Source organism: Pseudomonas sp. GW822-FHT06D10 (assembly GCF_058799535.1).
Genome location: NZ_JBXALN010000002.1, coordinates 682,205 through 738,191, shown reverse-complemented (window position 1 = coordinate 738,191; position 55,987 = coordinate 682,205). Strand labels below are relative to the sequence as shown.

Here is a 55,987-nt window from a genome sequence, read left to right as displayed (position 1 = left end):
CTGGACAGCCATCCCGATGAAGCCCGGGTGCTGGACCAGGGCGCCGCGCTGCTGCACCAGCTGGTGAGCCAGGACGACTGGCTGCCCGCGGCCTTCGCCCAGCCGGATCCGCAGCGCTACCAGCAGTTCCTGCTGCATGCCGACTCGCGCCAGCGCTTCTCCATCGTCAGCTTCGTCTGGGGCCCTGGGCAGCGCACACCGATCCACGACCACCGGGTCTGGGGCCTGATCGGCATGCTGCGCGGCGCCGAGGACAGCCAGGGGTTCGAACGCCTGGCCGACGGCCGCCTGCAGCCTGCCGGCGCGCCGCTGCGCCTGGTGCCGGGCCAGGTGGAAGCGGTGTCGCCACGCATTGGCGACATCCATCAGGTGAGCAATGCCCATGCCGATCGGGTATCCGTCAGCATCCATGTGTATGGCGCCAATATCGGTGCCGTGCAGCGCGCCGTGTACGACCTGGACGGCCAGGAAAAACCCTTTGTCTCCGGCTACTCCAACCATTTGCTGCCTAACCTCTGGGACTTGTCGAAGGATCCCCTGCAATGACCGATTTCCCGACCCGCAGCCCGGCACAGATCCGCCAGGCCCTGCTCGACCGCCAGGAGCTGGCACTGATCGATGTGCGTGAAGAAGCGCCCTTCGCCGAGGCCCACCCGCTGTTCGCGGCCAACATCGCGCTGTCGAAACTGGAGCTGGAGGTGTATGCGCGCATCCCCCGCCGCGACACCCCGATCACCCTCTACGACCAGGGCGAGGGGCTGGCCCAGCGCGCCGCCACGCGCCTGCGGCAACTGGGCTACAGCGATGTCGCCCTGCTGGCAGGCGGCCTGGAGGGTTGGCGCAGCGCCGGCGGCGAGCTGTTCAAGGACGTCAACGTGCCGAGCAAGGCCTTTGGCGAACTGGTGGAAGCCGAGCGCCACACTCCTTCCCTGGCCGCCGAGGAGCTCCAGGCACTGCTCGACCAGCAGGCCGACCTGGTGGTGCTCGATGCCCGGCGCTTCGACGAATACCAGACCATGAGCATCCCCGGCAGCACCAGCGTGCCCGGGGCCGAACTGGTGCTGCGGGTGCGTGAGCTGGCCCCCGATCCCCGCACCCGGGTGGTGGTCAATTGCGCCGGGCGCACCCGTAGCATCATCGGCACCCAGTCCCTGGTGAATGCCGGCATCCCCAACCCGGTGGCGGCACTGCGCAATGGCACCATCGGCTGGACCCTGGCCGGGCAGAAGCTCGAACACGGTCAGAGCCGGCGCTTCAAGGCCATCAACGAGGCCCAGCGGGCCCCAGCCCAGGATGCCGCTCGGGCCGTGGCCGACCGCGCCGACGTGGCACGCATCGACCTGGCCCAGTGGCGGCGCTGGCAGGCCGACCCCAAGCGCACCAGCTACCTGTTCGATGTGCGCACCCCGGAGGAATTCGCCGCTGGCCACCTGCCCGGCGCCCGCTCCACCCCCGGTGGGCAACTGGTGCAGGAAACCGACCACTTCGCCAGCGTGCGCGGTGCGCGCCTGGTCCTGGTGGACGACGACGGCGTGCGCGCCAACATGAGCGCTTCCTGGCTGGCCCAGATGGGCTGGCAGGTGGCGGTGCTGGACGGCCTGCGCGACAGCGACTTCAGCGTGCGCGGCCCCTGGCAGGCGCCACTGCCGGACACCTCGCCGGCCGAAGAAATCAGCCCCCGCACCCTCGCCACCTGGCTCCAGGAGCCCGGCACCCTGGTACTGGACTTCACCGCCAGCGCCAACTACGTGCAGCGCCACATCCCCGGCGCCTGGTGGGCATTGCCCAGCCAGTTGCAGGAAGCCCTGGCCCAGTTGCCACAACCGGAGCGCTATGTCCTGACCTGCGGCAGCAGCCTGCTGGCGCGCTTCGTGGTGCCGCAGCTGCAGGCCCTGACCCAGCGTCCGGTGTTCCTCCTCAGCGGTGGCACCGCGGCCTGGATCGAAGCCGGCCTGCCCGTGGAAGAAAGTCGCCAGCAACTGGCTTCACCCCGGATCGACCGCTACCGGCGCCCCTATGAAGGCACCGACAACCCGAAAGAAGCCATGCAGGGCTACCTGGACTGGGAATTCGGCCTGGTGACGCAGTTGGGCCGGGATGGCACCCACGGCTTCTTCGTCATCTGAACCGCTTCGCTGGCAAGCCAGCTCCTACAGTCCCCGCCTCTGCACTGTAGGAGCCGGCTTGCCGGCGAAGAGGCCGCAGGCCGGGCATCGCTCGCAAGGGCACCCTCGCGGGCAGCCCGCTCCTGCAAGGAGGGGTATTTCGGGCGCGCAGGCGGTGCTGGTGGATCATCAATCGCCCGGATGACAAATAGCAATAATTCTCGATATCATTCGCGACCTTGTGCTCACCGCGTCGTCAAGAAGGATATCCATGTCTCGCTCCAAGCCCGACTCTGCGTCGGCGGACTCTGTTCGCGGGTTCTATGCGGACATCCTGCATTTCCTGCGTAAACGCACGGACAACGCCAGCGACGCGGCGGACATGACCCAGGACGTGTTCACCCAATGGCTCGACTACCGTGACCGGGCCCAGGTCGAACAGCCCCGGGCCTTCCTGTTCCAGATGGCACGCAACCTGCTGCGTGATCATTGGCGGCGCCAGCAGGTACGCTCCCGTGCTCAGCAGGACGGGCACCACGAGCAAAGCCTGGACAACGAACCCCTGGCCGACGAGCAGCATGAGCCCCTGCCCGCGGCCCAGCGCCTGCAACGCCTGGAACAGTTGAAAGAAGTCCTCGCCCAACTCTCGCCGCGCCGCCGCGAAGCCCTTATGCTGCACCGCTTCGAAGGGCTGAGCCAGACGCAGATCGCCGAGCGCATGGGCATTTCCGTGAGCATGGTGGAAAAACACATCGCCTTTGCCCTGCTGCACTGCAAGCAGCACCTACAACGAGAAAACGGCAAGGAGCAGCCTGAATGACCCGCTTTTCCGGCACCCACAACGACCTCGACAGCGAGCAGATCGACGCCGAGGCCGCCAGCTGGTTCGCCCGCAACCGCAACGACCCGGACCGCGCCACGCGCAAGGCCTTCGATGCCTGGGTCAGCGAGCCGGCCCACGCCCGGGCCTATGCCGAGTTCGAAGAACTGTGGGTCGATCTTGCGCAATTGCAGCAACTGGGCCGGCCCATTCCCCTGCCCCGGCGCAAGCCCGCCCCCTGGCGCCCGGCCCTGGCGGCGGCCGCGGCGGTGCTCTGTGCGGTGCTGGCAGTCAACCTGGGCACGCCCCAGGGGCCCTACATCCAGCAGGTGGCGATCCAGGAAAAGGGCGCCCGCGCCTTCAAGCTGCCCGATGGCAGCACCCTGTACGTCAACGCCAACACCCAGGTGAAAGTGGATTTCAGCGCCCAGCAGCGTGATATCTACCTGCAACAGGGCCAGCTGTACCTGGAAGTGGCCGCCGACAAGGAGCGCCCGCTGTGGGTGCACAGCGGCGCGGCCAAAGTGCGGGTGGTGGGCACCGCCTTCGACGTGCGTCGTGGCCAGCGCCAGCTGGTGGTCAGCGTCGCCCACGGCCAGGTGGCCTTCAGCCCGGACGGCAAGCCCGGGGAGTTGACCCTGCTCGGCGCCCGCCAGCAAGCCACCTATGACCTGCACAAAGGCACCCTGCGCCAGCAGACCCTGGACAGCGATGAGGTCGCGGACTGGCGCAGCGGGCACCTGGCCTTTCGCAACCGCGACCTGGCCAGCCTGGTGGATGAGTTGAACCTGTATCGGCGCCAGCCGGTGCAACTGGCCGAGGGTTCTCTGGGGGCCTACAAGGTCTCGGGCAACCTCGATGTCAACGACCCCGACGCCCTGATCAAGGCACTGCCCGTGCTGATTCCGGTAAAAGCCGTACCCCTGGCCGACGGCCAGCTGAGGCTCGAGGCTCGTTGATCCAACCCATATGAGAATATTTTGCATTCGCATATGAGGTTTTTTTTCACTGCCGCGTCTTCCTCCCGTCTGCGATCTGTACGCAGCGCTTTTTTGGCCTTTAAGCCGCTCTGGGGGAAGTCATGTTTCGCGCGCTCTTGCCTGTTCCGTTAGTCCGTACCCGCCCTACCCTGCTCGCCGCCTGCCTGGCATTCAGCCTGCAGGCCTACGCCGGGCCGCTGCATTTCCAGTTGCCGGCGCAGCCTCTGGCCGCGTCCCTGAGCCAGATCGCCCAGCAGGCGAAGATCCAGCTGCTGTTCGATGAGCAACTGCTGCGCAACGCCAAGGCTCCGGCCCTGCAGGGTGACTACAGCCCGGAAGAGGCGATTCGCACCTTGCTGCAGGACGGTCGGTTCAACCTGGTGAAGGTCGACAACACCTACATCGTGCGCCCCGCCGACACCAACCTGAGCAGTGGTTCGGCCCTGCAACTGGGGGCCATGAGCGTGATCGGCAACGGCACCGAAGTGGACTCCTCGAGTGTCGGCCGCTCGACCCTGAACCAGGCGGAAATCGATCGCCACCAGGCCACCAACGTGGTCAGCCTGATCGACACCCTGCCCGGCGTGAGCCTGGGCGGCTCGCTCAAACCCGGCGGCCAGACCATCAACATCTGGGGCCTGGGGGATGCCGAAGACGTGCCGATGAGCGTTGATGGCGCCACCAAGAGCGGCTTCGAACGCTACCAGCAGGGTTCGGTGTTCATCGAGCCGGAGCTGATCAAGCGCATCGAAGTGGAAAAAGGCCCGCACTCCCCCGAGACCGGCAACGGTGGTTTCGGCGGCACCGTGCACATGGAGACCAAGGACGCCCCGGACCTGCTGCAGGAAGGTCGCAACGCCGGCGCCATGGTCAAGTACGGCTACAGCAGCAACAGCCATGAACAGGCCTATACCGGCGCGGTGTACGGCCGTACCGATGATCACCGCTTCGATGCCCTGGCCTACTGGACCAAGCGCGACGGCGACGACATGAAGATCGCCAGCGCCCAGCCCGACCCGCGCAACGCCTACCCGATCAACCCCAAGCGCCTGCCCAATACCGCCCAGGACATGGAAGGCGAGCTGTTCAAGCTGAACATGCAACTGACCGACGAACATCGCCTGGGCTTCAGCTACATGCGCTCCAACAGCGACATCTGGGCGCCCTTCTCGGCCAAGAGCTACCCGACGCCACCGAGCCAGAGCGACATCAACAAGTACGGTTATGACGGCGCCACCCGCCGCTTCCTGGCCCAGCGCAATACCATCGACACCACCTGGATCGCCAAGTACCAGTACACCCCCGTGGACAATCCATGGATCGACTTCGAGGCCAAGTACTCCGACTCCACCACCGACCAGACCGACGAACGCGGGCCGAACGCCTTCTTCCAGCCTACATCCGGTGGCCGCAAGATCACCGTGGGCTATGACGACAAGATCCTGGCCCTGAAAAACACCAGCCGCTTCAGCACCGGCCCGCTGGAACACGCGCTGACCAATGGCATCCAGATCCGCAAGCACACTCGCGAAGTGGACATGTGGATGCCGGGCAAGACCTATGAAGTACCCAAGTACAACTACGGCCACTACCAGCCTGGCTTCATGCCCCACGGCAAGGTCGACAACAATGCCTTCTACATCCAGGACGCCATCACCCTGGGGGACTTCACCCTGACCCCGTCCCTGCGCTACGACCATGTGCGCAACCGCGGCGAGAAGAACGACGCACCGTTCTACAACAGCCCCGACCCGGTGGCGGGCCACGATTACGGCGACAAGACCTACACCGGCTGGTCGCCTCGGCTGTCGGCGTTCTGGACAGTGACCCCGCAATTCGCCCTGTTCGCCGACTACAGCAAGACCTGGCGCGCGCCGGTGATCGACGAGCAGTACGAGGTCCAGTCGGCCGCTTCCACCCGTTCCGCCACCAGCCGCGACCTCGACCCGGAACGCATCACCGCGTTGCGCGCCGGTAACATCACCAGCTTCTCCGACGTGTTCACCCAGGCCGACCGCGTCCAGGTGCGTACCACCCTGTTCCACAACACCATCAAAGACGAAATCATGAAGAACCTCGGGATCGGCTGCCCCGAGCAACTCACCAGCGGCAAGAGCATCAGCCAGGTGTGCAACCAGCCGACCATCGGGGTCTATCGCAACATCGGCGACCTGACCATCAAGGGCTTCGAGGTGGAAAGCTTCTACGACTCGACCTACCTGTTCGGCTCCCTGTCCTACTCATGGATCACCGGCAAGCATGAAGGTGCCTACACCAACCCTTGGGGGCCGAACGTCTGGGCCCGGGACATCCCGCCACGCAAGTGGGTGGCCAGCCTGGGAGTGAAGATTCCACAGTGGGACGCGCAAGTAGGCTGGCAGGGCCAGTGGGTACGCCAGACCGACCGGGTGCCCAGCGACATCTATGCCAGCGGCCCGGCCAGCGTCCTGGGCGACTCCGCCTGGGACCAGTACAAGAACGACCGCTACAACGTGCACGGCCTGTTCGCCAACTGGAAACCCCAGCAGCCTTACCTCAAGGGCACCGAAGTCAACTTCACCCTGGACAACATGTTCAACCGTGACTATCGCCCACCACTGAGCGGCGATAACGCATCCAGCCTGGGGCGCAACGCCAAGATCAGCGTGACCCGCTTCTTCTGAGGGCAACTGGCTGCGGTGCATCGGACGCACCGCAACAGGCCAGCCGTTGGCCATCACGGATGTATTGCAAGCCGTTAGCCAAGCCCTGCCGCCCGCACCCGTCGGGCTAAGATCGACTCCCCTCTGAACACCGCTGAAATGCCTTTGGGCGCTTTCAGTCAACTTCCCATTGATTATGTACGACACTTGTCGTACAACCGAGAAGACGTCATGGACAGAGGCTTCAGGAAGGTCAGGCGGGACCTGATCAATGCCTTACAAAGCGGCCACTATCTGCATGCCGCGCGCGGCTCGATCGAGGTCAAGAACCTGCTGGCCACCGGCGAGATCTCGACCAGTCAACTGATCCAGGTCGTAGGCGCCTGCAAGGGCCAGGACCACAGTTGCAGCGCCCACCACAGCGTCCCGGGCATCGCGGTCCACGTGCTGAAAAAGGCCGGCTGGTACATCAAGTTCTACTTTATCGAGCCAGATGCGTGGTTCATCAGCGTTCACCGATGAGGGCATCCCATGAAACTCTTTCTGCAAGGCGACCGGGGCAAGGCGCTCTGCGAGCATTGCCAACAGGTCGTCGGCATCACCTACCTGCGACGCGACGTCCCTTTCAGCGACGGCCATGGCCTGGCCCGGGACATCCTGGTGGGGGTTTGCGACCTCTGCGCCACGGTGGTGGCCATCCCGCCCCAGTCCACACCGGCGATCAAGGAAGCGCGCAAGCAGTCATTGACCTCCATCGAGGCGCGGCTGCCGGCGGTCTACCTCGATGTACTGGATGCGGCGATGCACTGCGTGGCCCCGGATGCCGGAGTGCAGATGCGCAAACTGTTCCTCGGCTACTACTTCAGCGCCCCCGCGGCGTCTTCCCTGGAGCAAGTGCACAGCGGCTTCGTCGCGTACCTGGCCGAGCAGGCCGAGGCCCGCCAGTGGCCTGCCGTGCAGGTCATGAAACGCCTGTCGCTGAAGGTCAACCACTATGTGGCCGAGGATCTTGCGCGCCTGCTGCAAGCCACCCGGATGACCCAGACCGAGCTGCTGAAAGCGCTGATCGCGCAGATGCGCCTGGATGTGCTCGAAGGCGGCAACCCCGCGGTGATCGCCGACCTGCGCCAGCTGGCGCGCCTGGGGCTTTGACCTTCAGCCTTTGCCCCGGCCCGCGACCCGCCCCGCCCGCAGGAAATCCCCCCAGCGCCGCACCAGGTAGTTGTGCTCGTCCATCACCGAGTTCCACACGGCGATATGCCCCATGCGCTGCTGGTAGGAACCGCCATCGCGGGTCTCGCCGATATCGATCAGCGGTTCGCCGTCGCTGCCCGGCAACTCTTCCCGGGCCGGTTTGCCGGCGTACCAGTAATCCCACTCGGCGCTGCTCAGGTGATCGCGGGTACGCGCCGGGTTGCCGATGTAGTAGCCCTGGCGTGCCATCACCGCACCGGGCCAGCCCGACAGCCACCAGTTGAGGTAGGCATAGGCTGCATCCAGCACCGCGCCCTTGGCGTGGCGCGACAACGACAGCCCGCCGAACCAGGCGCGGTAGCCTTCCTTCGGCACTGCCAGGCGGTATTTGACCCCCGCCCGGTGCAGGCGCATCAGCGTCGGCGACCACAGGCTCTGGATATCGATGCGCGGGCTGAGCATCAGTTGCGCGGCCTCTTCATCGTCCGACCAGAACGCCGCGAAGTGCCCTTCACGCTGCTTGCGCACCAGGATCCCTGCCAGCCGGTCGATCTCTTCGATGCTCAGGTTGCCGATGTCCTTGAAGGCTTCCAGGCCACAGCCCTGCACCGCCAGGGCGGCGTCCAGGGCACCGATCGCCGCATCGCTCTGCAAGGCAATGCGCCCGCTCCAGGCCGGCTCGAGCAGCCAGCCCCAGCTTTCGTTGGCGCTGGAAAAACCCGCCGGCAGGCGCTCCGGGCGGTAGGCGAAACTGTCGGCGTTGTGGGTCAGCGGCAGCATGCTGATGCGCTCGCTGGCCGTACTGCCCAGGCTACCGTCGTGCTGCACATAGAGCCGTTCGCTGGGCACGCTGCCACTGCCCAGGCGATCGTCCGGCGACAGGCGCCCGCGCTTGGGCAGGTCGTTGATCTCGTGCCACAGGGCAATGCGCCGGGTATCGATGGGCTGGATCGCCTGGGCCGGCCAGACAAAATCGACGTTGTGAAACCACTGGTCATAGAGGTCGTAGCTGTCCGGCTGCATCACCGCGATGCGCTGGGCCTGCTCCACATCGTGTACCTGATACACCAGGCGGATGCCCAGGTCCTGCTCGGCGCGCACCCGCAGGGATTCGAGCAGGGTCACCGAGGTGCCCAGCACCCGCAGGGTGACCGATTGCGTCGCCGCCATCAGGCACCCTCCCCGGCGGCCGGGGCGAAACTGCGGGCGAACACTTCGAAGGAGCGGCGCAGTGGTTCGGGCTCCAGCCCGCGCAGGATAAACACCAGCCGCGAGCGATGGTCGGCACTGGGCCAACGGGGCAGATGCACGGGTGCGTGCAGGCAATGCTGCACGCCATGGATGACGATGGGGGCCTGGTTGGCGTTGATGTTGAGCAATCCTTTCACCCGCAGAATTCGTTCGCCGTGGCATCTTAGCAGCATCGACAACCAGACCCCGAAGCCCACCCAATCCAGGGCTTGCTCGAACTCCAGGCTGCACACTTGCGCCGCGCCATGCTGTGGCGCAGCCGCTTTGAGTGGCCCCTGCAACTGCCAGCGCGCCACTTCCCGCTCTGCCGTCGCACCGCGCAGCCCCTCCCCCAGCAACAGCTGATCGCCACTCTGGATCGACTGGGTCAGCAACAGGGGCGCCCCGGGATTGAGCCGCTGCAAATGCTCGCGCAACGCCGCCTGGGTTGCTTCGTCGACACAATCGGTCTTGCTCAGCAGCAAGCGATCCGCGGCCGCCACCTGGGCCAGCCACTCCGGGTGCAGGCGCTCCTGCAACGCCGCGTGGCTGGCATCCACCAGGGTCACCAGCAGGCCGATGTGCACCCGCCCGCGCAATTGCGGATCGTTGTTCACCGTGGCCAGGATCGGCGCCGGGTCGGCCAGCCCGGTGGTTTCCAGCAGCACCCGGCGAAAGGCCGGAACCTCGCCCCGGCTACGCCGCGCCAGGAGCGCCAGCAGCGCCTCTTTCAGTTCGCCGCGAACCGAACAGCAGACACAGCCGCTGGGCAGCAGCACGGTGTCCGGCGCCACCTCCTGCACCAGCAAATGATCGATGCCGATATCGCCGAACTCGTTGATCAGCAGCGCCGTGTCCCCCAGGCTCTGGTCCTGCAGCAGGCGGTTGAGCAAGGTGGTCTTGCCACTGCCGAGAAACCCGGTGATGACGTTCAGGGGCAGGCTCATGGCTGTTGCTCCAGGTGCTTGAGGATCACAGGGTCAAGTGGATCGAGGGGCCGGCCGAGCATGGATTCGGCCAGGCTCCACAACTGCTCCAGGCCGCTGGCCAGTTCCTGGCGGCCGGTAGCCCCCAGCAGCAGATAGGCCGAGCCCTGGAAGTCTTCGACCTTGAGCCGCAACGGCACCAGTACCCGGTTGATCGCGGCGATTCTGCGCAAGCGTTCGCGACGCCGGGGCAGTTCATCCCCCAGCGGATCGCTCCAGTGCACGTCTTCGCCCAGCAGCCCGCATAACCCGCACATGTTCAGCCCTCCTTCATGGCATGACGTCCCCGGAGTTCGGGCCCAGGGTCTGGCCGACGAACAGGTTGCCCCCCGGCTCGCTGGCCAGCAGCACCGCGGTGGGCGCCACTTCATCGGCCAGGCCGAAGCGCCCCAGGGGCAGCTCGGCGGCCTTGGCGGTTTTCCAGGCGCTGCTGATGCCAGACACCAGCGGCGTCTCGATCGGCCCCGGGGCGATGGCGTTGACCAGCACATTGTCCTTGGCCACTTCCAGGGCCAGGGACTTGGTGAAGCCGATGACGCCGGCCTTGGCCGCGGCGTAGTGGGTCAGCTCGGCGCCGCCCTTGATTCCCAGCTGCGAGGCGACGTTGATGATCCGCCCCCAACGCTGCGCCAGCATATGGGGCAAGGCCCGCTGGCTGGCGACGAAGACGCTGGTGAGATCGACCCGCAGCATGTCGTTCCACATCTCGATGGAGAGATCGACGCAGCGCGCCTGGGTCAGCATGCCGGCATTGTTCACCAGGATATCGATACCGCCGAAATGCTCGACACAGGCATCGACTCCGGCCTGGGCCCCTTCGACGCTGCCGACATCGGCCACGCATTCGACGACTTCAGCGCCCAGCTCGCGGCAGGCTTGGGCGCTCTCGGCCAGGCGCGCGGGGTCGCGGTCAGCCAGCAGCAGGCGTGCTCCCGCCACCGCGTAGGCCCGGGCGATAGCGGCGCCGATACCGCTGCCGGCGCCGGTGATCACGGCGCGGCGGTTGTGCAGGTGTTGCATGGGACTTTCTCCTTCAAGGGTGTGCGGTTCGCTGGCCAGCCAGCTCCTACGGAGGCGGTGAGCCGCCTGCACGAGCCGGCTGGCTGGCGAAGGGGTTCAATCCGGCCAGCGCACCGTCAGGCCGCCATCGATGACGATGCTCTGCCCGGTGAGGTAGCTGGACTCCTCGCTGGTGAGAAAGCGCACCAGCGACGCCACTTCATCGGCCCGTCCGACCCGGCCCAGGGGGATGGCCCGAGCCGCCTTGGCCAGGCCTTCCGGGCCCAGGGAGTTCTGGCTGTCCAGCGACTGCGGGGTCTCGATCAACCCCGGGATCACCGCGTTGCAGCGAATGCCCCTGGCCGCCAGTTCCACCGCCAGCGAGCGGCACAACCCCGGCACCCCGGCCTTGGCCGCTGCATAGTGAGCGTGGTCCTGCCAGCCGTAGACGCCACCGGCAATCGACGAAATCGCCACCAGGGCACCGCCCTCACCCATGTGTTTGACCGCCGCGCGGAAGGTGCGCATGACCCCGGTCAGGTCCACATCGAGCATGGCGTTCCAGGCCGCGTCGGTCATGTCCAGCAAGGGTGCGCGGCGCAGCAGGCCGGCATTGGCCACGGCGTAATCGAGGCGGCCAAAGTGCGCCACGGCCTGCTCGGCCAGGGCGTCCACCGAGGCGCTGTCGGTCACGTCCAGGGGCAGCATCAGGCAGTGCCCGCCCGCCTCGGCCACGCGGTCACTGGTGGCTTGCGGGTCATGGGGGTCGGCGGGGAAATACCCGCCCACCACCGCCACACCGGCCCGTGCATAGGCCACGGCCAGGGCCTGGCCGATGCCGCTGGCGGCACCGGTGATCACGGCGACTTTTTGAGTCATGGATAACTTTCCTTATTGAACGGATTCAGGACGCACATGGCGCGCGGCGAACATCAGCGCACCGGAGAGGAAACAAGGCAGCGCGCCGAAATACAGCGCCGAGGTCTGCCAGTCGCCACCGGCGGACAGCACCTGGGTGGCGCCGAAACCCGCCACCACCGCGCCGATCGGCCCCATGGCGTGGATGATCGCGCCGCCGGTGGCGCGGATGCTGGTAGGGAAGCTTTCGCTGATGAAGAACAGCGCCGCCGAGTACGGGCCGATCAGGAAGAACAGGCCCAGGCTGTAGAGACCCACCACCATCGGCATGTTGCTCGGGCCGTAGAGCATGCCGGCGAACGACAGGCCGCCGAGCATCCAGCCCAGGCCGATGACATTGCGCCGGCCGATCTTGTCGCCCATCCAGCCGTGGCTCAGGTAGCCGCAGTAGCCCACCAGGTTGGAGAGCACCAGGATGATCAGCGAGTTCTCGAAGGAGATGTGGTGCACGCTGACGATCACCGACGTGCCGAGCACGCTGAACACCTGGATCGCCGCCCAGTTGAGCAGGATCGCCGCGCCGATCACCAGGGTCGCGCGCCGCGCCGGGCCACGAAAGGCCGCGGCCAGGCCGGCCTTGCTGTGCTCGTCGTAGTCCACGCCGTAAGTCAGCGCCACCGCCTGCGCCTCGCTCACCGAACCACTTTTGCGCAGCTGGCTGATGCGCTGGTGGATCTGGAACTGCGGGCTCTCCTTGAGCTTGCGCGCCATCACCGCAATGACGATGGCCGGGATCGCGGCGAAGATGAAGCAGCCTTGCCAGCCGATGATCGGCAGCAGCACCGCGGTCAACCCGGCGGCGATCAGCGCCCCCACCGGCCAGCCACCCTGCACCAGGCTGTAGATGAAGCCCCGGCGCTTGGCCAGTTGCGGGTCGTCGGATGCCGCGTACAACTCGCTGAGGTAGGTGGCGTTCACCGTTTCCTCGGCATAGCCCAGGCCGCCCAGGGAGCGGATCAGGATCAGCGGCGACTTGCCCCAGGCGCCGCCGATGGCGGTCAGCGCCGAGCAGATGGCCGAGCCGCTGACGGTGAAAATGATGCCCATGCGCCGGCCCAGCTTGTCCACCAGCGGCCCGATGGCCAGGGCCACCACCGCGGTGCCCACCGCCACCCAGGTGGCGATCTCGGCCTGCTCGACCTCGCCCCAGCCGAAGTGCCGGCCGATCTCCGGCAGCAGGGTGCCAAACAGAATGAAGTCGTACACCGCAAACACCCAGGCGAAGAAGGCGATCCAGGTGGCGAAGCGCACTTGGGCCGGGGTCAACTGCTGGGGTTTCCAGCCAGTCAGGTCGAGCTTGTTATAGATAGACATCAGTCACGCCTCGATGAAGTGGCCGGGGTCAGCGGTTGCGCGGGTGGCGGCGGATAAAGTCGTCGGCGATCTCGTCGAAGGTGACGAAGCGCACGCCGGCATGGCTCTGGATGTGTTCGATCAGGCGTTCGAGCATCAACAGCACTTGCGGGCGGCCAGAGACGTCGGGGTGGATGGTCATGGTGAACACCGCGTGCTCATGCTCGCGGTAGACCCAGTCGAACTGGTCGCGCCACATTTCCTCCAGATGCCGCGGGTTGACGAAACCGTGGCTGTTGGGCGCCTTCTTGATGAACATCATCGGCGGCAGGTCGTCCAGGTACCAGTTGGCCGGGATCTCCACCAGGTCGGTTTCCTGGCCCCGCACCAAAGGTTTCATCCAGGTGTCGGGGTGCTGGCTGTAGTCGATCTTGGTCCAGCTGTCGCCGACCCGCACGTAGTAGGGATGGAAGTCGTTGTGCATCAGGCTGTGGTCGTACTTGATGCCCTTTTTCAGCAGCAGCTCATTGGTCACCTTGCTGAATTCCCACCAGGGCGCAACGTAGCCGGTGGGGCGCTTGCCGGTGACCCGGGTGATCAGCTCGATGGATTTGTCGAGGACGATCTCTTCCTGTTCCGGGGTCATGGCGATGGGGTTTTCGTGGCTGTAGCCGTGCACGCCGATCTCGTGGCCGGCCTCGGCAACCGCCTTCATCTGCTCGGGAAAGGTCTCCATGGAGTGGCCGGGAATGAACCAGGTGGTGCGCAGGCCATAACGCTCGAACAGCTTGAGCAGGCGCGGCGCGCCGACCTCGCCGGCGAACAGGCCGCGGGAGATGTCGTCCGGCGAATCCTCGCCGCCGTAGGAACCGAGCCAGCCGGCCACCGCGTCCACATCGACACCAAATGCACAGAGAATTTCTTTAGCCATGAGCGGCCTCCAGTGATTGCTTGTGGTTGAAAAAAATCGTCGAAGCTAGCGCGGCAACGCCGCCTCCAGCGCCAGGGCCGCATCCAGCAGTTGCCGGTCATGGCCCTGGGGCAGGCTCAGCAACAGCCCGGTGGGCAAGCCCTGGGCATCGCGGCCGCTGGGCAGGGCCACGCCGGGCATGTCGAGGAAACTGCCGGGCATGGTCAGGCGCAGGGTCGCCAGGTTGGTCCGGGCAAAGAGCTCGTCGTCCTGCTCCAGGGGCGCCAGGGGCGGCGCCACATGGGCCACGGTGGGGGTAATCAGCACCGCGCCGTCCAGTTCGTCCTGCACCTGTTGCTGCAACTGGCGCCGCGCCTGGTACAGCCGCAGCAACTGGCTGGCGGGCATCTGCCGGGCGCTTTCCAGGCGCCGTCGCACCCGCGGATCGAGCTGTTCGGCGTACTCGCTGTCGAGCAACGGCTGGTGCAGGGCGAAGGCTTCGGCGGCGCCGAGCCACCCTTGTTCCTGGATCAGTTGCAGGGTGGCTTGCAGGCTGTGCAGCGGCCGTTGCTCCACCAGCGCCCCGGCCTGTTGCAGGCTTTCGATGACCACCAGCAGATTGGCCCGCACGGCAACCTGGGTACGGCTGTCGTCAAGCACTTGCGAATCGACCCAGAAGCGTTGCCCGGCCAGGCTGCGGGGCGGCGGCAATTGCCGGGGGTCGCCACCGCGCAACAGCCCGTCGATCAGCCAGGCATCGCGCACGCTGCGGGTCAGCGGCCCGAGGCTGTCGAGGCTTTCGGCCAGGGGAAACACCCCCTCGCGGTCATAGCGCAGGGAGGTGGCGCGGTAGCCCACCAGGCCATTGAAGGCCGCGGGAATGCGGATCGAACCGGCAGTGTCGGTGCCCATGGCGATCGGCACGATACCGGCCGCCACCGCCACCGCGGAACCTGCCGAGGAACCACCGGGAATCCGTGGTTGGGCATCGCTGTGGGGGTTGATCGGAGTGCCGAAGTGCGGGTTCAGGCCGAGCCCGGAATAGGCGAACTCACTGAGGTTGGTCTTGCCCAGGCTGACCAGCCCGGCCCGGCACAGCTGCCGTACGCTGGGCGCATCCACCTTGGCCGGCGGCGCCTCGCGACGCACCTGGGCGGCGGCGGTGGTGATACTGCCGGCCAGGTCGAACAGGTCCTTCCAGGCCAGGGGCACGCCATCCAGCAGGCTCAGTGGCTGGCCGGCCCGCCAGCGGGCAGCCGCCGCCTCAGCCTCGCGCCGGGCCCGGGCCGGGCACAGGGAAATGAACACATGGGGCGTTGCCTCGGCCAACGCCAGGGCCTGCTCCAGAACCTGGACCGGATCGGTGCGGCCCGAGGCAAAGGCTTGTGCCATGGCCGTGGCGTCGTTCAGCGAATCAGGGGGCATGGCTCACTCCGCAAAAATCTAAAAATGTACTAAATATTAAAATATACATTTTATGCAGAGCAGATTCCGTGCCAGTTCAAAACGCAGGGAGCACCGCGTGCTTCCGGAAAATCCCCCAGATTCGCCTGTAATAGCGAGCCAGAGTGGCTAACTGACAGAGACCGCGCGGCGACCGACGGAGAAAATCCTCGCCCAAGGGTCCGCCATTGAAATAATGTATCTTTTATTAAAAAGTACATTTTGGTGCAGAAAGGTAACAACCCACCCAGGGCGGCCCCAGGACGGGGCAACCAAACGTGGCACTCAGTGACACTTGGCAACTGTGAGAGAATCCCCGGCCACCGCGGCCCGGCAACGGCCTCGTCACCCACCGGCAACAGCCCCTAGAGGAACCGATGAAAGCAGTGTCAGCAGAGGACCCGCGCACCGCATCGCGCTACGCCATGATCCGTCAGGTCTTGCGCGACGCCATCCTCCAGGGCACCGCCCTGCAGGGCCTGGTGCTGCTGGAAGCGCCCCTGGCGGAACTGTTCGGCACCAGCCGAGTGCCGGTGCGCAAGGCCCTCGATCTGTTGCACGGCGAAGGGCTGATCAGCCGTTTTGACGGCCGCGGCTACCTGATCAACCCCCAGGGCCTGGAGATCGAACCGCTGCGCCTGCCCCTGAGCCATGCCCACCTGGGGCTGGCCAGCGACGAAGAACTGGTGGATACCCGGCCCCTGGGGGAACGGATCTACGAAGAACTGGGCAGTGCCCTCTCCACCTGCATCGCCTTCGGTCACTTTCGCCTCGACGAGCAGGCTGCTGCCGAGCACTACGGCGTCAGCCGCGCGGTGGTCCGCGAAGCACTGATGCGCCTGCGCGATCGCGGCCTGGTGGAAAAGGAACCCTACTCCCAATGGCTGGCCGGGCCGCTGACCGCCCGGGAAGTCACCGAAGACTACGAACTGCGCGCCTGCCTGGAACCCGAAGCCCTGCGCCAGAGCGCGCCGGGCCTGGGTCGCGAACGCCTGGAACAGATGCTGGAACGGGTGACCCAGGCGCAACAGGCCGAGCACTGTGGGCTGGAGGCCCTGGAACGCCTGGAAGAAGACCTGCACCAGCAGTGCCTGGGTGGCTTGCAGAACCGCAAGATGGCGGCGCTGATCCGTCAGGCCCAGAGCCCGATGATCATCAACCGGATCTTCTACCGCCTGCTGGGCATCGGCGCCGACCCGGCGATGCTCGCCGAGCACCGACTGATCCTCGAACTGCTGCTGCACGGTGCCTACGACGCTGCGGCCCTGAACCTCAGAGAACACCTGCAACGCGCCCGCCAGCGCATGTTGCAACGCCTCAAAGTGCTGTCGGTGCTCCCGGAACCGGAACTACCCGGCTTCCTCAGCAAAATCAGCTGAACCCCGTAGCCGCTGCCGAGCCCGCGAGGCTGCGCAAAGGTCCGCAGGACCTTGCTTGGCGATCGCCTGCCAAACCTCCGGTGGCCTTCAGAATCCCGCGTCCCTGCGGGCCGTTCGCAGCCTGCGGCAGCGGCTACAGTGCGTTGCGCTTTACCAGGCTGAGGTCGGGGGCGGTGCTGCGGCGCTGGCTCAGGTAGCGGGTGCAACTGACCCGCAGGAAGGAGGCGAAATTCACCACTTCGCCGCGGTAGTCCATGACCTCCTCATACAGCTTGGCGATCAGCTGGTTGGTGGTCATGCCGTCCACTTCGGCGATCTCGCTGAGGATGTCCCAGAACTGGTTTTCCAGGCGCAAGGTCGTGACCACGCCACAGATGCGCAACGAGCGGGAACGGGATTCGTAGAGAATCGGGTCGGCTTTGACGTACAGCTCGCACATGGCGCGGCCCTCGCTTACAGGGTGATTTTGGTGCCCAGCAGGCCCAGGAAACCGGCCAGCCAACTGGGATGCGCCGGCCAGGCCGGGGCGGTGGCCAGATTGCCTTGAACATGGCCTTGGGTCACGGGGATATCGATGTAGGTGCCCCCCGCCAGCCGAACTTCCGGGGCGCAGGCCGGGTAGGCGCTGCATTCGCGGCCTTCGAGGATGCCGGCCGCCGCCAGCAGTTGCGCGCCGTGGCACACCGCGGCAATCGGCTTGCCAGCCTGGTCGAATTCCCTGACCAGTTGCAGGACCTTTTCGTTCAGGCGCAGGTATTCCGGGGCACGGCCACCGGGGATCAGCAGGGCGTCGTAATCGCTGGACTTCACTTGGGCGAAATCGAAGTTCAGGGCAAACAGATGGCCCGGCTTTTCGCTGTAGGTCTGGTCGCCCTCGAAGTCGTGGATCGCCGTGCGCACGGTCTGCCCGGCGCTCTTGTCGGGACACACCGCATGCACGTTGTGACCGACCATCAGCAGGGCCTGGAACGGCACCATCACTTCGTAGTCTTCGACGTAATCGCCAACCAGCATGAGAATCTTTTTCGCGGCCATGGAGTGGACTCCTTTCAGTGAAAGACGGGGGCGCAAGGAGTATTCAAGGTAGCCCCAATCCACCGGCCCGGGTAATAACCCGGTACTACAGCGACAACTGTACGGACAACTCTGCACCCAGCTGTAGCACCAGGATCGCGCGGCTTTATGGCTAGATGCAGGCACCTGTGTCCCTGTACGAATTCTGGTAGCCATCATGTCCTCGCGCGAAAACACCGGCATGGCCCTCGGCCTGCTGGGTGTCATCATTTTCAGCCTGACCCTGCCCTTCACCCGGATAGTGGTGGAGCAGATGCACCCCTTGCTCAACGGCCTGGGCCGCGCGCTGTTCGCGGCGATCCCGGCGGCCTTGCTGTTGCTCTGGCGCCGGGAGAAGTGGCCGACCTGGAAACAGGTCAAGGGCCTGAGCGTGGTGATTCTCGGGGTGATCCTCGGCTTTCCGGTGCTTTCGGCCTGGGCCATGCAGACCCTGCCCGCATCCCACGGCGCCCTGGTCAATGGCCTGCAACCGTTGTGCGTGGCGCTGTATGCGGCGTGGCTGTCCCACGAACGGCCGTCGAAGGCCTTCTGGGCTTGCGCCGCCCTGGGCAGTGCGCTGGTGCTGGGTTATGCGCTGCTCAGTGGCGCGGGCAGCATCCAGGCCGGTGATGTGCTGATGCTCGGGGCGATTGCCGTGGGCGGCCTGGGTTATGCCGAAGGGGGCCGGCTGGCGCGGGAGATGGGTGGCTGGCAGGTGATCTGCTGGGCCCTGGTGCTGTCCACGCCGCTGCTGATCGGCCCGGTGTGGTACCTGGCGGCGCAGCACCAGGGGGCGATTTCCATGAGGACCTGGTGGGCCTTCGGCTACGTTGCGCTGTTCTCGCAGTTCCTGGGTTTTTTCGCCTGGTATGCCGGGCTGGCCATGGGCGGAATTGCTCGGGTGAGCCAGATCCAGCTACTGCAGATCTTCTTCACCATCGCCTTTTCCGCCCTGTTCTTCGGTGAACAGGTGCAGCCCATTACCTGGGTGTTCGTGGTGGGCGTGATCCTTACCGTGGTCCTGGGGCGCAAGACCGCGGTGCGCCCAGCCACACCGCTACCCACGCCGCCGGCCAGCCCTCAGCCGAGGTAACCGTCGGCCTTGAGCAGGGTTTCCAGGCAGTGTTCGCTGATCTGGTAGAAGGCCTTGAGCTCTTCGATCCTGGCCAGCAGCTGGCTGGGATCCTGCGGTTCGGCGCGCTTGACCGCCAGAATCATCTTGTTCTTGTTGGTGTGCTCCAGGGAGATGAATTCAAAGACCTTGGTTTCATAACCGCAGGCTTCGAGGAACAGCGCCCGCAGGCTGTCGGTGACCATTTCCGCTTGCTGCCCAAGGTGCAGGCCGTATTGCAGCATCGGCTTGAGCAGCGCCGGGCTCTGGATCTGCTGGCGGATCTGCTTGTGGCAGCATGGCGAGCACATGATGATCGCCGCGCCGGAGCGGATACCGGTGTGGATCGCGTAGTCGGTGGCGATGTCACAGGCGTGCAGGGCGATCATCACTTCCAGCTGGCTGGGGGCCACGCTGCGCACGTCACCGCACTTGAACACCAGGCCCGGGTGCTCCAGGCGCTGCGCGGCGGCGTTGCACAGGGTCACCATGTCTTCACGCAACTCGACGCCGGTGACTTCGCCCTCGGCCTTGAGGGTATTGCGCAGGTAGTCGTGGATGGCGAAGGTCAGGTAGCCCTTGCCGGAGCCGAAGTCCGCCACCCGCACCGGCTGGTCGAGCTTGATCGGCGAGCTGCCCAGGGCGTGGCTGAAGACCTCGATGAACTTGTTGATCTGCTTCCACTTGCGTGACATCGCCGGAATCAGCTCATGCTGTTTGTTGGTCACCCCCAGGTCGGCGAGAAACGGCCGGCTGAGGTCGAGGAAGCGGTTCTTCTCCCGGTTGTGCTCGGCGGACGGCGCATCGCGCTGGGTTTGCGGCTTGCCCTTGAACAGCGAACTCTTGCCCTTCTTGCTGTATTCGAGCTGTACCTCGTCGGTGAGGGTCAGCAGGTGGGCGTTCTTGAACGCAGCCGGCAGCAGCTCGGCGATGGCGGCGATGCCTTCGTCCAGGGAGAAGTTCTTGGTAATGTCCCGGGTCTTGTAGCGATAGACGAAGGACAGGCACGGCTGCTCCTTGACCGTCAGTTGCTTGATGATCAGGCGTTGCAGGTCCGCCTCCGGGCCCACGTGCTTGGCCAGTACCAGCTTGATAAAGGCGTTCTGCGTGAGGCTGGTGTCGAGCAGTTGCAGGAACTGGGCGTGATGATCCGGCGCAGGGCGGGCGGAAGGTGCGGTAACAGACATGGGGGCAGGAGCCTCGGGCGATGCGCGGTGTCGATCAGGGAATAGCGGGTATTTTAGGGAGCAAGCCCCGCCGGGGCACGAAGTTATTCACCCGACGGTAAAAAATCCTCGCCCGAGGGCGGTGCAAGGCTCAAGGAGCTGTTCGCCGGCGAGCCGGCTCCTACAAGAACAACAACGGTATCGCACCGCTGTAGGAGCTGGCTTGCCAGCGAAGGCGTCCCCAAGGGCGGTGCAAGGCTCACGGGCCTCTTCGCCGGCAAGCCGGCTCCTACACAGGTAGCACGCCATAGTCCCCAGCTGGGTGGGTCAGTTGAGCACCACCAGGCGGTTGGGCAATTCGTTGCGTACCTGGGTCAGGGGCACATGGGTCTTGAGCAACTCGCCGCTGGCTTCAATGCAATCAAGGAAGCCCTGCAGGGTCTGGCCTTGCCGGACCTGCTGGGTAAAGGCCTGGACAATCGCGTTCCAGTTCTTGTTGTCCAGGCGCCTGGAGATGCCCTCGTCCACCAGGATCTCCACATAGCGCTCGGCTTCGCTGACAAAGATCAGCACCCCGGTGCCGCCCACGGTGTGGTGCAGGTTCTGTTCGAGGAACTGGCGCCGGGCCAGGTTGGAAGCGCGCCAGTGACGCACCGATCGCGGAATCAGCCGGGTGGTGACCCGCGGCAGGCGGAACACCAGGCACAGCACGATAAAGGTCGCCCACTGCGCCAGCAGCAACAGGTGCATGTTCAGCCAGCCGGTGGCGTAGTGCACCAGCCCCGGCACCACCAGCGCCAGCAGGCTGGCCCAGAGCAGCGGGATATAGGCGTAGTCGTCGGCCCGGGCCGCCAGCACCGTCACCAGTTCGGCGTCGGTCTGCTGTTCCACCCGGGCGATGGCTTCGGCCACCTGCCGTTGTTCGAATTCACTGAGTAATGCCATGTCGTTGGATTTCCGCTTTTTATTGTCAGTTACCAGCCGCCGGAGGAACCGCCGCCGCCAAAGCTGCCGCCGCCACCACTGAAGCCGCCCCCGCCGCCGGAGCCGCCACCAAAACCGCCGAAGCCACCGCCTCCGCCACCGCCGCGCCCACTGGTGGTGGTGATCAAGCCGAGCGCCTGCGCCACCATGATCACCAGGATGAACAGCAGCACCAGGAAGATGAACAGCAACGGGTGACGCTGGACAAAGTCGTCCTGGCTGCTGCTATCACCGCTGTCATACACCGTGGTCGGCTCGTCCAGCGGCGTGCCGCCCAGCACCAGGAGCATGGCCGAGACCCCGTCGCTGATGCCCTTGCTGAACTGCCCGGTCTTGAACGCCGGGGTGATCACCTGGTTGATGATCACCGAGGCCTGGGCGTCGGTCAGGCGATCCTCCAGGCCGTAGCCCACTTCGATGCGCAGCTTGCGCTCGTCCCGGGCCACGATCAGCAGCGCGCCGTTGTTCTTGTCCTTCTGGCCGATGCCCCAGTGGCGCCCCAACTGGTAGCCGAATTCCTCGATGCTGGCGCCTTGCAGGTCCGGCAGGGTCACCACCACCAGCTGTTCGCCGGTGGCCTGTTCGTGGGCTTGCAATTGCCGGGTCAGCAGGGCGCTGGTGGCCGGCTCGATCATCTGCGCGTCGTCCACCACCCGCCCGCTCAGGGCCGGGAACTTCAGCTCGGCCTGGGCCGAGACCGCAAAGACCCAGAGCAACAGCACCAGGCCAATTTTATAGAGTCGCATCAGCACCTCGTCCTTAATGATTGTCCGCTTGTGCTACCAACTGCCGGACGCCCCGCCACCGCCAAAACTGCCACCGCCCCCACTGAAGCCGCCCGAGCTTGAACTGGAGCTGGAACTGCTGGAGTCGAACCAGTCGAACGAACTGCTGCTCGAACCGGTGTCGCGCTCGGCCCTGGTTTCGCGCCTGGCCGAATCGCCGCTGGCAACAACCGGCGAGTCATCGCCGCTGCGCCATTGGGTCAGGAACCCGAACAACGGTACACCGACGAACACCAGGTAGAACAACCTCTCGAACCACCACATCCACTCGATGTCCTGGTACCAGCTTTTCTCCACCGAGCGGTACACCAGCATCGGCCGGTCGGTGGACGACAGTACGTTCACGATGGACGTGGCCCCGGCAATGATCCCCGAGGAATACAGGTCGTCCTTGAAGTACGGAATGATCGAACCATCGATGATGAAGTGGGCCACCATGTCGTTGAGCCGCCCCTCCAGGCCGTAACCGACCTCGATCCGCACCTTGCGATCGTCCTTGGCCACCAGCAACAGGACGCCGTTGTTCTTGTCCTTCCGGCCGATCCCCCAGTGTCGGCCCAACTGCAGGCCGAACTCCTCGATGCTATGGCCACCCAGGCTCGGCACCGTGGCCACCACGACCTGGTCGGTGGTGGTCTGCTCGAGCCGCTCCAGCATCTGCGCCAGGTAGACCTGTGCCGATGGCGTGAGCAACTGCGCGGTGTCCACCACCCGCCCGGTCAGCTTGGGAAACAGGCGTTCAATCGGTGCCGCTGTCGCAGTGGTCAGTGCGGGCTCGACCTGGACAGCGGGTTGCGACGAACGCAACGGCACCCCATCCGTGGGTGTGGGCCCGGGTGGTTGCGCCAGTACGGCGCCACCCACCAGCCAAAGCCACAGCAGCGCGCCTTGCAGCACGCGCCGCCCGTGGCTCATCAGAATTTGACTTGCGGCGCTTTGTCGGCGTCGGGGCTGGTGGCCTCGAAGGACTCACGCACCGGCATGTCGCTGTACATCAGGCTGTGCCACAGGCGGCCGGGGAAGGTACGGATCTCGGTGTTGTACTTCTGCACCGCCAGGATGAAGTCACGACGGGCCACGGCGATGCGGTTCTCGGTGCCTTCAAGCTGGGATTGCAGGGCCAGGAAGTTCTGGTTGGCCTTGAGGTCCGGGTAGCGCTCGGAGACCACCATCAGGCGGCTCAGGGCACCGCTCAACTGGTCCTGGGCCTGCTGGAACTGCTTGAGTTTTTCCGGGTTGTCCAGGGTGCTGGCGTCCACCTGGATCGAGGTGGCCTTGGCCCGCGCCTCGATCACCGCGGTGAGGGTCTGCTCTTCGTGCTTGGCGTAGCCCTTGACGGTTTCCACCAGGTTGGGGATCAGGTCGGCGCGGCGCTGGTACTGGTTCTGCACCTGGCCCCAGTCGGCCTTGACCTGCTCGTCCAGGGTCGGAATGTTGTTGATACCGCAGCCGCTGAGCAGGCTGGTAAGCAGCAACAAGGCAGCGATGGGCCAGCTCGAACGCAGGCTTTGAGTGATGTTCATGGGTGAGGCTCCTTGCACAACCTGATTGAAATGAAGCTTTTGCCCGCTTTCACACATCCTGTGGGCAAAATCTGCCTGCGCCACTGGAATGCATCGGGCTGATGGGCTAAAAGATGCCCAGCGCGAAAAAGAGTTCAGAAATAAGGCGGTGTGAAAACGTCGCGAGTGAAGGCAAGACAAGGCAAAAACAGGCGAGGAAGCGGAGTGTAGGAGCCTACATGAGCATTCCGAGCCTGTTTTTAACGCCGTATTGCCGAACGCAGCAGTTTTCACATGGCCTGAAGTGTGCGGGAATTATCTGAACAACAATAGTCGCTCCCTAAATTTTGGCTGTTCGACGCGTCACTCATGCGTCGGTCTTGAGCCCTTGAGAACAATATTCATGAAGAAGCTGTGTTTGCTGGGCCTGCTGGTCAGCCTGGCCAGTCACCCTGTATTGGCCGAAACTGCCCCGGTCCCCCTGGAAAACAAAGAAGCCTTTATCAGCGACCTGCTCAAGCGCATGACCCTGGAAGAGAAGATCGGCCAGCTGCGGCTGATCAGCATCGGCCCGGAAATGCCCCGCGAGCTGATCCGCAAGGAAATTGCCGCGGGCAATATCGGCGGCACCTTCAACTCCATCACCCGCCCGGAAAACCGGCCGATGCAGGACGCGGCCATGCGCAGCCGGCTGAAGATCCCGATGTTCTTCGCCTACGACGTGATCCACGGCCACCGGACCATCTTCCCCATCAGCCTGGCCCTGGCCTCCAGCTGGGACATGGATGCCATCGGCCGCTCCGGGCGCATTGCCGCCAAGGAAGCCAGCGCCGACAGCCTGGACATCACTTTTGCGCCGATGGTCGATATCTCCCGCGATCCGCGCTGGGGCCGTACCTCCGAAGGCTTTGGCGAAGACACCTACCTGGTCTCGCGCATCGCCAAGGTCATGGTCAAGGCCTACCAGGGCCAGAGCCCGGCCCTGCCGGACAGCATCATGGCCAGCGTCAAGCACTTCGCCCTGTATGGCGCGGTGGAAGGCGGTCGCGACTACAACATCGTCGACATGAGCCCGGTGAAGATGTACCAGGACTACCTGCCGCCCTACCGCGCGGCGATCGACGCCGGCGCCGGCGGGGTGATGGTGGCCCTGAACTCGATCAACGGCGTGCCCGCCACCTCCAACACCTGGCTGATGAACGACCTGCTACGCAAGGAATGGGGCTTCAAGGGCCTGGCGGTGAGCGACCACGGGGCGATCATCGAGCTGATCCGCCATGGCGTCGCCAAGGACGGACGTGAAGCCGCCAAACTGGCGATCAAGGCCGGCATCGACATGAGCATGAACGATTCGCTGTACGGCAAGGAGCTGCCGGGGCTGCTCAAGTCCGGCGAGATCGAACAGAAGGACATCGACAACGCCGTGCGTGAAGTGCTGGCCGCCAAGTACGACATGGGCCTGTTCAAGGACCCGTACGTGCGCATCGGCAAGGCCGAGGACGACCCCGCCGACACCAACGCCGAAAGCCGCCTGCACCGCAGCGACGCCCGGGATATCGCGCGACGCAGCCTGGTGCTGCTGAAGAACCAGAACGACACCCTGCCACTGCAGAAAACCGCCAAGATCGCCCTGGTGGGCCCGCTGGCCAAGGCGCCGATCGACATGATGGGCAGTTGGGCCGCCGCCGGGGTGCCGGCGCAATCGGTGACCCTCTACGACGGCATGCGCAATGTACTGGGAGACAAGGCCCAACTGGTGTACGCCCGGGGTTCCAACATCACCGCCGACAAGAAGGTGGTGGACTACCTGAACTTCCTCAACTTCGATGCCCCGGAAGTGGTGGACGACCCGCGCACGGCGCAGCAGATGATCGACGAAGCGGTGAACGCCGCCCGGCAATCGGATGTGATCGTGGCCGCGGTGGGTGAATCCCGAGGCATGTCCCACGAATCCTCGAGCCGCACCGACCTGCACATTCCTGCCAGCCAGCGCGACCTGATCAAGGCCCTCAAGGCCACCGGCAAGCCACTGGTGCTGGTGCTGATGAATGGCCGGCCGCTGTCGCTGCTGGAAGAAAACCAGCAGGCCGATGCGATCCTGGAAACCTGGTTCAGCGGCACCGAAGGTGGCAACGCCATCGCCGACGTGCTGTTCGGCGACTACAACCCGTCGGGCAAGCTGCCGATCACCTTCCCCCGCTCCGTGGGGCAGATCCCCACCTACTACAACCACCTGACCATCGGCCGGCCGTTCACCCCGGGCAAGCCGGGCAACTACACCTCGCAGTACTTCGACGACACCACCGGCCCGCTGTTCCCGTTCGGCTATGGCCTGAGCTACACCAGCTTCAGCCTGTCGGACATGGCCCTGTCCTCCACCACCCTGAACAAGAGCGGCAAGCTCGACGCCAGCGTGACGGTGAAGAACACCGGCAAGCGTGACGGCGAAACCGTGGTGCAGCTGTACATCCAGGACGTGGCCGGCTCGATGATCCGCCCGATCAAGGAATTGAAGAACTTCCAGAAAGTCATGCTCAAGGCCGGTGAAGAGAAAGCCATTCACTTCACCATCACCGAGGACGACCTGAAGTTCTACAACGCGCAGCTCAAGTACGCCGCAGAGCCGGGCGACTTCAATGTGCAGATCGGCCTGGATTCCCAGGACGTCAAGCAACAGAGCTTCGAACTGCTCTGAGCCTGCCAGCGGCCGGCGCATGACCTGCGCCGGCCGACTCCTTCTGTAATCCCCACAATCGCTGCAATACCTGTAGCCGCTGCCGAGCCTGCGAGGCTGCGCAAAGGTCCGCAGGACCTTGCTTGTCGATCTCCAGCCAAACCTCCATCGGACTCACGACCGCCGCGACCGCTTCGCGCTCGTTCGCAGCCTGCGGCAGCGGCTACAGCCAGCCGTGTCAGCCGTGACGGTCAGCCGCGTGAGTCAGCCGCGCCGATCCAGCAGGTTGACCACCAGACGGTCGACCCAACCCCATATCCGCTGCTTGATCCGCCGCCACAGCGGTCGCTTGCGCCACACCGCCAGGCTGACTTCCTCGCTCTGGGCAAAGTCGGCGTCAAAACTCGCCACCACTGCCTGGGTCAACGCAGGATCCAGGGCTTCCAGATTGGCTTCCAGGTTGAAGCGCAGGTTCCAGTGGTCGAAGTTGCACGAGCCCACGCTCACCCAGTCGTCCACCAGTGCCATCTTCAGGTGCAGGAAACGCGGCTGGTACTCGAAAATCCGCACACCGGCCTTGAGCAGGCGCGGGTAGTAGCGGTGCCCGGCATAGCGCACCGCCGGGTGGTCGGTGCGCGGCCCGGTCAGCAGCAGGCGTACGTCGAGGCCTCGGGCCGCCGCCTTGCGCAACGAACGGCGCACCGACCAGGTGGGCAGAAAATACGGAGTCGCCAGCCAGATGCGCCGCTGCCCGCTGCTCAGGGCCCGGATCAGCGAATGCAGGATGTCGCGGTGCTGGCGGGCGTCGGCGTAGGCCACCCGGCCCATGCCCTCGCCGGTATCGGGCAGGCGCGGCAGGCGTGGCAGGCCGAAATCGGCACCGGGCTTCCAGGCCCCGCGATACAGGTTGGCGCTCCATTGCCGGTCGAACAGCTGCTGCCAGTCGCTGACCATGGGGCCGGCAATCTCCACCATCACCTCATGCCAGTCGCAGCTATTGTCCTCGGGCTTCCAGAACTCATCAGTGACTCCGGTGCCGCCCACCACCGCCAGGGCCTGGTCCACCAGCAGCAGCTTGCGATGATCGCGGTACAGGTTGAGAAAGCCCTGGCGCCATTTCAGCCGGTTGTAGAAGCGCAGTTCGACACCGGCCTCGGTCAGGCTGCGGCGCAGGGCCTGGGTAAAGGCCAGGCTGCCGTAGTCGTCGAACAGGCAGCGCACCCGTACCCCGCGCTGCGCTGCCTGCACCAGGGCCTGGACCATGGCCTCGGCGCAGGTCCCGGCTTCCACCAGGTACAGCTCCAGTTCCACCTGGTGCTGGGCGCGGGCAATGGCCACCAGCATCCGCGGGAAGAACTGCGGGCCGTCGATCAGCAACTCGAAGCGGTTGCCTTCGCGCCAGGGGAACACCGCTGCGCGCATGTCAGCGCGCCGTGAAGATCAGCACCGCACCCACCGGCACCGAGAAACTGATGGCCGACAACCCGGCCATCTTGCGCAGGCTGTCGAGGCCGGGGGCCAGGTTGAAGTCCTCGGCGTTGAGCACCAGAGGTTCCAGGGTCACCACCTGGAAGCGCCGGTCATCCAGGCGGGTGGCCAGCAATTCGGCGTTGTAGGTGTGTTCCTCGCCGTGCAGGGCGACGGTGACCGGCAACAGCAATTCGATCTGTGCGCCGGGGGCCAGGTCGTTGATCGGTCGCAGGTTGATCTGTGCACTGATCCGCGCCTCGGGAAACTGGGCGATCTGGAACAGTTCCTGGCGCATGCGCTCATCGCGCAAGGGAATCCCGCTGCTCACCGAATCCAGTTCGATCTGCAACTGCGCCTGGCCCTTGCCATCGACCTTGCCATGCAGCACCAGAAAGCGCTGGACCTCGGAAACACTGGCGTTCTTGGTGGTGACGAAGGACACGCGGGAAGACTCGTTGTCCAGGTACCAGTTGGCCTGGGCCGGCAGGGCCAGTACCCCGAGCAGGCTGAAAAGAAGGCGGATCGGCGTACGCATGCAAGCTCCCATGAACAGAAGGCGCCACCTTAACCGCCCGCCAGAAGGCTGGCAAACGTCACGGCAGGCGGCGCAGTAGAGCTGGAAGCGGTAGGTATAGTTCAGGTAGAAGCGTTCGGCGCTATGGCTGATGATGCCTGCCAGCAGCTGAAACCCTCCTCATCCTGCATGGATAAGCTGTTCCATGGGTCGGGCATCGGGGGAGCGCTGCGGCTCATACAGCCCGCGCATTCAGGAATATTCAAGGCGCTTGCCGGTATTGTGCTGACGCCACCTGATGGCATGCATATCGGAGTCGCGCCCTGGAGCCAGTTCCAAGCGGTGGGCCAGTTTCACCGAGGAGCCGCGGGTTGAAAGCGACGGGCACTGGTTGCACAGCAGGAACCCGATACCAGAGGAGGATGTGGGAACGCAGAAATACCCGAGCGGGAGGTTTCAGGCGATGTCTTTCTGCACCTGCTCGACGGTTTCCGCCAGTAGCCACAGGTGGCGGTTGCGCACCTGTTCGACACAGGCCAGGTCCCGCGGCCAGTGCAGGGCGATACTGCCGATCACCCGGCCTTCGGCCTGCAGCGGCAAGGCCACGGCGCGGATCAGGAACGGCAGGCGCACCGGGTATTCCCAGTGCCCTTCGGTGCGCTGGCCGAACCCCAGGTGCTGGGATTCCAGGCACTGTTGCCGGGCTTCGGCCGGCACCTGCTCCTGCTCGGCCAGACGCTCGACTTCTGCACTGGCCAGGGCCCCCAGGCAGGCCTTGCCCATGGCCGAATGAAACAGGCTGGCATGCTGGCCGACAATCCGGCTGTTGCTCGGGTAGCGCTTGCGCAATACCTCGGGCACCGCACTTTCCAGGACCTCCAGGCTCTCGCCGTCGAAGCTCGACAGGTCGGTGACCAATCCGGTACGTGCACTCAATTCCAGCAACCAGGGCGCCGCCTGCTCCACCATCTGGCGCTTGAAGCGCTGCCGGCTGTCACCGAACAGGCTCCGGGCGCTCAGGCGGTAGCGCCGGTCACTCAGGCCTCGATAGATCCAGCCCTGTTCCTGCAGGGTCAGCAGCATGCGCGATACCGTGGCCTTGGCCAGGCCCGTCAGGTAGTGCAGCTCCTCCAGGCCCAGGGCCTGGTGCTGGCCGATCAGCTCGACAATGGCCAGGGCCCGCTCCACTGAGCGCACGCTGCCGGTTTCTACCTTGCTGGCCATAGTCCGAGCTCCCTGACTGAGGAAAAGATTTTACCCAGCAAGATGCGGGCCTGCGGACCTTGGCGACCACACCCCTTTGATTACCGCAGGTTGCCCGGCGGCCGCTGCCGCACCCACTGCGTCAGCTGCTCATGGGCGTAAGCCAATTGCAGCACGGCGTGGTCGGCCTGGGCCGGACCGATGATCTGCAGCCCCATGGGCAAACCGGCCAGGTTGAAACCCACCGGAATGCTGATACTGGGCAAGCCGGCCAGGGTCGGGCCGATCACCACTTCCATCCAGCGGTGGTAAGTGTCCATTTCCTGCCCATCGATCTGCCGCGGCCAGGCTTGCCGTGCATCGAAAGGGAACACTTGGGCGGTGGGCAGCAGCAGGAAATCGTAACGCTCGAACAGGCGCTGCAACGCACGATACCAGTCGCTGCGGCTCTGGGAAGCGCGATACACATCCGCCGCGCTCAGCTTCGCCGCGCCCTCCACTTCCCAGCACGCTTCCGGCTTGAGCCAGCGGCGCTTGTCCGGGTCGTCGTACAGCGCCCCCAGGGAGCCCTGGACCAGCCAGTGGCGATGTACCAGCCAGCAATCCCAGAGCTGGGCCAGGGAAAAGTCCGGCTGGCAGCTTTCCACCTCGCAGCCCAGGCTGGCGAAATCCCCGAGGGCCTTTTCGCACAGGCCCAGTACGCCCTGCTCCATGGCCAGGTAGCCGTTGTAGTCCCCCAGCCAGCCCAGGCGCAGGCCCTTCACATTTCGTTGCAGCGCCGCCTCCGGCAGCGCCGATGGGTCCTTCAGCGACAGAGGCGCCCGGGCGTCAAACCCGGCCTGGGTGCCCAACAGCCGCGCCACGTCGGCCACCGTGCGCCCCATGGGACCTTCGGTGGCCAACTGCTGCACGAACAGTTCCGGAGTCGGGCCGAACGGCACCCGGCCCTGGGAGGGCCGCATGCCGAACACGTTGTTGAAGGCTGCGGGGTTGCGCAACGAGCCCATCATGTCGCTGCCGTCGGCCACCGGCAGCATGCGCAGGGCCAGAGCCACCGCGGCCCCGCCGCTGCTGCCGCCGGCACACAGGGTGCTGTCGTAGGCGTTGCCCGTGGTGCCGAACAGCTGGTTGTAGGTATGGGAGCCCAGGCCGAACTCGGGCACGTTGCTCTTGCCGACGATGATCGCGCCACTGGCCCGGACCCGCGCCACGCTGATGGCATCCCCCTGGGGCACATGCTCGGCAAACAGCGGCGAACCCATGCTGGTGGTCATCCCGGCGGTGGCCGCCAGGTCCTTGATCGCCTGGGGCATGCCGTGCATCCAGCCCATGGACTGGCCCTGGGCCAACTGCCGGTCTCGCTCGTCGGCCTGCTCCAGCAGGGCCTCGGGGTCTCCCAGCGAGACCAGGGCATTGACCAGTGGATTGCAGCGCTCGATCTGCGCCAGGTAGGCCTGCATCACTTCGCGGCAGGACAGCTCGCGGGCATGGATGGCCCGGGACAGCGCCAGGGCATCCAGGTCGACAATCGATGTATTGATCGATGGTTCTGCGGGGTTGATCAAGACTCACCTCCCAGGCTCACGGCATCGGGTTTTTCGTCTCTGACCGCGTCATACATGCAGTAGGTACCCAGCAGGCTGAGGACCGAGGTCAGCAGGACATAGAAGGCTGGCGCCACCGGCGTGGCCATGACCTTGCTCAGCCAGGTCACGATCAACGGCGCAAAGCCACCGAACAGCATGACCGTGACGTTATACGCCACCGACACTCCGGTGGAGCGCACCTCGATGGGAAACTGCTCGGCCAGGGCCGTGGGGCCGGGGCCGAAGAAACCGCCGATGGCCCCGCACAGCAGCATCTGCATCACCAGCAGGCGCTCGATGGATGGCGCCGCAGCGACCCACACATACAAGGGATAGACCATGACAAAAAACGCCAGGGTGAACGCCATCAGCACTGGACGTCGCCCAATGCGATCCGACAAGGCCCCGGCAAAGGGAATCACCAGGGTCATCAGGGCCACGGCGAACATTTGCACCAACAGCACCTGATCCAGGGGCAGGCCGAGGTTGGTGTGGGCAAAGGTCGGCATGTTCACCAGCACCACATAAAAGGACACGGTGCCCCCGCAGCACATGCACATGGACACCAGGATCGCTCGGCGATAGGCCGATACCACCTGCCACAACCCGGGCCCTTTGCCACGCACCTGCTTGCGTGCCTCGACAAAGGCTTGCGGCTCTTCCATGTACTTGCGGATCCACAGCCCCACCGGACCGATCAGCAGGCCGATCACGAATGGCAGGCGCCAGCCCCAGAGTTCCAGGGTCTGGGGCGAGAAGAAATGGGTCACCGCCGCCACCATCGCCGCCCCGCTGAATACCGCCAGGCACTGCCCCACCAACTGCCAGGAGCCGTAAAGGCCCTTGCGGTGGGGCGGCGCACTCTCCACCAGGTAGGCCGTGGCGCTGGCGTACTCGCCACCGGTGGCAAAGCCCTGGAGCATGCGTGCCACCACGATCAGCAGCGGCGCTCCGATACCGATGGCCGCATAGTTGGGGGCGAACACAATCATCGCGATGGCCAGGGTCATCAGTTGGATGATCACCAGCATCGCCGCCTTGCGGCCCCTGCGATCGGAATAGATCCCCAGCAGCACACCGCCCACCGGGCGCATGAAGAAGCCCACGCCGAAGGTGGCCAGTGCCATCAGCAGCGAGGTGTATTCGTCTTCCGCGGGAAAGAACTGGCGAGCGATGAAGCTGGCGAGAAAGCCGTAGACGATGAAGTCGTACCATTCCAGGGCGTTGCCGACCACGGCGGCAACCACCTGCCGGGTCCTGGAAACAGAGGGAGTCGAGACGCTCATGGGATGTTCCTTGGAGACTTTTGAGCCTTCTGGCGGGCTCGCTAAAGTGCCGGGCGCCTACAGCACGCCCGGGGCAGTCAGGGACACAGGAACAGGAAGGGTCAGGACGGTTTGAGCCAGCTTTCCGCCAGGGCGCCCCAATAGGCCGCGCCGGTAAGGAGGATGTCGTCGTTGAAGTCGTAACCCGGGTTATGCACCATCGGCTGGGCCACGCCGTTGCCGATGAACAGGTAGCTGCCCGGGCAGCGCTGCAGCATCCAGCCGAAGTCTTCGCTGCCCATCAGCTTCGGCGTATTGCCGTTGACCGCCTCGGCCCCCACCAGCTCGACACCGATCTTGCGGGCGAACTCGGTTTCCTCCGGGCTGTTGACCAGCACCGGATAGGCCGGGCGATGCTCGATGCTGACCGAGCAACCGAAACTCTCGGCCTGGGTGCGGATAATGGCCTTGACCCGCTCCAGCATCTGCTCGCGCACCGGTGCGTTGAGGGCCCGCAGGCTCAGGCGCAGCAGGGCCTGCTGGGGAATCACGTTGGCCGCCTCGCCCGCTTGCAGGGCACCTACGGTGACCACCGCGGCTTCCTGGGCATCGATGTTGCGCGCTACCACTGTCTGCAAGGCCATGACCATGCTCGCCGCTGCCACCAGCGGGTCTACCGTCAGGTGCGGCATGGAGCCATGGCCGCCGACGCCTTCGACTATCACGTTGAGCAGGTCCTGGGAGGCCATCATCGGCCCCTCGCGAAAGCCCAGGTGCCCGGCCGGCAGCCCCGGCATGTTGTGCAGGCCAAACAGGGCATCACAGGGGAAGCGCTCCAGCAGGCCGTCGGCAAGCATGGCCTCGGCGCCACCCTGGCCCTCCTCCGCCGGCTGGAAGATCAGGTTCAGGGTGCCGTCGAACTGCCGGGTCGCCGCCAGGTAACGGGCCGCCCCGAGAAGTAGGGTGGTGTGGCCGTCATGCCCGCAGGCGTGCATGCAACCGCTGTAGCGGCTGCTGTAGGGCACCCCGGTGTTCTCGATGATCGGCAGGGCGTCCATGTCGGCCCGCAGGCCCAGGGTGCGGGGGCTGCTGCCGTTGCGCAGCACCCCTACGACGCCGGTCCGGCCCACGCCGGTGTGCACGTCATAACCCCACTTTTCAAGGTTGCGGGCCACCAGCGCCGCGGTGCGGTTTTCCTCGAAACCCAGCTCGGGGTGGGCGTGAATGTCCTGGCGGATGGCCCGCAGGTCGCTGGCGACATCGTTGAGCCAGGCAAGAATGTGCTGGTGTCGGGTCATGGCGTATCTCCTCTGGGCCGGGTGGGTTCCCGTTCTTTTTTTCGGAGCGCTGCACGAGGGCCAGGGCGTGCTCGAAGCTCTGCGTCAGATAACCGCGAGCCGGGGCACAGGACAATCAAATGTGGTTCCACTGGATGGAACACAAAGCTGCCGCCATCGTTTCGACCCCGGTCAGGGGTCCAGGCGGCAACCTTCACGGGCACTGCGCCAGACCGCGCTATGGGTGCGCCCCAGCGCGCTGGCGGTGACACGACGGGGCTGCGGCTCATCGAGAAAAGCGCTGGTGGGCAGGTACTGGCGCACGTAGGCGCGGCAGTAGTCGGCAGGTTGTTGCATGACGTAACGGCAGGAGCAGTACTCCTTGGCGGTGTAGGCCCCGAGGATGTCCGGGAAGGCCTGCAACGCCACCCGCTGCTGCCAGCCCCAGCCCAGCAGCAGGAGCAGCCCGAGCGCCAGCAGGCTGAGCAGCGGACGCCGACGGATCAAGGGCCAGGGCTTCATGGCTGCTCCGGCGTGTCGAAGGCGGCCAGCACCCGCTTGAGCAGTTCATTGTGCTGGTAGCTGCCGTCACGGTCGTCGCCATAGCGCACGATCACCAGGCGCTGCGCCGGCAGCACATACAGCGCCTGGCCCCAGTGTCCCAGCGCGGCGTAGGTATCGGCGGGGGCATCCGGCCAGGGCCGTGGCGCCCCGTCCACCTCGCGGTTGAGCCACCAGTGCCCGCCCGCCACGGCCACGTCCTGGTTGGCCCGATAGCCACGAAAGGGCGTGCGGCAGAATTCGACCCAGGCCTTGGGCAGCAATTGCCGGTCGCGCCAACGGCCATCGCGCTGCATCAGCAGGCCAATGCGAGCCAGATCGCGGGCCGTCAGGTAGAGGTACGAGGAAGCGACGAAAGTGCCGGCTGCATCACGCTCCCACACCGCCTGGGTGATGCCCAGGGGTTCGAACAGGGCACGCCAGGGATAGTCCGCATACTGCCCCTCCCCCACCATGCCCCGCAGGCTGGCCGCCAGCAGGTTGCTGTCGCCGCTGGAATAGCGAAACACCTGGCCCGGCGGGCCGGAGGCGGCCTGTTGCGCGGTGAAGGCGGCCATGTCCCGGTGCCCGCGGGTGTAGAGCATGGCCACCACCGAAGAATTGAGAGGGGCGTATTCATAGTCTTCCTGCCAATCCAGGCCCGAGGCCCAGTGCAGCAGGTCCGCCAGGGTGATGTCGGGATGGGCCTCGAGCGGCGGGTAGAACTTCGCCGCCGGGTCCTGCAACTGGAACCGCCCCTCGCCAAAGGCCACCCCCAGCAGCACCGCCAGCAGGCTCTTGCTGGCAGACCAGGCGAGATGGGGCGTCTGTGGCCCGGTTGCCCCGGCGTAGCGCTCGTAGAGCAGTCGACCGTCGCGGATCACCAGCAAGGCGTCGGTGCGAATGCCCTGGCGGGATTCATCGTCCCGGGGCACAAAGGCGTATTCCTCCAGGGCCTGCAGCGCCGGGCCGCTGGCTGGCGTGCCCTGGCTCCATTGCAGCGCCGGCCACTCCTCGGCCCGGGCCGGCAGGCTGAGTAATAGAAGCAGGGCCAGCAGCAACCAAGCTTTGGGCATGAAGGACACTCGAGAGCCGTCTGGGGCCGAGCCTATTGCGGGCACATGACCGTTTCGCGACAACCTTCGCCGGCAAGCCGGCTCCTACAGGGTTGGCCGAATATTCGATAGGGCGCGAGAACCGCTTCTTGTAGGAGCTGGCTTGCCAGCGAATGCGGTTTCGGAGACTGCGCATTCCTCGCGCGCCCCTTCGCCGGCAAGCCGGCTCCTACAGGGAGGCCAGGGCCTTGGCCAGGCGCTGTGCGCGAGCGCTGGCGGCGAGGTCCAGCAGGGCCTGGTCGCGGGTCCATTGCTCGCGCCAGAGCTGTGGCCCCTGGGCGAAGGCAATGCCGATCTCGGGTTTCAGCGCCTCGAACTGCACGAACAGGCCCGCCAGCAGAATGTGCCCGCTGCTCAGCGCCGGGTTCTGCCGGCTGGCTTCGGCACAGCCCGCCAGCAAGCCCAGCAATTGCAATTGCAAGGGCTGCGGCCAGCCGCTGTCCTGCCCCACGCCGTACAGCCAGGCCAGCATGGCGCTCAGGACATAGATGTCTTCCAGGGTGCGGAACGGCTTGACGTAGGCATCCCAGCCGTCGCCGGCCAGCAACTCGCAGGCGGCGTTGTCCAGCTCCAGGCAGCCGTGGCTGATCTCCGGCATCAGGGCAATGGCGGGCAGGGTCTGGACCTTGACCCCGGGCTCGCCGGGATAGACCACCGTCAGGCGCAGGGCTGCGCGCTCCCCCGGGGCTTCGCAGCGAGCCGCCACCAGCAGCCAGTCGGCGGCATCGCCGGCGGTGACGAAATCCTTGCGCCCGTGCAGGCGCAGATCCTCCAGGCGGGTCTGCATGTCCGCCGGGCGCAGGCTGCGGCGTTCGGTCGCGCACAAAGCCCCCAGACTGGACGGCGCGCTGGGCCACAACATGCGCAATGCCGCCTGGTAGCCCACCAGGAAGGCCAGCCCCGGGGTGGCCATCAAGCGCCCGCCGCGCACCGCCAGTTCGAAGGGCGTGACGTTGCCCAGGTGCGCCAGCAAAGCCCCGTAGCCCTCGGCCAGGTCGGGGTTGGCGGGCAATCGTTCACGGCTCTCGAGCAGGGCTTGCCAGGGCATTCGAAGGTCCTCAGGGGCTGTCATATAAGCATCACCAAAGCTTCATGGCGATGACACCGGGGCTACATAGCCTGACTTTGCACAACAAAGTCGATTGGCTGCAACCCAAGGCGGGTCAGTAGCCCGCACGGAGATTCACGATGACTCAGATCGCCCGCATCAGCGACACCGGCACTGAACGCCGCCTGCAAGCCGAACGCCTGATCGGCGCGAAGGCTCTGCAAGAAGCCCAGGCCCTGCGTTTCAACGTCTTCAGTGGCGAGTTCAACGCCAAGCTCAAGGGCGCGGAACTGGGTTTGGACATGGATGACTATGACGTTCATTGCAGCCACATCGGTGTGCGCGACCTGAACACCGGGCGCCTGGTGGCCACCACCCGCCTGCTGGACCACCAGGCCGCCAGCAGCCTGGGGCGTTTCTACAGCGAAGAAGAATTCAGCCTGCACGGCCTGGTGCAGCTCAAGGGGCCGATCCTGGAGATCGGCCGCACCTGCGTCGACCCGGCCTACCGCAACGGCGGCACCATCGCCGTGCTCTGGGGCGAACTGGCGGAAGTGCTCAATCAGGGTGGCTACAGCTACCTGATGGGTTGCGCCAGCATTCCCATGCAGGACGGCGGCGTGCAGGCCCAGGCGATCATGCAGCGCCTGCGCGAGCGCTACCTGTGCACCGAGCACCTGCGGGCCGAGCCGAAGAACCCGCTGCCGAGCCTGGACATTCCGTCCAATGTGATCGCCGAGATGCCGCCCCTGCTCAAGGCCTACATGCGCCTGGGCGCGAAGATCTGCGGCGAGCCGTGCTGGGACGAGGATTTCCAGGTCGCCGATGTGTTCATCCTGCTCAAGCGCGACGAGCTGTGCCCGCGCTACGCCCGGCACTTCAAGGCGGCGGTCTGATGCGCCGGCTGCGGGTCTACGGGCGTATCGCCCGAGTGCTGCTGGTGGTGGCGCTGGGCCTGAGCATGGCCAGTATCTTCGGTTTGCTGGAACGCTTGGGGGTCGCCAACTCCATGGTCCGGCGCCAGCGCTGGTCGCGCTTCTTCATGGCACGCTTGAGCAATGCCCTGCCCTTTCAGGTCTCGGTGCATGGCGAGCTGCCCCGCCAACCGATGCTCTGGATCAGCAACCATGTGTCCTGGACCGATATCCCGCTGCTGGGCATGCTGACGCCGCTGTCCTTCCTGTCCAAGGCCGAAGTGCGCACCTGGCCGGTGGCCGGTTGGCTGGCCGCCAAGGCCGGCAGCCTGTTCATCCGCCGCGGCGCCGGTGACAGCCAGTTGATCCGCAAGCAGATGACCCGGCATTTGCAGGAGCAGCACCCACTGTTGCTGTTCCCCGAAGGCACCACCACCGATGGCCGTGGCCTGCGCACCTTCCACGGGCGCTTGCTGGCCAGCGCCATCGATGCCGACGTCTGCCTGCAACCGGTGGCGATCCGTTACCTGCGCGACGGCCAGATCGATACCCTGGCGCCCTTCATCGGCGACGACGATCTGCTCTCGCACCTGATGCGCCTGTTCGCCAATGACCGGGGCCAGGTGGAGATCCACCTGCTCAAGCCGATTGCCTGCCAGGGCCAGGAACGTGCGGCGCTGGCCTTCCAGGCCCAGCAAGCAGTGCAGAAGGCGCTGTTCGGTGACCGAACCCTGCCCGCCGAACCACGCCGTAACGGCGAACTGGTCGCCGCCTGAAACTCTCTGTAGGAGCCGGCTTGCCGGCGAAAAGGCCCTTGAAACCAGCGTCGGTCATGAGAGCACCTTCGCTGGCAAGCCAGCTCCTACAACAGCCATCGTGAGTCAGGGCAATTGGATGTGCTGCGCGGCGAATGCCTGCAATTGCGGGTAGAAAGCGCGGAAGTCTTCGCTCAACGGTTCATACAGCCGTTCCAGCTCGACCATCGCCGCGGTCAGCTCCTCTGGCCGTGACAGGCGCCGGGCAATCCCCCGCAACACCTGCTCCAGCACCGCGAACTCGCGATAGGAACCCAGCCAGTCATCCGCCGCCATGTAAGGCGCAATCTGCGCCAGCCGCGCCGGCAACTGCGGCTCGGCCGCCAGCACCCGGTACACCTCGGCGGTGAACAACGGCAGGGGCCGGTCGGCGTAATGCTGCCAGTCCCGGGCCAGGCAATGGTCGAAGAACACGTCGATGACGATGCCGGCGTAACGCCTTCGCGTCAGGGAGAAACGTGACAGCGCCGCCGCCACCAGCGGGTGACTGTCGGTGTAGGTATCGATGCGCCGATGCAGCTGGATCGCCGCCTCGACCTCGGGCGAAAACTGCCCTTGCAGGCGTCCCTTGACGAAATCGCCATACAGGCTGCCGAGTAATTGACCCGGGCGCTGGCCGCCAAGGTGCAGATGTGCGAGATAATTCATGGACGCAGCTTAGCACTGCGACCAACATATCGTTATAACCCGATATACCGATAAGTAATGGTTTAAGACCAAAATCATATTGGTATATCGCGAAATAACGATTTAAATTTCGCTTCATCGCGATACAACGTTTCACAAAAAACGAGCACCGCCATGTCCCTCGACCTCGACGAAATAATAAAAGCCCTGGCACATCCGGTTCGCAGGGAAATCCTGCACTGGCTGAAAGACCCGACTGTCGAATTTCCCGATCAGGCTCACAGCAATGAGCACGGCGTCTGCGCCGGGCAGATCGACCAACGCTGCGGCCTGTCGCAGTCGACCGTGTCCGCCCACCTCGCCACCTTGCAACGCGCAGGCCTGATCAGCAGCCGGAAAGTCGGCCAATGGCATTTTTTCAAACGCAACGAGGAAACCATCCAGCAGTTCCTCACGCAAATGAGCCAACAGCTCTGACCTGACAAGGATCCGACAATGCCCCTTTCGCTTCTCATCCTGGCCTTGAGTGCCTTCGCCATCGGTACCACCGAGTTCGTCATCATGGGCCTGCTGCCCGATGTGGCGGCGGACCTCGGGGTGTCGATTCCCGGCGCCGGCTGGCTAGTCACCGGCTACGCCCTTGGGGTGGCCATCGGCGCGCCCTTCATGGCCCTGGCCACCGCCCGCCTGCCCCGCAAGGCAGCCCTGGTGGCGCTGATGGGAATCTTCATTGTCGGCAACCTGCTGTGTGCACTGGCCAGTGATTACAACGTGCTGATGTTTGCCCGGGTGATCACCGCGCTGTGCCACGGTGCCTTCTTTGGTATCGGTTCAGTGGTGGCCGCCGGCCTGGTGCCCGCCAACAAGCGCGCTTCGGCCGTGGCCCTGATGTTCACCGGCCTGACCCTGGCCAACGTCCTTGGCGTGCCCCTGGGTACCGCCCTGGGCCAGGCAGCGGGCTGGCGCTCAACCTTCTGGGTGGTGACGGTGATCGGCGTAGTGGCGCTGATCGGCCTGCTGCGCTTCCTGCCGGCCAAGCGCGACGAGGAAAAACTCGACATGCGTGCGGAGCTGGCGGCCCTCAAGGGCGCGGGTATCTGGCTGTCCCTGAGCATGACCGCGCTGTTCGCCGCATCGATGTTCACCCTCTTCACCTACGTTGCACCGCTGCTCGGTGATGTCACCGGTGTCTCGCCCAAGGGCGTGACCTGGACCCTGCTGCTGATCGGCCTGGGCCTGACCCTGGGCAACATCATCGGCGGCAAACTGGCGGACAAGCGCCTGGGCGCCACCCTGATCGGCGTGTTCGCGGCCATGGCCGTGGTCTCCACCGTACTGACCTGGACCAGCGTGGCGCTGATCCCCACCGAGATCACCCTGTTCCTCTGGGCCACCGCTTCGTTTGCCGCAGTGCCGGCGTTGCAGGTCAACGTAGTGACCTTCGGCAAGGCCGCACCGAACCTGGTTTCGACCCTGAACATCGGCGCCTTCAACATCGGCAATGCCCTGGGTGCCTGGGTCGGCGGCAGCGTCATCGCCCACGGCTTCGGCCTGACCAGCGTGCCGTTGGCGGCTGCGGCCCTGGCGATCCTGGCCCTGCTGGTGACGCTGATTACCTTTCGCCAGGGCGGCAACGCCGAACTGGCTCCTGCAACCCACTGATCCGCTCCTTATCCCTTAAAGAAGGCTGCATTCCATGACGACTCTCTTTGATCCGATCAAACTCGGCGATCTCGAACTGTCCAACCGCATCATCATGGCGCCGCTGACCCGCTGCCGCGCCGATGCCGGCCGCGTACCCAACGCGCTGATGGCCGAATACTACGTACAACGGGCTTCCGCCGGCCTGATCCTCAGCGAGGCCACCTCGGTGACCCCCATGGGCGTGGGCTACCCGGACACCCCCGGCATCTGGTCCAACGACCAGGTGCGTGGCTGGGCCAATGTGACCAAGGCAGTACACGGCGCCGGCGGCAAGATCTTCCTGCAGCTGTGGCACGTCGGACGCATCTCCCACCCGTCCTATCTGAACGGCGAAACCCCGGTGGCACCCAGCGCCCTGCAGCCCAAGGGGCATGTCAGCCTGGTGCGCCCGCTGGCCGACTTCCCAACTCCGCGGGCCCTGGAAACCGCTGAAATCGCCGACATCGTCGATGCCTACCGGGTCGGCGCGGAAAACGCCAAGGCCGCCGGTTTCGACGGCGTGGAAATCCACGGCGCCAACGGCTACCTGCTGGACCAGTTCCTGCAAAGCAGCACCAACCAGCGTACCGACCAGTACGGCGGTTCCCTGGAAAACCGTGCCCGCCTGCTGCTGGAAGTCACCGACGCGGCCATCGAGATCTGGGGTGCCGGCCGGGTAGGCGTGCACCTGGCACCACGTGCCGACTCCCATGACATGGGTGATGCCAACCTGGCAGAGACCTTCACCTACGTCGCTCGGGAGCTGGGCAAACGCGGTATCGCCTTTATCTGCTCCCGCGAGAAAGAAGGCGCCGACAGCCTGGGCCCGCAACTCAAAGAAGCCTTCGGCGGCCCCTACATCGCCAACGAACGCTTCACCAAGGACAGCGCCAACGCCTGGCTGGCCGCTGGCAAGGCTGACGCCGTGGCCTTTGGTGTGCCCTTCATCGCCAACCCTGACCTGCCAGCCCGCCTGAAGGCCGATGCGCCGCTGAACGAAGCGCACCCGGAAACCTTCTACGGCAAGGGCCCGGTCGGCTATATCGACTATCCGACTCTGTAAGCCTGCTTCGCTCGATAAAAAGCCCCGACTCTCGCGAGCCGGGGCTTTTTCATGACCTGCACATTCGTTGTAGCCGCTGCCGCAGGCTCGGGCCGCGTACGCACGGTCGCCCCGAAGGGGCGCGACCCTCTCAAGTTCGATGAAGATCCTGCGGACCTTGTCGCGGCCTGCGGCAGCGACTACAGAAAGCCATTCAACGTTTGCGCTGGGCCCAGGCCACCGCCAGGCCGCTGAGGCAGATGACCGCGATACCGACCAGGGCGTACTGGTCCGGGGTATGGTCGAAGATCAGGTAGCCAAAGAGCCCGGCGAAAAGAATCTGCCCATAGCTGAAAGGCGCCAGCATCGCCGGCGCGGCATGGCGGAACGCCTGGGTCAGCAACATGTGGCCGAGCATGCCGCAGGTGCCCAGGCCGATCATGAACAGCCCATGAACCAAAGTCGGCGTGCTCCAGAAGAACGGCAGCAGCGCGCTCATGATCAGGCTGTTGAGGATCCCGGTGAGAAAGTTGCTGGTGGTCGGGCTGTCGACACCACTGAGCTTGCGGGTCAGCAACTGGTAGAAGCCGAAGCACAGCGCCGACCCCAGCGGCAGAAGGATTGCCGGCGTGAACAACGCGCCACCGGGACGCACCACAATCAGCACCCCGACGAACCCCGCCAGCACTGCCAGCCACTGGGCGCGACTGACCCGCTCCCCCAGAAACGGCACCGACAGGGCAGTCACCAGCAAGGGCGCCAGGAAGTTGACCGCGGTCGCTTCTGCCAGGGGGATATAGCGCAGGCCGGTGGTGAACAGCAGGCTGGTGCCGATCAGGCACAGGGCCCGCAGCAATTGCAGCCCGGGGCGCTTGGTGCGCACCACCGCGGAGAAACCACTGCGCGGCACGAACACCACCAGCATCAACAGGGTGTGCACCACATAGCGGGCCCAGACCACCATGACGATGGGATAAAAAGCCGACAGGTATTTGGATAACGTGTCGTGGCTGGCAAACAGCAGGACCGCCAGGCAGATCAGGGCGATCCCCTTGATGGGGTGTTCCGCGCCGTTGAACGGTGAAGGGCTCACACTCATTCACACACCCGCAACAAAATCCCTACAAAATACGTAGCTCGCTATCTATCAACCTGCAGCAAGCCCGTATATAAAAGCACCCCATTGTGAAGTGCGACCCCGGGTATGAACGTCCCTCGCCTTAAATGTTGACACAACCGGACTCAATTACGCATTTTGTCTTAATGACGGAGGTTGGGGCTCAAGCGCAGCATATCCAGCCCGATGTCGATCCAGCGCTCTGCTTCGGTGTGCAGGGCGAAGCTGTCCGGGGCCAGCAACCACTGGTAGAGAATGCCATCGATGAATGCATGCAGCGTGATAGCTGCCCGCGCCGCATCGAGATTCTCGGGCAATTGCCCACGATTCACTGCATTACGCAACGCCAGCTCGATGTGTACGTTGCAGTCCAGGCTGGCAGCGCGACGCTGGCGGCGCAGGTCGCACATTTCGTCGGTGAACTCGCACTTGTGAAACAGGATTTCATTGATGCGTCGGGTTTTCGGGTCCAGGGCAACTTGATGAAACAAATGAATGAGCAGCTTGCGCATGCAGCCCAACGGGTCCATTTCATCTACATTCTCACTGGCCGCGGCCATTTCATCCAAAGGTTCACGCAGGCTGTCGAGCATGGCCTGCACCAGGTCGGCCTTGTTGCTGAAGTGCCAATAGATGGCACCTCGCGTGACTCCCGCCAGCGCCGCGATGTCGGCCAGGGTGGTACGCGCCACGCCACGCTCGTAAAAGGCCTTTTCGGCGGCCTCGAGTATCTGGCTGCGAGTTTCTTGAGCTTCCTCTTTGGTACGACGGACCATGGCAGTAAAACCTCGATCAGGATCTTTCAGCGATGCGTGAAGACCTTCTGAATAAATATGGAACGGCATCTCGAGTGCCGTTTGCCCAGCCTACAATTCAACACCTACAGGGGCTTTTGTAACCGGATGGGTACGCCGCAGGGGTATTTACAAACAACCATGAACGTAAGTATATTCCTTAGCAAGCTACTTATCCACTCAGCCAAGCATTTTTACCCTTCCACTTTTCTTGTGCGCATCTTGCGTGCCTGACCCGAGGATTTTCATGCAACTCAAGCCAGCTGTTACCGCTCTGGTCACTGCCGTCGCCCTGGCATCGCTGCTCAGCGGATGTAAAAAGGAAGAGGCGGCGCCTGCCCCTCAAGCCCCTCAGGTCGGCGTCGTTACCCTGCAACCACAAGCCTTTACCTTGACTTCCGAACTCCCGGGCCGGACCACTGCGTTCCGCATCGCCGAAGTTCGCCCACAGGTAAACGGGATCATTCTCAAGCGTCTGTTCAAAGAAGGTGGAGACGTCAAGGAAGGTCAGCAGCTTTATCAGATCGATCCATCGGTCTATGAGGCAACGCTGAAAAGTGCCGAGGCTAATCTGCAATCGACCAAGTCGATTTCTGATCGCTACAAGCAACTGGTCAACGAACAGGCCGTAAGCCGCCAGGAATACGACACTGCCGTGGCCAACCGCCTGCAGTCGGAAGCCTCGCTGCAAAGCGCCCAGATCAACCTGCGCTACACCAAAGTGCTGTCGCCACTGACCGGCCGAATCGGCCGTTCCTCGGTGACCGAAGGCGCCCTGGTGAGCAATGGCCAGGCCGATGCCATGGCCGTGATCCAGCAGCTCGACCCAATCTACGTCGACGTTACCCAGTCCTCGGTGGAACTGCTGGAACTGCGTCGCGAACTGGAAAGCGGCCGCCTGCAGAAAGTCGGCGACAATGCCGCCAAGGTCAAACTGACCCTGGAAGACGGCAGCCAGTACAAGCTCGACGGCAAGCTGGAATTCTCCGAAGTCTCGGTGGACGAAACCACCGGCTCGGTGACCCTGCGCGCAGTGTTCCCGAACCCTGAGCACACCCTGCTGCCTGGCATGTTCGTCCACGCCCAGCTGCAAGCCGGGGTGAACAGCGCGGCGATCCTGGCTCCCCAGCAAGGCGTGACGCGCGACCTGAAAGGCACCCCGACCGCCCTGGTGGTTGGCCCGGATAACAAGGTCGAGCTGCGTCAACTCAAGGCCAGCCGCACGGTCGGCAGCCAGTGGTTGGTGGAAGATGGGCTGAAAGCCGGCGATCGCCTGATCACCGAAGGCCTGCAGTTCGTCAAGCCGGGCATTGAAGTCAAGGCCAGCGAAGCAACCAACGTTCCAGCGAAGAACCCGGCCCCTGCACAGGCAACTGACAAAGCTGCAGGCGGCAAAGGGGAGTAAACCATGTCGAAATTTTTTATCGACCGTCCGATCTTCGCCTGGGTAATCGCCCTGGTGATCATGTTGGTCGGGGCTCTATCGATCCTCAAATTGCCGATCAACCAGTACCCGAGCATCGCGCCGCCAGCGATCGCCATCTCCGTGACCTACCCAGGCGCTTCCGCACAGACCGTGCAGGACACCGTGGTTCAGGTGATCGAGCAGCAGCTCAACGGTATCGACAACCTGCGTTATGTGTCCTCGGAAAGTAACTCCGACGGCAGCATGACCATCACCGCGACCTTCGAACAGGGCACCAACTCGGACACCGCGCAGGTTCAGGTACAGAACAAGCTCAACCTGGCCACTCCGCTGCTGCCTCAAGAAGTGCAGCAGCAGGGTATCCGCGTGACCAAGGCAGTGAAGAACTTCCTGCTGGTGATCGGCGTGGTTTCCGAGGACGGCAGCATGTCCAAGGACGACCTGTCGAACTACATCGTGTCGAACATGCAGGACCCGATCTCGCGGACCGCGGGCGTCGGTGACTTCCAGGTATTCGGTGCCCAGTACGCGATGCGGATCTGGCTCGACCCGGCCAAGCTGAACAACTACAACCTGACCCCGGTGGACGTGAAGACCGCGGTTGCCGCGCAGAACGTCCAGGTATCGTCCGGCCAGCTCGGCGGCCTGCCTGCCCTGCCCGGCCAGCAACTCAACGCCACCATCATCGGCAAGACCCGCCTGCAGACTGCCGAGCAGTTCAAGGCGATCCTGCTGAAGGTCAACAAGGACGGCTCGCAAGTGCGTCTGGGCGATGTCGCGGACGTCGGCCTGGGTGGCGAGAACTACGCCATCAGCGCCCAGTTCAACGGCAAGCCGGCGTCCGGCCTGGCAGTGAAACTGGCCAACGGCGCCAACGCCCTGGACACCGCCAAGGCCCTGCGCAACACCATCAAGGACCTGGAACCCTTCTTCCCGCAAGGGATGAAGGTGGTGTTCCCGTATGACACCACCCCGGTGGTGACCGAATCCATCAAGGGTGTGGTTGAAACCCTGGTGGAAGCGATCGTCCTGGTGTTCCTGGTGATGTTCCTGTTCCTGCAGAACTTCCGCGCCACGGTGATCACCACCATGACGGTGCCGGTGGTACTGCTGGGTACCTTCGGCATCCTTGCGGCGGCCGGCTTCAGCATCAACACCCTGACCATGTTCGGCATGGTGCTGGCCATCGGCTTGCTGGTGGACGACGCCATCGTCGTGGTGGAGAACGTCGAGCGGGTGATGCACGAGGAAGGGCTGTCGCCCAAGGAGGCGACGAAAAAGTCCATGGGCCAGATCCAGGGAGCCCTGGTGGGTATCGCCCTGGTGCTGTCCGCGGTACTGCTGCCAATGGCCTTCTTCAGCGGCTCCACCGGGGTGATCTACAAGCAGTTCTCGATCACCGTGGTCTCGGCCATGGCCCTGTCGGTGCTGGTTGCCCTGATCTTCACTCCGGCCCTGTGCGCCACCATGCTCAAGGCCGTACCGCAAGGCGAACACGCCACCGAGAAGCGCGGCTTCTTCGGCTGGTTCAACCGCACCTTCGATCGCAGCGTGAAGAGCTACGAACGCGGCGTGGGCAACATGCTGCGCCACAAGATTCCGTACCTGCTGGCCTACGTGCTGATCGTCCTGGGCATGATCTGGCTGTTCACTCGCATCCCGACCGCGTTCCTGCCGGAAGAAGACCAGGGCGTTCTGTTCGCCCAGGTACAGACTCCGGCCGGCTCCAGTGCCGAGCGGACCCAGGTGGTGGTGGACGAAATGCGCGCCTACCTGCTGGACAAGGAAAAGGACACCGTGGCTTCGGTGTTCACCGTGAATGGCTTCAACTTCGCCGGTCGCGGCCAGAGCTCGGGCATGGCATTCATCATGCTCAAGCCGTGGGGCGAGCGTTCCGCGGAAAACAACGTGTTCAACCTGGCAGCCCGCGCCCAGCAGCACTTCTTCAGTTTCCGTGACGCGATGGTGTTCGCCTTCGCCCCTCCAGCGGTACTGGAGCTGGGTAACGCCACCGGTTTCGACGTGTTCCTCCAGGACCGCGCCGGTATCGGCCATGAGAAACTGATGGCTGCACGCAACCAGTTCCTCGGCATGGCAGCCCAGAGCAAGGTGCTGTCCCAGGTACGTCCGAACGGCCTGAACGATGAACCGCAGTACCAGTTGACCATCGACGACGAGCGCGCCAGTGCCCTGGGCGTGACCCTCACCGACATCAACAACACCCTGTCGATTGCCCTGGGCAGTAGCTACGTCAACGACTTCATCGACCGTGGTCGGGTGAAGAAGGTGTACATCCAGGGTCAGGCCGGTGCCCGCATGAGCCCCGAAGACCTGAAGAAGTGGTACGTACGCAACAGCGCCGGAACCATGGTGCCGTTCTCCTCCTTCGCCAAGGGCGAGTGGATCTACGGCTCGCCCAAGCTGGCCCGTTACAACGGCGTGGAAGCCATGGAAGTGCTCGGTGCCCCGGCCCCTGGCTACAGTACCGGTGAAGCCATGGCCGAAGTCGAGGCCATTGCCGCGAAGCTGCCGGCGGGTGTCGGTATCTCCTGGACCGGCCTGTCCTACGAGGAACGTCTGTCGGGCTCCCAGGCACCTGCGCTGTACGCCTTGTCCCTGCTGATGGTGTTCCTGTGTCTGGCGGCGCTGTATGAAAGCTGGTCGATTCCGATCGCAGTGATGCTGGTTGTGCCCCTGGGGATCATCGGTGCACTGATGGCAACCAGCATGCGCGGCCTGTCCAACGACGTGTACTTCCAGGTGGGTCTGTTGGTGACCATTGGTCTGGCGGCGAAAAACGCCATTCTGATCGTCGAGTTCGCCAAGGAACTGCACGAGCAGGGCCGCAGCCTGGTAGACGCCGCGGTGGAAGCCTGCCGGATGCGTCTGCGGCCGATCATCATGACCTCCCTGGCCTTCGTCCTCGGGGTCGTGCCACTGGCCATCTCCACGGGCGCCGGCTCGGGTAGCCAGCATGCGATCGGTACCGGGGTGATCGGCGGTATGCTCACCGCGACTATCCTGGCGATCTTCTGGGTGCCATTGTTCTTTGTCACCGTATCGTCCATGGGCCGCAGGAAAGCGGACCTGTCAGAAACTACTGCAACCCCTAATGAGGCTGGCCAATGAGCAAGTCGCTACTCTCCCTGGCAATCACCGCCATCGCGCTAAGTGGTTGCTCGCTGATCCCGGATTACCAGCGCCCGGAAGCGCCGGTGGCGGCGCAGTTCCCCCAAGGCCCTGCCTACTCGCCAAAGGAGGCCGCCAACGTGGCGGCCGCCGAACAGGGCTGGCGGCAGTTCTTCCATGACCCGGCGCTGCAGCAACTGATCCAGACGTCCCTGGAAAACAACCGCGACCTCAAGGTCGCGGCGCTGAACATCGATGCCTATGCCGCGCAGTACCAGATCCAGCGGGCTGACCTGTTCCCTGCGGTTTCGGCCAACGCCAGCGGCAGCCGCCAGCGCACTCCGGCACGCATGTCGCAGACCGGCGAAGCCGGGATCACCAGCCAGTACTCGGCCACCGTGGGCGTCAGTGCCTATGAACTGGACCTGTTCGGCCGCGTTCGCAGCCTGAGCGAGCAGGCCTTGCAGACCTACTTCTCCAGCGAAGAAGCGCGGCGCAGCACCCAGATCAGCCTGGTGGCCAGCGTGGCCAACGCCTACATGACCTGGCAGGCCGACAAGGAACTGCTGAAGCTGACCCAGGACACCCTCGCCGCCTACGAGGAAAGCTACCGGCTGACCTCGCGCAGCAACGAAGTGGGCGTGGCCTCGGCCCTGGACCTGAGCCAGTCGCGGACTTCGGTGGAAAACGCCCGGGTCCAGCTGGCGCGCTACACCCGCCAGGTGGCCCAGGATGAAAACAGCCTGACCCTGCTGCTGGGCACGGCGATTCCGGCCAACCTGCCGGCGGCCCAACCGCTCTCGGCCGACCTGCTGAGCGACCTGCCAGCCGGCCTGCCGTCGGAACTGCTGCAACGGCGCCCGGACATTCTCGAAGCCGAGTACAAGCTCAAGGCGGCCAATGCCAATATCGGCGCGGCGCGGGCAGCGTTCTTCCCGAGCATCAGCCTGACCGCCAATGCCGGTACCTTGAGCCCGGATCTCTCGGGCCTGTTCAAGGGGGGCTCGGGCACCTGGCTGTTCCAGCCGCAGATCAACCTGCCGATCTTCAACGCCGGCAGCCTGCGCGCCAGCCTGGACTACTCGAAAATCCAGAAAGACATCACCGTCGCGCAGTACGAGAAATCCATCCAGACCGCCTTCCAGGAAGTCTCCGATGGCCTGGCGGCACGCCAGACCTACAACCAGCAGTTGCAGGCCCAGCGTGATTTCGTCAACGCCAACCAGGACTACTATCGTCTGGCCGAGCGCCGCTACCGTATCGGGGTCGACAGCAACCTGACCTTCCTCGATGCCCAGCGGTCGCTGTTCAGCGCCCAGCAGGCACTGATCACCGATCGCCTGTCGCAGCTCACCAGCGAGGTCAACCTGTACAAGGCCCTCGGCGGTGGCTGGAGCGAACAGACAGCGAAGAACGAGCCACTGGCGGAAAAAGCCCCGGCGCTGCACCTGTTCTGAAGCGTCACCTGGCCATATGAAAAACCCACCTGACGGTGGGTTTTTTTATATGTACCAACTGGAACATTTGTGTTCGATTACCGCCCAAAAAGTGTTTCGTCCAATTGATTGGCCCTGATCCGCGACGCACCATTCCCGGCACCTGGACACACCAATAACAACAGGTCCGATGCCATGCCCCCACGCCCTGCCCGCTGCGGCTGATACCTCCGGTTCCACCCTGCTCCCCTGAAACCTGTGCCCAGACCCTTTGCGCGGCACTGGCCGGCTGCACCCCTAACAATTAGAGAGACCGACGAATGAAGCCAAGCACCCCGCCGTCCTACCTTCTGCCCAGCCTCCTGGCCCTGGCGCTGAGCAGCACCGCCCTGCCGGCACTGGCCGCAGAGTCGGGCTTTCTCGAAGATGCCCAGGCCAACCTGACCCTGCGCAACTTCTACTTCAACCGCAACTTCACCAACCCGACCAAGGCCCAGGGCAAGGCCGAGGAATGGACCCAGAGCTTCATCCTCGATGCAAAGTCCGGCTTCACCCAGGGCACCGTCGGTTTCGGCATGGACGTGCTGGGCCTCTACTCGCTGAAACTCGACGGCGGCAAGGGCACCGGCGGCACCCAACTGCTGCCCCTGGATCACGACGGCCGCCCGGCGGACAACTTCGGACGCCTGGGAGTAGCCTTCAAGGCACGACTGTCTCAGACCGAGGTCAAGGTCGGCGAATGGATGCCAGTGCTGCCGATCCTGCGCTCCGACGACGGCCGCTCGCTGCCACAGACCTTTCGCGGCGGCCAGATCACCTCGAAGGAAATTGCCGGCCTGACCCTCTATGGCGGCCAGTTCCGCGCCAACAGCCCGCGTGACGACAGCAGCATGAGTGACATGAGCATGTTCGGCAAAGCGGCCTTCACCTCCGACCGTTTCAACTTCCAGGGCGCCGAATATGCCTTCAACGACAAGCGCACCCAGATCGCCCTGTGGAATGCCCAGCTCAAGGACATCTACAGCCAGCAGTTCGTCAACCTGATCCACAGCCAACCCCTGGGCGACTGGACCCTGGGCGCCAACCTGGGCTTCTTCTATGGCAAGGAAGACGGCAGCGCCCGCGCCGGCGACATGGAGAACCGCACCTGGTCCGGCCTGTTCTCGGCCAAATATGGCGGCAACACCTTCTATGTAGGCCTGCAGAAGCTCACTGGCGACAGCGCCTGGATGCGGGTCAATGGCACCAGCGGCGGCACCCTGGCCAACGACAGCTACAACGCCAGCTACGACAACGCCAAGGAGAAGTCCTGGCAGGTGCGCCATGACTACAATTTCGCCGCGCTGGGCGTTCCCGGCCTGACCCTGATGAACCGCTACATCAGCGGCAGCAACGTACACACCGCCACCGTCAGCGACGGCAAGGAATGGGGCCGGGAAAGCGAAGTGGCCTACACGGTCCAGAGCGGCACACTGAAGAACCTCAACCTGAAGTGGCGCAACTCCACCATGCGCCGGGACTTCAGCAACAACGAGTTCGACGAGAACCGCCTGATCATCAGCTATCCCCTCAGCCTGCTGTAAGCCCCTCCAACACGGGGCCGAGCCAAAAGGCCGGCCCCTGCAGTTGTCGGCCTTGAACCGTGGCGCCCAAGGAGAGGTCCGCTGGTCGGGCTTAGTAAAAAAAATCCAATACACAGATAAAGTAAAGGGGTATTCACTTCAGGCGGGCAGTGCTCGCTTCCAGGAAAGGAAACCTATCGATTCAGTTCCGTTATCCATCGGATGTCGTACGTGAAGCTGGCGTAGCCTTGGAGGGTCTGCGTTATGAGCAAGCACATCGTCATTGTCGGAGGAGGTGTAGGCGGTACCATCCTGGCCAATCAACTGGTCAGCAAGCTCTACCCGGAGATACTCAGGGACGAGGTCAAAATCACCCTGCTGTCCGAATCGCCGGATCATTTCTACAAGCCCGCCTTCATGTATGTGGCGTTCAACCTGTTCTTCCAAGAAGAACTCAAGCGACCCGAACGCTCCCTGCTACGCCCCGAAATAACCTTCCGGGTCGACCCCGTCACCCGCTTCGATTTTGCCGGCCAGAGCCTGCATACTCGCAGCGGCAAACGTCTTGGCTACGATTTCCTGGTGATCGCCACCGGCTGCGTGCCGGCACCGGAACGGATCGAGGGGCTCAAGGAAGCCGGCGACCACTTCTACCAATACCAGCCTGCCCGGCAACTGGCACAGCGCCTGAGCCGGATCGACAAGGGCCGGGTGTTCATCACCGTGTCGTTTCCGCAAACACCCAATGTTCCTCATCAATGCGGCATCGCGCCGGTAGAAACGACCCTGATGCTCGATGACTTCCTGCGGCGGCGCGGAGTACGGGATCGGGTCGAGATCATCTACACCTACCCCAGCACCGCGCAGCTACTGCGCAATTGCCTGTTCCTGCAACGCCCGGTCGGCGAGGTACTGCCGGATATCTTCGAACAGAGGAACATCCGCTTCCAGCGCGGCTTCACCCTGGCCAGGGTCGACCCGGACCGGCGCATCGCCTACTCGGAGGAAGGCGCTGAGCAGCCTTTCGACATTCTCATGGCCACCCCGCCGATTCGGGCCGTGGACGCCGTGCTCGAATCCGGCGCCTCTCAGGCACAGGGCCAGGAGGGCTGGTTGCCGACCCATCACGAAACCCTGCAAGTCTATGGCCTGGAGCGGGTCTATGTGATTGGCGATACCGTCGACCTGCCGATCAGCAAGGCCGGCGGCGCCTGCCACAACCAGGCCCCGGTGATTGCCAACAACATTGCCGGAGAAATCCGCCTGGGCTCTCCCGAGGCGGTTTATGACGGTAGGGTCCAGGCGGTCGCGCAGATGGGCCTCAATGCCGGCATGCCCCTTTGGTACGACTATGCCCACGACGTTCTGCCCACCCCGTCGAGCAAGTTGGGTGGCCTGCTGCGCACCGGATTCAATCGCGGCCTGTACTGGGCCGTAGCCCGCGGAATGCTTTGACCCTGCACAGGGAGGAGACAACGCCATGGACAGCTTTGATCCAAGCATGCCTGGTCCAAGGGCGACCCAGCCTGAAGTCGCCGGCACACCAGGCCTGGAAGCCCTGATGAAAAAGCTCCAGCCGCTGCTGGACAGCGCTCGCCTGGACAACATGGTCGACCTGTTGTCCCTGCTTTGCGACCTGATCGACATGCTCGATCAGGCGATGATCGAAAAACTTGCGCAACAGTTCGAAGAAGCCACCGCTGCCACCTGGATGCTGGGCAATGCACTACGCATGGCCAAGGCCGAAACCTCAGCGCAAGGTACCGCTCCCAGCCTGTACGGGCTGCTCTCGCTGCTGCGTGAGGAGGACACGCGACGTGGTGCAGCCCTGCTCCTCAGAACCCTGAATGTCATTGGACGACAACTTTAAAAAGGATGTTTACATGAGTACCAAGCCTCAGCCGACCACGGCCAGGAACCTCAGCACCCAATGGGATCCCCAGGCCTACCAGCAGTTCGTGCGCCTGCGAGAACGACCGGCGGTCGAGCTACTGGATCATGTCGCCCTGCAGCAACCCCATCACATCTACGACCTGGGTTGCGGAACAGGTATCGCCACTCAACTGCTGGCGCAGCGCTGGCCCTACGCGGAGCTGACAGGCGTGGACAGCTCCTCGGAAATGCTTGCCGAAGCCAGCTGCCTGCCGATCAAGGCGCTGTGGCGCAGGTGCGACCTGCTGCAATGGAAAGCCGAACAGCCTGCAGACCTGTTGTTCGCTGCCGCAGTGCTGCACTTCATGAGTGACCACGAACACCTGCTGCCGCGCCTGTTGAACCAGCTCAACCCCGGCGGCTGCCTGGCGGCGCATATGCCCAATTGGCGCGACGCCCTGTGGTATCAGTTGATACTCGAAAGCCTGGAACAGGCAGGACCGGACGGCAAGCCGCTGGGCACCCCGGAGCTGCGGGCGTTCATGGCCGAGCGCCGGGTACTGTCGCTGGATAGCTACTACCGTTTGCTGGCGCCCCTGACTCGGGAACTGGACATCTGGGAAACCGAACACCTGCAGGTCGTGGAAGGCCAGTCGCCGATCTTCGACTGGGTCAAGGTCTCGGCCTTGCGCCCCGTACTCCTGAGCCTGGACGAGCGGCAACGACAATGCTTCCTCAACCATTACCTGGCACGGGTACATCGCTACTATCCGCCCGAAGGCGATGGCCGGACGCTGTTCCCGTTCAAGCGGGTGTTCATTCTGGCCACCGTCTGAAATCGCGCGGTGCAGCCCCGGCGCCTCAACTGCGGGATTCGATGCCCAGTTCGTCCCACACCGATTCCGCCAGGTGGAAGGTGGCGTTGGCCGCCGGGATTCCGCAGTAGATCGCGCTCTGCATGATCACTTCCTTGATCTCGCTGCGGCTCACCCCATTGTTGGCTGCGGCCCGCAGGTGCAGCTTGAGCTCCTCGTTGCGGTTCATGCCGATCAGCATGGCGATGGTGATCAGGCTGCGGGTGTGTCGCGGCAGGCCCGGGCGGGTCCAGATGTCGCCCCAGGCATGGCGGGTGATCATTTCCTGGAACTCCGAGTTGAACTCGGTCAGGGCATTGAGGCTGCGGTCCACATGGGCATCGCCCAACACCGCGCGGCGAACCTGCATGCCTTCGTCATAACGCTGTTTCTCGTCCACAAAGGGCTCCTTGAATCGACTCTCAGGCCAGCAGAAAATCCACGACCCGGGCGCTGAAAGCGTCGCCGGCCTGGACGTTGGACAAATGCGCAGCATAGAACTCGGCATACTCCGCGCCCGCCACATGCTGCTGGATGAAATGCCCACCGGACGGTGGTGTCACGGCGTCTTCAGTGCCGGCAATCACCAGGGTGGGCACCTTGATCGCCCCCAGCCGTTCACGAAAATCCGCGTCCCGCACCGCCGCGCAGTTGGCCGCATAGCCTTGCGGCGAGGTGGCCGCGAGCATGTCGGTGATCAGCTTGGCCTGGTCAGGGTGAGCTTCGGCAAAGTCGCTGGTGAACCAGCGGGCGATGGAGGCATCGCGCAGCGCCACCATGGCCGCCTGGCCGTCACGTAGCACGGTCTCGATCCGCGGGTTCCATACGGACGGGTCGCCGATCTTCGCCGCGGTGTTGCACACCACCAGCTTGTGCAGACGCTCGCCGGCATTGATCCCCAGCCACTGGCCGATCAGCCCGCCCATGGACAGGCCACAGAAATGCGCACGCTGGATATCCAGCGCATCCAGCAGCGCCACCACGTCGCGGCCCAGTTGCTCGATGCTATAGGGACCTTCGGTGACCAGGGAACGGCCGTGGCCACGGGTGTCCATGCGCAGCACCTGGAAGTGCCGGGTGAAGGCCGCCATCTGCTTGTCCCACATGTGCAGGTCGGTGCCCAGGGAGTTGGACAGCACCAGTACCGGCGCGCCCTCGGGCCCTTCGAGTTGATAGTGCAGTTCGCCCTCGGCGAGTTTCACGAATCCCACAGCAGTCTCCTTCAGGCCTTCAAGGCAAAATGTTCAGCCACGGCGCGCTCGACCCAGGCCTGCGCCTGGCCCAGGTAGTGCGCCGGGTCCAATAGACGATCCAGGTCCGCCGCCGACAGCTCGGCGGTAACCTGGGAATCCTCCCCCAATACCCCACGCAGATGGCGTTTCTCGGCCACTGCGCGCTTGCAGCATTGTTCCAGCAGATGGTGGGCGGTTTCCCGGCCCAGGCGCTGGGCCAGGGCAATGCTCACCGCTTCGGCCAGCACCAGGCCCTGGGTCAAGTCGAGGTTGTGCGCCATGCGCGCGCTGTCGACCTCCAGGCCTTCGGCCACCAGTAATGCTTGTTGCAACGCGCCAGACACCAGGCAGCAGATCTCCGGCAGGGTTTCCCATTCGGCGTGCCACAGGCCCAGGCTGCGCTCGTGCTCCTGGGGCATGGCGGCAAACATCGTCGCCAGCAGGCCGGGAACCCGGGTCGCGGCGCTGATCAGCACCGCCGCGCCCACCGGGTTGCGCTTGTGCGGCATGGTGGACGACCCGCCCTTGCCCGGCGCCGAGGGCTCGAAGACCTCCGCCGCCTCGGTCTGCATCAGCAGGCTGATATCCCGCCCCAGCTTGCCCAGGCTGCCGGCCAACAGGCCCAGCACCGAAGCGAACTCCACCAGGCGGTCGCGCTGGGTGTGCCAGGGCTGCTCCGGCAAGGCCAATTGCAGCTCGTCGGCCAGGGCCTGGGCAATCGGCAAGGCCTGCTCGCCCAAAGCCGCCAGGGTTCCGGAAGCGCCGCCGAACTGCAGCACCAGCAAGCGCGGCTTGAGCTGCTGCAGGCGCTCGCGGCTGCGGGTCAATGCCCCCAGCCAGCCGCCGATCTTCATCCCCAGGGTCACCGGCGTGGCATGTTGCAGCCAGGTGCGGCCGGCCATCGGGGTCGTGGCGTAACGTTGGGCCTGGGCAACAAGGATGTCCCCCAGGCGCTCCAGGTCCTGCTCCAGCAGGAGCATGGCGCGGCGTAGTTGCAGCACCAGCCCACTGTCCATCACGTCCTGGCTGGTGGCCCCCAGGTGCACAAAGCGCTCGGCCTCGCCATCGCTGCGGGCGATCTGCCGGCCCAGGGCCTTGACCAGGGGAATGGCCGAGTTGCCGGCCGTGGCAATCGCCTCGCCCAGCATCTGGAAGTCATACAGCCCGGCATGGCAGGCGGCCTCGATGGGCGCTACTGCACTGGCCGGGATCACCCCGACGCGAGCCTGGGCCCGGGCCAGGGCGGCTTCGAAATCGAGCATGGCCTGGACCCGCCCCTGATCGCAGAACAC

At 64.6% G+C, this 55,987-nt stretch carries 52 protein-coding genes (2 of these 52 cut by a window edge); 22 read left to right on the top strand and 30 right to left on the bottom strand.

Annotated elements, in window-relative coordinates; genetic code table 11:
• The 7 genes from AC1RL5_RS08955 to AC1RL5_RS08925 form a co-directional block, all read left to right on the top strand.
• On the top strand, nt 1-546 hold the 3' portion of the coding sequence (locus AC1RL5_RS08955; RefSeq protein WP_492589243.1) for a cysteine dioxygenase family protein. Its footprint begins 84 nt before the window's first position; 546 of the gene's 630 nt are visible here — the last part of the coding sequence; its start codon lies off the left edge, out of view; its stop codon occupies nt 544-546.
• Nucleotides 543-2,126 (top strand): rhodanese-related sulfurtransferase, encoded by a 1,584-nt coding sequence (locus AC1RL5_RS08950; RefSeq protein ID WP_072451084.1) that lies wholly within the window; start codon nt 543-545, stop codon nt 2,124-2,126. The genes AC1RL5_RS08955 and AC1RL5_RS08950 overlap by 4 nt, the downstream gene beginning before the upstream one ends.
• A 250-nt stretch (nt 2,127-2,376) precedes the next feature.
• Nucleotides 2,377-2,925 carry an RNA polymerase sigma factor gene (locus tag AC1RL5_RS08945; RefSeq protein ID WP_072451085.1) on the top strand — a complete coding sequence of 183 codons (549 nt, stop codon included), beginning with the start codon at nt 2,377-2,379 and terminating at the stop codon, nt 2,923-2,925.
• Entirely contained in the window at nt 2,922-3,884 is a 963-nt protein-coding gene (locus AC1RL5_RS08940) for a FecR family protein (RefSeq protein WP_072451086.1), read from the top strand. The genes AC1RL5_RS08945 and AC1RL5_RS08940 overlap by 4 nt, the downstream gene beginning before the upstream one ends.
• A 122-nt stretch (nt 3,885-4,006) precedes the next feature.
• A complete protein-coding gene (locus AC1RL5_RS08935; RefSeq protein WP_072451087.1) occupies nt 4,007-6,568 on the top strand; it encodes a TonB-dependent receptor in 2,562 nt (853 codons plus the stop codon).
• Between the two features lie 210 nt (nt 6,569-6,778).
• Nucleotides 6,779-7,069: a hypothetical protein gene (locus AC1RL5_RS08930; protein ID WP_239692734.1), complete on the top strand. Its 291-nt coding sequence runs from the start codon at nt 6,779-6,781 to the stop codon at nt 7,067-7,069.
• Nucleotides 7,070-7,078: 9 nt separating this feature from the next.
• Nucleotides 7,079-7,699, top strand: a complete 621-nt coding sequence (locus tag AC1RL5_RS08925) for a hypothetical protein (protein ID WP_492589242.1) — start codon at nt 7,079-7,081, stop codon at nt 7,697-7,699.
• A 3-nt stretch (nt 7,700-7,702) separates the two neighbouring features.
• Here AC1RL5_RS08925 and AC1RL5_RS08920 read toward each other — a convergent pair whose 3' ends face one another.
• The 8 genes from AC1RL5_RS08920 to AC1RL5_RS08885 form a co-directional block, all read right to left on the bottom strand.
• Entirely contained in the window at nt 7,703-8,911 is a 1,209-nt protein-coding gene (locus AC1RL5_RS08920) for an ABC transporter substrate-binding protein (protein WP_072451090.1), read from the bottom strand.
• The gene (locus AC1RL5_RS08915; protein ID WP_492589241.1) at nt 8,911-9,918 is read right to left on the bottom strand and encodes a CobW family GTP-binding protein; all 1,008 of its coding nucleotides are present in this window, start codon (nt 9,916-9,918) and stop codon (nt 8,911-8,913) included. The genes AC1RL5_RS08920 and AC1RL5_RS08915 overlap by 1 nt, the downstream gene beginning before the upstream one ends.
• Nucleotides 9,915-10,214 (bottom strand): hypothetical protein, encoded by a 300-nt coding sequence (locus AC1RL5_RS08910; RefSeq protein WP_011059708.1) that lies wholly within the window; start codon nt 10,212-10,214, stop codon nt 9,915-9,917. Before AC1RL5_RS08910 ends, AC1RL5_RS08915 begins: the two co-directional genes overlap by 4 nt.
• Before the next feature lie 13 nt (nt 10,215-10,227).
• Entirely contained in the window at nt 10,228-10,977 is a 750-nt protein-coding gene (locus tag AC1RL5_RS08905; protein ID WP_011059707.1) for an SDR family NAD(P)-dependent oxidoreductase, read from the bottom strand.
• Between the two features lie 96 nt (nt 10,978-11,073).
• Nucleotides 11,074-11,835 carry an SDR family NAD(P)-dependent oxidoreductase gene (locus AC1RL5_RS08900; protein WP_093404267.1) on the bottom strand — a complete coding sequence of 254 codons (762 nt, stop codon included), beginning with the start codon at nt 11,833-11,835 and terminating at the stop codon, nt 11,074-11,076.
• Nucleotides 11,836-11,847: 12 nt separating this feature from the next.
• Entirely contained in the window at nt 11,848-13,188 is a 1,341-nt protein-coding gene (locus tag AC1RL5_RS08895; RefSeq protein ID WP_011059705.1) for an MFS transporter, read from the bottom strand.
• Between the two features lie 28 nt (nt 13,189-13,216).
• Nucleotides 13,217-14,098: a polysaccharide deacetylase family protein gene (locus AC1RL5_RS08890; protein WP_011059704.1), complete on the bottom strand. Its 882-nt coding sequence runs from the start codon at nt 14,096-14,098 to the stop codon at nt 13,217-13,219.
• A 45-nt stretch (nt 14,099-14,143) separates the two neighbouring features.
• Nucleotides 14,144-15,502 (bottom strand): amidase, encoded by a 1,359-nt coding sequence (locus tag AC1RL5_RS08885; RefSeq protein WP_072451093.1) that lies wholly within the window; start codon nt 15,500-15,502, stop codon nt 14,144-14,146.
• 395 nt (nt 15,503-15,897) lie between these two features.
• Between AC1RL5_RS08885 and AC1RL5_RS08880 the strand changes: the two genes are divergently transcribed.
• Nucleotides 15,898-16,899 (top strand): GntR family transcriptional regulator, encoded by a 1,002-nt coding sequence (locus tag AC1RL5_RS08880; protein ID WP_011059702.1) that lies wholly within the window; start codon nt 15,898-15,900, stop codon nt 16,897-16,899.
• 133 nt (nt 16,900-17,032) lie between these two features.
• Here AC1RL5_RS08880 and AC1RL5_RS08875 read toward each other — a convergent pair whose 3' ends face one another.
• Together AC1RL5_RS08875 and AC1RL5_RS08870 are read right to left on the bottom strand one after the other, a co-directional pair.
• A complete protein-coding gene (locus AC1RL5_RS08875) occupies nt 17,033-17,338 on the bottom strand; it encodes a ribbon-helix-helix domain-containing protein (RefSeq protein WP_041116370.1) in 306 nt (101 codons plus the stop codon).
• Nucleotides 17,339-17,352: 14 nt separating this feature from the next.
• Nucleotides 17,353-17,934, bottom strand: a complete 582-nt coding sequence (locus AC1RL5_RS08870) for a DJ-1/PfpI family protein (RefSeq protein ID WP_011059700.1) — start codon at nt 17,932-17,934, stop codon at nt 17,353-17,355.
• A 196-nt stretch (nt 17,935-18,130) separates the two neighbouring features.
• Between AC1RL5_RS08870 and AC1RL5_RS08865 the strand changes: the two genes are divergently transcribed.
• Nucleotides 18,131-19,045 carry a DMT family transporter gene (locus tag AC1RL5_RS08865; RefSeq protein ID WP_492589239.1) on the top strand — a complete coding sequence of 305 codons (915 nt, stop codon included), beginning with the start codon at nt 18,131-18,133 and terminating at the stop codon, nt 19,043-19,045.
• Here AC1RL5_RS08865 and AC1RL5_RS08860 read toward each other — a convergent pair.
• The 5 genes from AC1RL5_RS08860 to AC1RL5_RS08840 form a co-directional block, all read right to left on the bottom strand.
• Complete coding sequence (locus tag AC1RL5_RS08860) at nt 19,033-20,250, bottom strand: class I SAM-dependent methyltransferase (RefSeq protein ID WP_492589238.1); 1,218 nt, start codon at nt 20,248-20,250, stop codon at nt 19,033-19,035. The two genes, AC1RL5_RS08865 and AC1RL5_RS08860, sit on opposite strands and share 13 nt — an antisense overlap.
• 306 nt (nt 20,251-20,556) lie before the next feature.
• Entirely contained in the window at nt 20,557-21,174 is a 618-nt protein-coding gene (locus AC1RL5_RS08855) for a TPM domain-containing protein (protein ID WP_041116364.1), read from the bottom strand.
• A gap of 29 nt (nt 21,175-21,203) precedes the next feature.
• Complete coding sequence (locus AC1RL5_RS08850; protein ID WP_103407794.1) at nt 21,204-21,959, bottom strand: TPM domain-containing protein; 756 nt, start codon at nt 21,957-21,959, stop codon at nt 21,204-21,206.
• Nucleotides 21,960-21,992: 33 nt separating this feature from the next.
• Nucleotides 21,993-22,913, bottom strand: a complete 921-nt coding sequence (locus AC1RL5_RS08845; RefSeq protein ID WP_492589237.1) for a TPM domain-containing protein — start codon at nt 22,911-22,913, stop codon at nt 21,993-21,995.
• Entirely contained in the window at nt 22,913-23,521 is a 609-nt protein-coding gene (locus AC1RL5_RS08840) for a LemA family protein (protein WP_011059694.1), read from the bottom strand. Before AC1RL5_RS08840 ends, AC1RL5_RS08845 begins: the two co-directional genes overlap by 1 nt.
• A 382-nt stretch (nt 23,522-23,903) precedes the next feature.
• On the opposite strand from AC1RL5_RS08840, the gene bglX reads away from it, so the two are divergent.
• Complete coding sequence (gene bglX / locus AC1RL5_RS08835) at nt 23,904-26,195, top strand: beta-glucosidase BglX (protein WP_011059693.1); 2,292 nt, start codon at nt 23,904-23,906, stop codon at nt 26,193-26,195.
• A gap of 243 nt (nt 26,196-26,438) precedes the next feature.
• On the opposite strand, the gene AC1RL5_RS08830 is transcribed toward bglX, so the two are convergent.
• From AC1RL5_RS08830 to AC1RL5_RS08790, 9 genes are all read right to left on the bottom strand, one after another.
• Complete coding sequence (locus AC1RL5_RS08830) at nt 26,439-27,596, bottom strand: phospholipase D-like domain-containing protein (RefSeq protein WP_015634449.1); 1,158 nt, start codon at nt 27,594-27,596, stop codon at nt 26,439-26,441.
• A 1-nt stretch (nt 27,597) separates the two neighbouring features.
• On the bottom strand, nt 27,598-28,179 hold the full coding sequence (locus AC1RL5_RS08825; protein ID WP_103407792.1) for a YceI family protein: 582 nt from the start codon (nt 28,177-28,179) through the stop codon (nt 27,598-27,600).
• Between the two features lie 435 nt (nt 28,180-28,614).
• Entirely contained in the window at nt 28,615-29,382 is a 768-nt protein-coding gene (locus AC1RL5_RS08820) for an IclR family transcriptional regulator (protein WP_015634445.1), read from the bottom strand.
• Between the two features lie 80 nt (nt 29,383-29,462).
• Nucleotides 29,463-30,926, bottom strand: coding sequence for an amidase (locus tag AC1RL5_RS08815; protein WP_072451102.1), 1,464 nt, complete (start codon nt 30,924-30,926; stop codon nt 29,463-29,465).
• Nucleotides 30,923-32,233, bottom strand: a complete 1,311-nt coding sequence (locus AC1RL5_RS08810; protein WP_011059687.1) for an MFS transporter — start codon at nt 32,231-32,233, stop codon at nt 30,923-30,925. The genes AC1RL5_RS08815 and AC1RL5_RS08810 overlap by 4 nt, the downstream gene beginning before the upstream one ends.
• Before the next feature lie 101 nt (nt 32,234-32,334).
• On the bottom strand, nt 32,335-33,510 hold the full coding sequence (locus AC1RL5_RS08805) for a M20 aminoacylase family protein (RefSeq protein WP_492589235.1): 1,176 nt from the start codon (nt 33,508-33,510) through the stop codon (nt 32,335-32,337).
• Between the two features lie 171 nt (nt 33,511-33,681).
• Entirely contained in the window at nt 33,682-34,011 is a 330-nt protein-coding gene (locus tag AC1RL5_RS08800) for a hypothetical protein (RefSeq protein ID WP_011059685.1), read from the bottom strand.
• Entirely contained in the window at nt 34,008-35,105 is a 1,098-nt protein-coding gene (locus tag AC1RL5_RS08795) for a serine hydrolase domain-containing protein (protein ID WP_123577516.1), read from the bottom strand. The genes AC1RL5_RS08800 and AC1RL5_RS08795 overlap by 4 nt, the downstream gene beginning before the upstream one ends.
• A gap of 208 nt (nt 35,106-35,313) precedes the next feature.
• The gene (locus tag AC1RL5_RS08790) at nt 35,314-36,192 is read right to left on the bottom strand and encodes an acyl-CoA dehydrogenase middle domain-containing protein (RefSeq protein WP_011059683.1); all 879 of its coding nucleotides are present in this window, start codon (nt 36,190-36,192) and stop codon (nt 35,314-35,316) included.
• Between the two features lie 140 nt (nt 36,193-36,332).
• Here AC1RL5_RS08790 and olsB point away from each other — a divergent pair, with 140 nt between their 5' ends.
• Nucleotides 36,333-37,088 carry an L-ornithine N(alpha)-acyltransferase gene (olsB, locus tag AC1RL5_RS08785; RefSeq protein WP_015634439.1) on the top strand — a complete coding sequence of 252 codons (756 nt, stop codon included), beginning with the start codon at nt 36,333-36,335 and terminating at the stop codon, nt 37,086-37,088.
• On the top strand, nt 37,088-37,882 hold the full coding sequence (locus tag AC1RL5_RS08780; RefSeq protein WP_072451104.1) for a lysophospholipid acyltransferase family protein: 795 nt from the start codon (nt 37,088-37,090) through the stop codon (nt 37,880-37,882). The genes olsB and AC1RL5_RS08780 overlap by 1 nt, the downstream gene beginning before the upstream one ends.
• Nucleotides 37,883-37,987: 105 nt before the next feature.
• On the opposite strand, the gene AC1RL5_RS08775 is transcribed toward AC1RL5_RS08780, so the two are convergent.
• Nucleotides 37,988-38,569, bottom strand: a complete 582-nt coding sequence (locus AC1RL5_RS08775) for an acyl carrier protein phosphodiesterase (protein ID WP_053149437.1) — start codon at nt 38,567-38,569, stop codon at nt 37,988-37,990.
• 153 nt (nt 38,570-38,722) lie between these two features.
• On the opposite strand from AC1RL5_RS08775, the gene AC1RL5_RS08770 reads away from it, so the two are divergent.
• Genes AC1RL5_RS08770 through AC1RL5_RS08760 form a run of 3 tightly spaced genes read left to right on the top strand, consistent with a single transcriptional unit; the run spans nt 38,723 to nt 41,294 of the window.
• Nucleotides 38,723-39,025, top strand: coding sequence for an ArsR/SmtB family transcription factor (locus AC1RL5_RS08770; RefSeq protein ID WP_011059679.1), 303 nt, complete (start codon nt 38,723-38,725; stop codon nt 39,023-39,025).
• 18 nt (nt 39,026-39,043) lie between these two features.
• A complete protein-coding gene (locus AC1RL5_RS08765) occupies nt 39,044-40,210 on the top strand; it encodes an MFS transporter (RefSeq protein WP_041116345.1) in 1,167 nt (388 codons plus the stop codon).
• Nucleotides 40,211-40,244: 34 nt separating this feature from the next.
• Nucleotides 40,245-41,294, top strand: a complete 1,050-nt coding sequence (locus tag AC1RL5_RS08760; protein ID WP_011059677.1) for an alkene reductase — start codon at nt 40,245-40,247, stop codon at nt 41,292-41,294.
• A gap of 193 nt (nt 41,295-41,487) precedes the next feature.
• Here the strand turns inward: AC1RL5_RS08760 and AC1RL5_RS08755 are convergent, their stop codons facing one another.
• A complete protein-coding gene (locus tag AC1RL5_RS08755; RefSeq protein ID WP_011059676.1) occupies nt 41,488-42,372 on the bottom strand; it encodes a DMT family transporter in 885 nt (294 codons plus the stop codon).
• Between the two features lie 161 nt (nt 42,373-42,533).
• Nucleotides 42,534-43,166 carry an efflux system transcriptional repressor EmhR gene (gene emhR / locus AC1RL5_RS08750; RefSeq protein WP_011059675.1) on the bottom strand — a complete coding sequence of 211 codons (633 nt, stop codon included), beginning with the start codon at nt 43,164-43,166 and terminating at the stop codon, nt 42,534-42,536.
• 265 nt (nt 43,167-43,431) lie between these two features.
• Here emhR and emhA point away from each other — a divergent pair, with 265 nt between their 5' ends.
• From emhA to AC1RL5_RS08715, 7 genes are all read left to right on the top strand, one after another.
• On the top strand, nt 43,432-44,589 hold the full coding sequence (emhA, locus tag AC1RL5_RS08745; RefSeq protein ID WP_015634435.1) for an efflux RND transporter periplasmic adaptor subunit EmhA: 1,158 nt from the start codon (nt 43,432-43,434) through the stop codon (nt 44,587-44,589).
• A gap of 3 nt (nt 44,590-44,592) precedes the next feature.
• Nucleotides 44,593-47,739 (top strand): efflux RND transporter permease subunit, encoded by a 3,147-nt coding sequence (locus tag AC1RL5_RS08740; protein ID WP_019096074.1) that lies wholly within the window; start codon nt 44,593-44,595, stop codon nt 47,737-47,739.
• Nucleotides 47,736-49,196 carry an AdeC/AdeK/OprM family multidrug efflux complex outer membrane factor gene (gene adeC, locus AC1RL5_RS08735; RefSeq protein WP_072451106.1) on the top strand — a complete coding sequence of 487 codons (1,461 nt, stop codon included), beginning with the start codon at nt 47,736-47,738 and terminating at the stop codon, nt 49,194-49,196. Before AC1RL5_RS08740 ends, adeC begins: the two co-directional genes overlap by 4 nt.
• Before the next feature lie 299 nt (nt 49,197-49,495).
• Entirely contained in the window at nt 49,496-50,758 is a 1,263-nt protein-coding gene (locus AC1RL5_RS08730; protein WP_041116337.1) for an OprD family porin, read from the top strand.
• A 243-nt stretch (nt 50,759-51,001) separates the two neighbouring features.
• The gene (locus AC1RL5_RS08725; protein WP_041116335.1) at nt 51,002-52,192 is read left to right on the top strand and encodes an NAD(P)/FAD-dependent oxidoreductase; all 1,191 of its coding nucleotides are present in this window, start codon (nt 51,002-51,004) and stop codon (nt 52,190-52,192) included.
• 25 nt (nt 52,193-52,217) lie between these two features.
• Nucleotides 52,218-52,607 carry a helical membrane plugin domain-containing protein gene (locus AC1RL5_RS08720; RefSeq protein WP_041116334.1) on the top strand — a complete coding sequence of 130 codons (390 nt, stop codon included), beginning with the start codon at nt 52,218-52,220 and terminating at the stop codon, nt 52,605-52,607.
• Nucleotides 52,608-52,620: 13 nt separating this feature from the next.
• Nucleotides 52,621-53,445 carry a methyltransferase domain-containing protein gene (locus tag AC1RL5_RS08715; RefSeq protein ID WP_015634429.1) on the top strand — a complete coding sequence of 275 codons (825 nt, stop codon included), beginning with the start codon at nt 52,621-52,623 and terminating at the stop codon, nt 53,443-53,445.
• Nucleotides 53,446-53,470: 25 nt separating this feature from the next.
• Here AC1RL5_RS08715 and pcaC read toward each other — a convergent pair whose 3' ends face one another.
• The 3 genes in view from pcaC to AC1RL5_RS08700 are tightly spaced (at most 22 nt apart) and all read right to left on the bottom strand, a layout consistent with a single transcriptional unit that may run on beyond the window.
• A complete protein-coding gene (gene pcaC / locus AC1RL5_RS08710; RefSeq protein WP_011059667.1) occupies nt 53,471-53,863 on the bottom strand; it encodes a 4-carboxymuconolactone decarboxylase in 393 nt (130 codons plus the stop codon).
• 22 nt (nt 53,864-53,885) lie between these two features.
• Nucleotides 53,886-54,674 (bottom strand): 3-oxoadipate enol-lactonase, encoded by a 789-nt coding sequence (gene pcaD, locus AC1RL5_RS08705; RefSeq protein ID WP_072451109.1) that lies wholly within the window; start codon nt 54,672-54,674, stop codon nt 53,886-53,888.
• Nucleotides 54,675-54,685: 11 nt separating this feature from the next.
• On the bottom strand, nt 54,686-55,987 hold the 3' portion of the coding sequence (locus tag AC1RL5_RS08700) for a 3-carboxy-cis,cis-muconate cycloisomerase (protein WP_011059665.1). 63 nt of this gene lie beyond the right edge of the window; the window shows 1,302 of its 1,365 coding nt (coding positions 64-1,365); the start codon falls outside the window, past its right edge; it ends in the stop codon at nt 54,686-54,688.

Excerpts from the sequence above, each read along its gene's own strand:
- AC1RL5_RS08760 (WP_011059677.1), top strand. The coding sequence starts at position 40,245 with ATGACGACTCTCTTTGATCCGATCAAACTCGGCGATCTCGAACTGTCC.
- AC1RL5_RS08805 (WP_492589235.1), bottom strand. The coding sequence starts at position 33,510 with ATGACCCGACACCAGCACATTCTTGCCTGGCTCAACGATGTCGCCAGC.
- AC1RL5_RS08810 (WP_011059687.1), bottom strand. The coding sequence starts at position 32,233 with ATGAGCGTCTCGACTCCCTCTGTTTCCAGGACCCGGCAGGTGGTTGCC.
- AC1RL5_RS08725 (WP_041116335.1), top strand. The coding sequence starts at position 51,002 with ATGAGCAAGCACATCGTCATTGTCGGAGGAGGTGTAGGCGGTACCATC.
- AC1RL5_RS08925 (WP_492589242.1), top strand. The coding sequence starts at position 7,079 with ATGAAACTCTTTCTGCAAGGCGACCGGGGCAAGGCGCTCTGCGAGCAT.
- AC1RL5_RS08895 (WP_011059705.1), bottom strand. The coding sequence starts at position 13,188 with ATGTCTATCTATAACAAGCTCGACCTGACTGGCTGGAAACCCCAGCAG.
- emhA (WP_015634435.1), top strand. The coding sequence starts at position 43,432 with ATGCAACTCAAGCCAGCTGTTACCGCTCTGGTCACTGCCGTCGCCCTG.
- AC1RL5_RS08830 (WP_015634449.1), bottom strand. The coding sequence starts at position 27,596 with ATGCGCGCAGCGGTGTTCCCCTGGCGCGAAGGCAACCGCTTCGAGTTG.
- adeC (WP_072451106.1), top strand. The coding sequence starts at position 47,736 with ATGAGCAAGTCGCTACTCTCCCTGGCAATCACCGCCATCGCGCTAAGT.
- AC1RL5_RS08905 (WP_011059707.1), bottom strand. The coding sequence starts at position 10,977 with ATGCAACACCTGCACAACCGCCGCGCCGTGATCACCGGCGCCGGCAGC.
- AC1RL5_RS08855 (WP_041116364.1), bottom strand. The coding sequence starts at position 21,174 with ATGGCATTACTCAGTGAATTCGAACAACGGCAGGTGGCCGAAGCCATC.
- AC1RL5_RS08890 (WP_011059704.1), bottom strand. The coding sequence starts at position 14,098 with ATGGCTAAAGAAATTCTCTGTGCATTTGGTGTCGATGTGGACGCGGTG.
- AC1RL5_RS08920 (WP_072451090.1), bottom strand. The coding sequence starts at position 8,911 with ATGGCGGCGACGCAATCGGTCACCCTGCGGGTGCTGGGCACCTCGGTG.
- AC1RL5_RS08875 (WP_041116370.1), bottom strand. The coding sequence starts at position 17,338 with ATGTGCGAGCTGTACGTCAAAGCCGACCCGATTCTCTACGAATCCCGT.
- AC1RL5_RS08800 (WP_011059685.1), bottom strand. The coding sequence starts at position 34,011 with ATGAAGCCCTGGCCCTTGATCCGTCGGCGTCCGCTGCTCAGCCTGCTG.
- AC1RL5_RS08950 (WP_072451084.1), top strand. The coding sequence starts at position 543 with ATGACCGATTTCCCGACCCGCAGCCCGGCACAGATCCGCCAGGCCCTG.
- emhR (WP_011059675.1), bottom strand. The coding sequence starts at position 43,166 with ATGGTCCGTCGTACCAAAGAGGAAGCTCAAGAAACTCGCAGCCAGATA.
- bglX (WP_011059693.1), top strand. The coding sequence starts at position 23,904 with ATGAAGAAGCTGTGTTTGCTGGGCCTGCTGGTCAGCCTGGCCAGTCAC.
- AC1RL5_RS08910 (WP_011059708.1), bottom strand. The coding sequence starts at position 10,214 with ATGTGCGGGTTATGCGGGCTGCTGGGCGAAGACGTGCACTGGAGCGAT.
- AC1RL5_RS08900 (WP_093404267.1), bottom strand. The coding sequence starts at position 11,835 with ATGACTCAAAAAGTCGCCGTGATCACCGGTGCCGCCAGCGGCATCGGC.
- AC1RL5_RS08740 (WP_019096074.1), top strand. The coding sequence starts at position 44,593 with ATGTCGAAATTTTTTATCGACCGTCCGATCTTCGCCTGGGTAATCGCC.
- olsB (WP_015634439.1), top strand. The coding sequence starts at position 36,333 with ATGACTCAGATCGCCCGCATCAGCGACACCGGCACTGAACGCCGCCTG.
- AC1RL5_RS08885 (WP_072451093.1), bottom strand. The coding sequence starts at position 15,502 with ATGCCCCCTGATTCGCTGAACGACGCCACGGCCATGGCACAAGCCTTT.
- AC1RL5_RS08775 (WP_053149437.1), bottom strand. The coding sequence starts at position 38,569 with ATGAATTATCTCGCACATCTGCACCTTGGCGGCCAGCGCCCGGGTCAA.
- AC1RL5_RS08870 (WP_011059700.1), bottom strand. The coding sequence starts at position 17,934 with ATGGCCGCGAAAAAGATTCTCATGCTGGTTGGCGATTACGTCGAAGAC.
- AC1RL5_RS08935 (WP_072451087.1), top strand. The coding sequence starts at position 4,007 with ATGTTTCGCGCGCTCTTGCCTGTTCCGTTAGTCCGTACCCGCCCTACC.
- AC1RL5_RS08780 (WP_072451104.1), top strand. The coding sequence starts at position 37,088 with ATGCGCCGGCTGCGGGTCTACGGGCGTATCGCCCGAGTGCTGCTGGTG.
- AC1RL5_RS08945 (WP_072451085.1), top strand. The coding sequence starts at position 2,377 with ATGTCTCGCTCCAAGCCCGACTCTGCGTCGGCGGACTCTGTTCGCGGG.
- AC1RL5_RS08930 (WP_239692734.1), top strand. The coding sequence starts at position 6,779 with ATGGACAGAGGCTTCAGGAAGGTCAGGCGGGACCTGATCAATGCCTTA.
- AC1RL5_RS08770 (WP_011059679.1), top strand. The coding sequence starts at position 38,723 with ATGTCCCTCGACCTCGACGAAATAATAAAAGCCCTGGCACATCCGGTT.
- AC1RL5_RS08730 (WP_041116337.1), top strand. The coding sequence starts at position 49,496 with ATGAAGCCAAGCACCCCGCCGTCCTACCTTCTGCCCAGCCTCCTGGCC.
- AC1RL5_RS08715 (WP_015634429.1), top strand. The coding sequence starts at position 52,621 with ATGAGTACCAAGCCTCAGCCGACCACGGCCAGGAACCTCAGCACCCAA.
- AC1RL5_RS08880 (WP_011059702.1), top strand. The coding sequence starts at position 15,898 with ATGAAAGCAGTGTCAGCAGAGGACCCGCGCACCGCATCGCGCTACGCC.
- AC1RL5_RS08865 (WP_492589239.1), top strand. The coding sequence starts at position 18,131 with ATGTCCTCGCGCGAAAACACCGGCATGGCCCTCGGCCTGCTGGGTGTC.
- AC1RL5_RS08940 (WP_072451086.1), top strand. The coding sequence starts at position 2,922 with ATGACCCGCTTTTCCGGCACCCACAACGACCTCGACAGCGAGCAGATC.
- AC1RL5_RS08860 (WP_492589238.1), bottom strand. The coding sequence starts at position 20,250 with ATGTCTGTTACCGCACCTTCCGCCCGCCCTGCGCCGGATCATCACGCC.
- AC1RL5_RS08765 (WP_041116345.1), top strand. The coding sequence starts at position 39,044 with ATGCCCCTTTCGCTTCTCATCCTGGCCTTGAGTGCCTTCGCCATCGGT.
- AC1RL5_RS08845 (WP_492589237.1), bottom strand. The coding sequence starts at position 22,913 with ATGAGCCACGGGCGGCGCGTGCTGCAAGGCGCGCTGCTGTGGCTTTGG.
- AC1RL5_RS08790 (WP_011059683.1), bottom strand. The coding sequence starts at position 36,192 with ATGCCCTGGCAAGCCCTGCTCGAGAGCCGTGAACGATTGCCCGCCAAC.
- AC1RL5_RS08720 (WP_041116334.1), top strand. The coding sequence starts at position 52,218 with ATGGACAGCTTTGATCCAAGCATGCCTGGTCCAAGGGCGACCCAGCCT.
- AC1RL5_RS08825 (WP_103407792.1), bottom strand. The coding sequence starts at position 28,179 with ATGCGTACGCCGATCCGCCTTCTTTTCAGCCTGCTCGGGGTACTGGCC.
- AC1RL5_RS08840 (WP_011059694.1), bottom strand. The coding sequence starts at position 23,521 with ATGAACATCACTCAAAGCCTGCGTTCGAGCTGGCCCATCGCTGCCTTG.
- AC1RL5_RS08820 (WP_015634445.1), bottom strand. The coding sequence starts at position 29,382 with ATGGCCAGCAAGGTAGAAACCGGCAGCGTGCGCTCAGTGGAGCGGGCC.
- AC1RL5_RS08755 (WP_011059676.1), bottom strand. The coding sequence starts at position 42,372 with ATGAGTGTGAGCCCTTCACCGTTCAACGGCGCGGAACACCCCATCAAG.
- AC1RL5_RS08795 (WP_123577516.1), bottom strand. The coding sequence starts at position 35,105 with ATGCCCAAAGCTTGGTTGCTGCTGGCCCTGCTTCTATTACTCAGCCTG.
- AC1RL5_RS08915 (WP_492589241.1), bottom strand. The coding sequence starts at position 9,918 with ATGAGCCTGCCCCTGAACGTCATCACCGGGTTTCTCGGCAGTGGCAAG.
- AC1RL5_RS08850 (WP_103407794.1), bottom strand. The coding sequence starts at position 21,959 with ATGCGACTCTATAAAATTGGCCTGGTGCTGTTGCTCTGGGTCTTTGCG.